Origin of the sequence: Tenacibaculum aestuarii (assembly GCF_964510395.1) — a bacterium.
GTDB classification, from domain to species: domain Bacteria; phylum Bacteroidota; class Bacteroidia; order Flavobacteriales; family Flavobacteriaceae; genus Polaribacter; species Polaribacter aestuarii.
Map to the genome: position 1 here is coordinate 1 of NZ_CAZEFY010000002.1, position 57671 is coordinate 57671.

The window sequence follows — 57671 nt, forward strand, 5'->3', positions numbered from 1 at the left end:
ATGTAGTGGTAATGGAGCAAGCCCAAGCAAATGCAGGATCGAATGGAACATTGACGGTATGTCAAGGAACAACACCTACCGATGCAGAGTTATTCGCTGCACTAGGAGGTACGCCTGATGCAGGAGGAAGCTGGTCAAATGTAGGATTAACCTATACTTATACAGTAGCAGGAGCTGGAACATGTAGTTCAGAGACAGCTACGTCAACAGTAACAGTGATAATTAGTTCAACCCTAACAGTAAATCCACAGTTAACTAATAATGATACTCCAGTAATTATTGGAACAGCTGATTCTGAAGATACAATCACGGTGACTGTAAACGGAGTAATGTATTCAGAAGGAGATGGGAATTTAGCAGATAATGGAAATGATACATGGACACTTACGGTTCCATCAGGGTATGAACTTTTAGATGGAACTTACGATGTAATGTTAAGTAATGGAATCTGTTCAGATACAAGTGTAGATGAATTAGTAATCGATACTACAGCTCCAGTTTTAACAATAACTATTGATGATATTACGGCTGATAATATTATTAATAGTGTAGAAGCAGGAAGTAACATTCCAGTAACGGGAACCGTAGCAGGAGATTTTAAAGCAGGAGATATTGTTACTTTAACAATCAATGGAAATAATTATACTGGTTCAGTAGATTCTAGCGGGAACTTTAATATTAGCGTTCCAGGGGTAGAATTAGTTTTAGATATAGACACAACTGTTGAAGCTAATGTAAGCTCTACCGATGGAGAAGGAAACAGAGGTTCAGCTCAAGATACACAAAAGTATTTTTTACAAGATACAGATAGAGATGGTATACCAGATGTTATAGACGTAGATGATGATAATGATGGAATTCCTGATATAGAAGAAGGAGATGGTTTAGTAGATACAGATGGAGATACTATTCCTGATTCATTAGATTTGGACAGTGATAACGATGGTATTAATGACGTAATAGAAGGAGGAAATGGAAATTTAGATACGAACGGTGATGGTTATATCGATGTTCAAGACTCTGGATATTCAGATACAAATGGAGATGGACAAGCAGATGCTTCAGTAGATGAAGAGGAAGAGCCAGATACAGATGGAGATACTATTCCTGATTATAGAGATTTAGATAGTGATAATGATGGTATTAATGATGTAATTGAAGGAGGAAATGAAGAGTTTGATACTAACGGAGATGGTGTTATAAATGCAGAAGATACTGGAGGTTCAGATTCAGATGGAGATGGAATTTCTGATAGCGTTGACGGTGATACAACCAGATTTGGTGAAGGTAACGGAGGAGATGAAGGAGCCATTGATTCTGATGGAGATACTATTCCTGACTATCAAGATTTAGATAGTGATAATGATGGAGTGAATGATGTTGTTGAAGGAGGAAATCCAGATACAGATGGAGACGGTCAAGTTGATAATCCACATGACGATTCTGATAATGACGGTATAGCTGATAGTGTTGACGGTTTTGACGGTTTTGGTGATGCTGATAATCCAGATTATGACTCTAATCCTACAGATCCTAATGATGGAGGAAATGGAGTAGTAGATGGAGATGATTCTGACGGAGATGGAATACCAGACCCTGTAGATGGTCTTGAAGGATTTGGAGATGCAATCAGTGATGATACTTGTGTAAAGGTAAATAACTTGATGAGCCCGAACGGAGATGCTGCAAACAACTATTTACATATCGATTGTATTGAAAACTTCCAAAGAAACACTATTGAAATTTTTAACAGATGGGGTAACACTGTATTTAGAATGGAAGGGTACTCAAATAATAATCCAAACAAGAGATTCGAAGGTATTTCTAACGGACGCGCTAATATAAATGTTAATGATAAATTGCCAGTTGGAACATACTTCTATATTTTAGACCTTGGAAACGGAAGTAAAGTTAAAAAAGGTTGGATTTATATAAATAGATAACATGAGTATGTTACAACAAAATAAACTGATGAATAAAAGTTTTAATCAAATGAAATTATATATAAGTTTACTACTAGTATGTGTAATGAGTATCTGTATAACTACAGATATTCATGCGCAACAAGATCCTCAGTACACACAATACATGTACAATACCATGAACGTAAACCCAGCTTATGCAGGGTCTAGAGGGCACACTGTAATTACTGCTTTAGGAAGAATGCAGTGGGTTGGTTTTGAAGGAGCGCCAAATACTCAAAACTTATCTTATGATACGCCCTTAGGATATTCTGGTTTAGGGTTAGGAGTGAATTTGATGAATGATCAAGTAGGACCTTCTAGTGAAATATATTTAGACGCCAATGTATCGTACAACATCCAAACAGGAGAAGAAGGTAATTTAGCTTTTGGTTTGCGTTTAGGAGGAAGATTGTTAAACATCGATTGGTCTAAAGGAACTTATAAGGATAATGAAGTTGTATTTCAAGACAATATCAATAAATTTTTACCAACAGTAGGAGCAGGTATTTATTATCATCAACCACAATGGTATGTCGGATTGTCTGTTCCAAATATTTTAAGAATGGAACATTACGATGCTGAAACTCCAGGAGAGGTAGCAGTTGAGAGAATGCACTTTTTCTTAATTGCAGGATATGTTTTCGATATTAATGAAGATTTAAAATTTAAACCAGCAGCTTTATTAAAAGGAGTTTCAGGAGCACCTTTATCATTAGATATTTCAGCAAATTTATTATTTAATGAAAAGTTCAGAATAGGAGCATCTTGGAGATGGGATGATTCTGTAAGTGCACTTTTAGGTTTCCAAGCAACTGAATCGCTATTAATAGGATATTCATACGATTTAACAACATCAAATTACAATGTAACAAACTCAGGAACACATGAGATTTTGTTACAGTACGAAATATTCCAAGATATTAGATATAGATCCCCTAGATTCTTTTAAAAAAGAGAAAAATATGAATTTTAAAAAAGTACTAGCATCATTTTTATTGATGTTGGCAGTAAGCAGTTTTGCACAAAGTAAAAAAGTAGCAGACCGTTATTTTGAAGAGTTTTCTTACGTGCAATCAGCTAAACTGTACAAAGATTTAGTGTTGATTAAAGGAGATACTTCTAAGCATGTGTTGAGTAGATTAGCAGAATCGTATTACAATAATTCAGATACAGAAGAAGCAGAAGTTTGGTATGAAAAGTTATTAGCGAATTATAAAGATGATTTAGATGATAAACATTTATTTAAATACGCTCAAACGTTAAGAAGTAACGGAAAATATAAAAAATCTGATTCTATTTTTTTAAAGCTTACAGAAAATCAAAAAGGGAATTTAAACGAAGAATTAAACAGAGAAGGATATTTACAAGATTATTCTAATCAAGAAAAGAGGATAGGAATAAGAAACTTGGCAATAAACACTCCTTTTTCAGATTTTGGAGGATTCTTATTAAACGGAAAATCATACTATTCATCTTCTGTTCCAAGTGGAGATAAAAGAGAGAATATTTATAAGTGGAACAACCAACCATTTTTAAATATTTATAAGGCTGAAGAAGGTATTCAAACATTAGAAGGAAGAGAACAAGATACTGTACTGGTACTAGCAAATAGCCAAAAATTAGAAGCACCAATATCTTCTGAATTGCATGAATCTACTCCAGTATTTACGAAAGATGGAAAAACAATTTATTTTACCAGAAATAATTCAGACGGTAAAAGAGCTAGAAAGAGTAAAAAGAATACTTCTAACTTAAAAATATATAAGGCTAGTTATATAAACGGATATTGGGTAAATGTTAAAGAATTACCGTTTAACAATGACGAATATTCTACAGGACACCCAGCATTAAGTCCAGATGAAAAAACATTATATTTTGTCTCTAACATGCCCGGTGGTTATGGAGATTCAGATATTTATAAAGTTGAAATCAAAGGAAAAGATGAATACGGAACACCTGTTAATTTAGGAAGTACAATTAATACATCAGAAAAAGAAGTTTTTCCTTATGTAGGAAGTGATGATGTGCTGTATTTTTCATCAAACGGACATTTAGGCTTAGGTCTTTTAGATGTTTTTCAATCAAAAATAAATGAAGATGGCACTTTAACTTCACCAGAAAATTTAGGATACCCTTTTAATAGTAAGAAAGACGATTTTTCATTTTTTATAAGTGAAGATGGTAAAAGAGGATTTTTCTCATCAAATAGAGACAAAGGAAAAGGTGATGATGATATTTATAGTTTCTATATTTATACAGATCCTCCTGTTTGTACTCAAATAGTAGAAGGTGTTATTCGTGCAAAGAATACTAACGAGATTATTGAAGCTGCTGTTGTAAAACTAATAGATAAAAATAAAGAAATTGTAGCAGAGGTAATTTCTGATGTTAATGGTAAATATGTTTTTAAAGAAGTTCCTTGTAATAACACTTATACAGTTACAGCAACAAAGCTAGATCATCGATCAGGAAAAAATAAGGTAGCTACTTTAGGTAAACGAAACGAGGTAATTAAAACGAATATCGAATTAACCCCGTTAATTGTTGGTGATCAAATAGTGATTAATCCTATCTATTTTGATTATGATAAGTCAATCATCAGAGAAGATGCAGAATATGAATTAGAAAACATTGTTACTGTTATGACGAATCACCCTGAATTAGTCATTAAAATTGAATCTCATACTGATAGTAGAGGACCTAGAGAATATAACAGAATGTTATCTGATAAAAGAGCTAAATCAACTAGAGATTATATTTTGTCTAGAGGAATAGCTAAAGACAGAATTGAAAGTGCTATAGGTTATGGAGAAGACAAACCTTTAAATGATTGTGTTGATGGAAGAAAATGTTCTGAAAAAGAGTATCAATTAAACAGACGATCTTATTTCTTTATTGTAAAAGGAGGAGAAAATATAGAAAAGAGACACGAAATAGAAGAACGAAAAGTAAGGAAAAGAATATCTACAAGAAAGAGTAATTTCTTAGAATACTTGAGAAAGAATTTTAAAAAATCAAATAATTCAAGACCTGAAAGTAGAAAATGTTTCAAAGAAGATGATGAAAATTGTGAGACACCAAAAAAGGAGATTAATGTGAATTATAAGAGGTAATTTACTATGCTAAAAACTTACAATTAATAAAAGAAGAAAGTCCCTTTAAAAAGGGGCTTTTTTTTATTGATAATATAATATTATAGTAAAAATTAAGTTATAGGTGTACATTAACTTATTATATCATTATTATTAATTATGAAAAAACTATTTATCCCCCTAGCGTTATTAGCTTTGACAATGACGTCGTGTGTGTCAAAAAAGAAGTATGTTGAGTTAGAGCAAAAGTACAATGACACTAGAGGTAACTTGCAAAAAACAACTCTAGAGAAAGAGCAATTAGAAGCAAAGTTTGCTAAAATTGAGAAGAGAGTTGATGACTACAACCAAAAAATAAACTCGTTAAAAGACGTAAACGAGTCGCTGCAAGAAGAAAATAATGTTAAGTTAGATATGGTTGGTAATTCGGCTGTAATTTCTAACACTATGAAAGAAAAAATGAGAGAGACACTTAAAAATGTTGATCCAGCAGAATTAGCTAATGCAAAAACATTAAAAGACTCAATGAATGTTGCAGTAGCTTATAACCTTAAAAAGTCAATTAACTCTTCAGAATTAGAAAATGATGAAGATGTAAATATTGACATAGACCAAACAGTTGTAATGATTTCTGTATCAGATAAAATGTTATTTAACACAGCTAGTTATAGAGTTAAGAATAATGCTCATAAACTAATTAAAAAATTAGCAGATATCATTAACTCTGAACCTAGTATGGATGTTATGATTGAAGGACATACAGATGCTAGATCATATAACTCAGGTGTATTACAAGATAACTGGGATTTAAGTGTAAAAAGAGCAACATCTATTGTTCGTCTTTTAGAGAAAAAATATGAGGTTGATCCAAGTAGATTAATTGCTTCTGGTAGAGGTAGTGCTGTTCCTTTAGTAGAAAATAATTCTGCTGAAAACAGAGCAAGAAACAGAAGAACAAGAATTGTAATATTACCTAACTTAGATAAGTTTTTTGGTTTAATGGCTAAAGAAGAAACTATCAAACCTTAATTACATTTTATACAGATAAAAAACCAGCATTAAGCTGGTTTTTTGCTTGTTTGAAGTGACTTTATAATAATAAAAGTGTCTCACATTATATTAACCCAATCTATTAATTTAATTATGAAAAAACTATTGATTTTAACATTTGGAATCCTTTTTATGATTTCATGTACAGACAAAAAGAAAAAAGAAGACGAAAAGAAAGTTGAAACTGCTATTCAAAAAATAGACTCTATAGAAAAGAACATTGAACAAGGTATTGATAAGCTTAATGAAGCAGCAGATAAGGTAGAAGAGCAGTTACAAAAGTTAGATAGTATATAAACTTAAAATATGATTAAAATGAAACACATAAAAATTATAGCATCTATTGTAATGTTTTTTGCATTCGTAGGTACACAACAAGTGGTAGCACAAGGTCAAGGAAAAGACAAGAGGACAGAGGTTAAGCAAAAAGGAAAAGATAAAGCTAAAGAAGTAAAAGAAGAATTAGAGCAAGAAGTTAAAGAAAAGAAAAACGACAAAGCTCAAGATAAAAAAGAGAAAAAAAATAAAAGAGAAGAGCTTGACCAGAAATCAAAAAAAGAGTACAAAGGAAAAGGGAATGCTTACGGTCGTGATAAAAATGGAATGAGCGGAAGAGAATTTGGTCAAATGAGATCAAGCGAAGCTAAAGAAAAAATAGAAGAGCAAGAACGAAATATTCGTGAAAGTGAAGATATTTTAAAAAGAGGAAGAGAAAGAGTAAAAAATGCGAACGATAGAATTAAAGAGTCTAGAGAGAAGAAAGAAATAACCGAAGAAGAAGTTAAGGTTAAAGAAGAGGTAATTCGTAAAACGAATGAAAGACTTAGTGAGTTGAGTAAAAAAATTGAAGAGCAAAAGGAGAAAGTAAAAAAAGATAAAGAAGCTTTAAGTAAAATACTTTTTCCTAAAGAGGATAAATAATAATTAAAAAGTATTTAATTTATAAAAACAAGGAGTATGTGTATACATGCTCCTTGTTTTTTTGTTTTAATGTTGGGGAGATAGTGATACGTGAGAGGTATCTAGTTGTAAAAAACACATGTAAAATTATTTATAATCTTATTTAAGGGGGGTAATATTGATTTGATTATCAAGTCTAATATGTTATGTTCTATAAGTTTGTTACAATATATTAGAAATTATAGAGTCAAGTCAAGTGATATAAAGTAAAAAGTCTTAAACAATTTTGTTTAAGACTTTTTATATTTTGTTAGCTTATGTAAGTTTTTGTCTATTCGTGTAACTTAAAGTTAATAGGAATATAGTATTCTACATTTGCAGATTTTCCATTGTGTTTAGCTGGAACAAAAGTTGGAAGATTAGCAACCATTTTCTTAGCTTCTTGCTCTAATAATTGTCCGTTTTCAGGTCCTTTCATCTTGATATTAGTAACATCTCCATTTTTATCAATAATAAAACGAACCCAAACTCTACCTTCTATATTTTGCTCAGCAGCTCCAGCAGGGTAGTTAAAGTTTCTTTGAATATGACTAATCATTCTTTCATTAAAACAGTTTAATTTCTGCATGTCTGCAACTTTTGTACATGCTTTAAACTGAGGAATACTTTGTACTTCAGCAAATTTTACAAAATCAGTAATTTCTTTTTCTTTAATAACTTTAGAAGTTTTATTTACTTTTGAAGTGTTATTTACTTTTGAAGTGTTATTATTTGTACTACCTGGAGCTTTAAAAGTAATAGGAACTCCATATTTTACTTTAACATTTTTTCCGTTGTGCTTACCAGGGATAAACTTAGGAAGATTGTTAATAATTCTACTAGCCTCTTTTTCCAAAGACTCTCCTCCTTCAGGACCACGCATTAATATACTTTCAACATCTCCTTGTTCATTAATTGTAAACTGAACTAAAACTCTTCCTTGTATACCTGCATCTAAAGCTTCCTGAGGATAGTTAAAGTTCTTAATGATGTGTTTAGTCATGTTAGATTCAAAACACTTGGCTTGTTTAATTAAAGGTACATTGTTACACTTTTCAAACAACGGAATTTCTTCAACTAAGTTAAAAGGAATTTTTTCGATAGTAGAAGAATTATCTTCAAGCTCTAATTTACCAACTAACAAAGAGTTCTTTTTAATATCAGCTACTTTTTGAGAAGAATTAATTCCTCCGATAGCGGATACTGCTTCTTTGTTTTTACGAACAACACGCCTCCTAGTTGATACTTCAATAGATAATTGTTTTCCTGCACCATTATCGGTGTCTTCAACTGCACATTTGGTTATACTGTTAGGATCAGCTACCGTTTCGTCAGGAGTGGTACATACTTCCTGACCTACAGCTGCTAAAGAAAGTAACATAGCAGCTACTACTGAGGGGAGTTTTTTCATCATTGTGCTCTATTTTTAGGGTTTGGTAAGTTAATTTAATGTTAACTAACGCAGTAAATGTAAAAAAAAAAATAGTAAACACAAAATAATTTTGCATTTACTATAAGAGAGTAATGATTTTAATGATAAAAAGTAAGTTTATTTCTTTGGAGTTTTAAAAAATAAAATAGAACATGTTAAGTTGCTAGAGTATTTAATTTAATATTAAGTTTATAGGAAAAGAATAGGTTACATCTACTGGCATTCCCTTTTCTTTACCAGCTGAGAATTGAGGTAATTTATTAATAATTCTATTTATTTCCTTTGTTATAATTTTACTAGATTTTGAACTAACAATTTGAATGTTTTTAGGATTTCCATAGACATCAATCGTAAATTGAATTAAAATTCTACCTCGTATTCCTTCTTGAGAAAAAACTTCAGGATAATAATTTTTTGAAAAATGCTTTTGCATATTATCCTTAAAGCATTTTTTAGCTTCTTGCCCTGTACTAATTTCACAATTAGGAAATAAAGGAACTTCTTCCACAACAGAAAATAAAACCTCTCTTGTTTGTGTTGCTAATGTATTTTTTAGAGTTAGGTCATCATTAGTTGTTACAATTGATATATTAGAATTAGCACTAAGATTTGATTGATTTTCTTGAGCTTTTTTTCTAACTTTTTTAATTCTATTTCGAGCTGTTAATGTTCTAGTGTTTTTTTGAGGTAACTTTTGAGATTCGTCAGTAACGTCACATTTGTTAACACTAATAATGTTTAAATCAATTGTGTTGTCTTCAGGAGTTGTGCAAACTTCTTGAGAAAATACTGTTTGAGTTAGAATAAAATAAGCAATAAAAAGTAATGTTGTTTTCATATAGCATTAAGTAGTAGTTCAGTGCTGTAAAAGTCATTTTTTTTCACGGGTTACTCCTTAAGGAATTATGATAAATACATTAAATAAAGTTCTTTTTAATGTTATGAATGTTAATTAAATATAAACACTTTTTGAAATAAAAAAGCCCCTTCAAAATAAAGAAGAGGCTTAAAAGTTATGTTTAATAGACGTTTATTTTACGTTCATTAATTCAACATCAAAAATTAAGGTTGCATCAGGAGGAATTACACCACCAGCACCTTGTGAACCATATGCTAAATCAGAAGGAATTACCAAACGAGCTTTGTCACCTACTTTTAATAATTGAATTCCTTCATCCCAACCAGCAATTACTTGACCAACGCCGATAGCAAAATCGATAGGTTGTTTACGTTTGTATGAAGAATCAAATACTGTACCGTCTAATAACTGACCTTTATAGTGTACAGAAACCATAGCTCCTTTAGTAGCTTGTTTTCCATCTCCGTTTTGTAAGATTTTATAACGCAAACCGCTTGGAGTTTCATCATATCCAGCAGCTACTTGATCTAATAATTCTTTTTGACGTGCTTTCGCTTCTGCTTCACGTTTTTCACGAGCCCCTTCAAAAGTTCTAAAAGCTTCAACAGCATTCCATTTTTCAGCAGCATCACCAACACGGATAATTTCTACATCCATAGTATCTTCTTGCGCAACAGCATCAACAACATCTTGTCCTTCAATAACACTACCAAAAACAGTGTGTTTACCGTCTAACCAAGGAGTAGCAATGTGTGTAATAAAGAATTGAGAACCGTTAGTTCCTGGTCCTGCGTTTGCCATTGATAATTTTCCTGGAGCGTCGTGCTTTAATTCAGGGTGAATTTCGTCATCAAATTTATAACCAGGGTTTCCTGTTCCCGTTCCTTGTGGGCAACCTCCTTGAATCATGAAATCAGCAATTACACGGTGGAATTTTAATCCGTTATAATAAGGGGTTCCTTGTGGTTTTGCTGAGTTTTCTAAGTTTCCTTCTGCTAAAGCAACAAAGTTACCTACAGTTCCAGGAGTTTTTTCGTATTCTAAGTTTACTAAAATATCACCTTTTGGAGTGGTGAACTTTGCATAAATTCCGTTATCCATTTTTCTCTTATTTATATATGAAACTTCTTTTTCCGAAGAAAAAGCAAAGTTAGTTCTTTACAGACAAAGTTGAAAGGTTAAAGCTTAAACCTATGTTAATATTGTTTGAGTTTACATTGCCGAAAGGAGAATAATATCTACCTCCTGATGCAATTAATGAAACTTGATTTGTTACATCGTAACTTAATCCAAGAGTAGGGCGCGTAATAATTCCTTCGTCGGTATCTATACCAGCACCTCCACCAGCACCTGCCATGATTTCTATAAATCCTCTCATTTTATCATTTAAAAAACGAGGACTATAAATACCACCACCTACTAATCCGTGAGCATAACCACCCGAACGACCATCATAAGCAAAACCTGCTTCACCAGCAATATATAACCATTTGTTTAGATCGTAGTTTATTTTTAAACCGATTAATTGTAAATCTATAGCGTATCTATTATCAGGTGGATCGAATTTAGCAACATCTAAGTAAGTTTGATTTTGTACTTCAAAACGTAATCCTTGTGTATGGTAAATCTTATTTTCTTCGGAAGAAGTTCCACCGTTCAACCCAAAATATTTCAGACCGAAACCGTAGGTGTAGGCTTCTAAGTCCCCAGCTATTGCACGATAATATCCACCATGACCACTAATAGCGATGTTTTTAAATAGTTTTAAATCGATTCCTGCTGAAGGGTAAATCATCAATCCGCCTTCAGGAGCCACACGACCACCAGCAGCACCAACTCCTAATTTTCCGAAGACATTAATGTGTTTTGATTGGTATGGATGATATCCAGCACCAACAAATAAATCCATAAAACCAGCACGTAAGCCTTTGTAAATAGCATCGGTATGTGCAAATAAGAAGGTATTTTCGTTCAAATATTTTTGATACTCAAAACCGATGACATATAGAGTTTCTGTTAAGTCATCACCGTTATCTTTTTTTGAATTCCCGATAGGTTTAAAGAAATCAAAACGGACTTGTTGCACATTTTTTATTGCAGGTTTTCTCCAAAAACTATCAGGAGAAAGATTGTCTGCTACAAATTTTTGATGTGCTTTATCATAATCGGTAAAACGTAAAATACTAGGTATTTCAACAAAGAAAGAAACCGAATTACTCTTAATTTCTCCAGAATAAAAATTAACGTGACTGTATTGTATTCCGAAGGAGTAATCGTTCTTTTTATATTGCAATCCAATATTCGGATTGATAAATCCGCCATCATTTACTAGGTAACGATATCCACCACCTCCGCCAAAATGGAAGTTAGCATCTAGATAAATGTTTTTATATAATTGCTTGTTAATTCCTACTTCTGCACCTAAGGTAAACAAGCCTCCTTGATCACCTGTTACCGCAAAATGAAAAGCAGCTCCAACATATAACCAATCGTTGAAAGGAATTTGATAATGCAAACCAGTCAAGCCCATCGTTGGTTTTAAGTCAGGAAACTTATTCGAAGGCATTTCAACAGGAATAAAATTCAACCGAACTTTATTGTGTAATTCTTTTCCCTGTAAACTCGATAAACTCTCTTGACTGTGTATTGAGGAAAAAGAGAAAAAAGAGAAAAAAGAGAAAAGAAAAAATGCTATGTAGTGTTTTTTAGAACTCACTAGTGAAATGTAATTTTACCGTTGGGTATTTACTTTGTGTCATTTGAATAGTAAAAGGCGAATCGGCTAAAAATACCAATTGTCCTTGTTTATCTTTTGCTAAATAACGTTGCTTTACACGTTTGAATTCTTTGAATTCTTCATTTTTTGGATCTTCTGGTTGAACCCAACAAGCTTTGTGCACCGCAATATTTTCATACGAACATTTAGCTCCATATTCATGCTCTAAACGATATTGAATTACTTCGTACTGTAAAGCACCCACAGTTCCTACAATCTTACGTCCATTCATTTCCATAGTAAATAACTGCGCAACTCCTTCATCCATTAATTGGTCTAAACCTTTGTATAATTGTTTAGCTTTCATTGGGTCGGCATTATTTACATAGCGAAAATGCTCTGGAGAGAAACTAGGAATTCCTTTAAAGTTTAATTGCTCTCCTTCAGTTAAAGTATCTCCAATTTTGAAGCTCCCAGTGTCGTGTAAACCAACAATATCTCCTGGGAAAGATTCTTCTACAATCTCTTTTTTTTCAGCAAAAAAGGCATTTGGACTAGAGAATTTTACTTTTTTACCATTACGTACATGTAGGTAAGGAGTATTTCTTTTAAAAGTTCCTGATACAATCTTTACAAACGCTAAACGATCACGATGTTTAGGATCCATATTTGCGTGGATTTTAAATACAAATCCAGTTAGTTTTTCTTCTTTAGAATCTACTAAACGTTCTTCAGCTTGTTTTGGTTGTGGATTTGGAGCAATATCAATAAAGCAATCTAATAATTCCTTTACACCAAAGTTATTTAAAGCTGAACCAAAAAATACAGGTTGTAAGTCTCCATTAACATAAGCTTCTTGGTCAAAGTCAGGGTAAACTTCATTTACTAACTCCAACTCCTCTCGAAGTGTATTTGCTGAATTTTCCCCAACAATTTTATCTAGTTCAGGGTTATCTATATCATCAAATTCAACACCTTCTGAGATGGTTTGTTTATTGTCTCCAGAAAAAATATTTAATTTCTTTTCCCAAATGTTATAAATTCCTTTAAAATCGTATCCCATTCCGATAGGAAAACTTAATGGAGTTACTTTTAAGCCTAGCTTTTGCTCAACTTCATCTAATAAATCAAAAGCATCTTTCCCTTCACGGTCTAATTTGTTAATGAAAACGATCATCGGGATTTTTCGCATACGACAAACTTCTACTAACTTTTCGGTTTGCTCCTCAACTCCTTTTGCAACATCAATCACCACAATAACACTATCAACCGCAGTTAAAGTTCTAAAAGTGTCTTCAGCAAAATCCTTGTGACCTGGTGTATCAAGAATATTGATTTTTTTGTCTTTATAAATGAAAGCTAATACAGAGGTAGCAACCGAGATACCACGTTGGCGCTCAATTTCCATAAAATCGGAAGTAGCTCCTTTTTTAATTTTATTGTTCTTAACAGCACCCGCTTCTTGAATAGCTCCACCAAAAAGTAATAATTTTTCGGTTAAGGTTGTTTTACCAGCATCAGGGTGTGATATAATTCCGAATGTACGTCTCTTCTGTATTTCTTCTAAAAAACTCATCTATAAATTTTAAGGTTGCAAAGATACATTTTAAAGCGAACTGTTCAAAAGGTTTAATTGTTGAACTGGACTCAATTTCGTAAGTTTGCTTTTCGTATATTTTTAAGATGAAAGAACACGTTATTTTAGTTGATGAACAAGATAATCCGATTGGATTAATGGAAAAAATTGAAGCACACGAAAAAGCTTTGTTACACAGAGCATTTTCAGTATTTGTTTTTAATGAAAAGAATGAGTTGATGTTGCAACAGCGAGCATCTGAAAAGTATCATTCTCCTTTGTTATGGACGAACACGTGTTGTTCGCATCAGCGTGATGGTGAGTCGAATATTGAAGCTGGAAAACGTAGATTGCAAGAAGAAATGGGTTTTTCTTGTGAATTAGAAGAACTATTTTCTTTCATTTACAAAGCTCCGTTTGATAATGGGTTAACAGAACACGAGTTAGATCATGTAATGATTGGTAGATTTAACGACGAACCTATTATAAACCCTGAAGAAGTAGCGTCATATAAGTGGATGCCTTTGGAAGAGGTAAAAAGCGACATAGAAAATTATCCAGAGAAATATACTGCTTGGTTTAAAATAATTTTTAAAGAATCTTACGATAAAATATCTAAGTATATTTAATTATGCCTAAAGTAACAGTTCATAGAAAAGCACATTTTAATGCAGCTCATAGATTATTTAATCCTAGATGGTCTGATGAGAAAAATTACGAAGTTTTTGGTAAATGTAGTAATCCCAATTACCATGGTCACAATTATGAACTAATTGTTTCATTAACCGGTGAAATAGACCAAGAAACAGGTTATGTGTACGATTTAGGAAAACTAAAAGATTTGATAAAAATAAAAGTAGAAGATGTTTTAGATCATAAAAACTTAAATGTAGAAGTTGAGGAGTTTAAAAATATTAATCCTACAGCAGAAAATATATCAGTAGTAATATATAATAAGTTGCGTGTAAATATTCCTGAATATTTAGATTTAGAAGTTACATTATATGAAACACCTAGAAATTACGTAACTTATAGAGGCGCTTAATTTATGATAGACCAACTACTGCGATTTACTCCAATTTTAAAACAAAAAATTTGGGGAGGAAAAAAACTTAACCAACTACTTCATAAAAATTCAGATGGATCCAATATAGGAGAGAGCTGGGAAATTTCTGATGTTGATGGAGATGAATCAATCGTTAGTAATGGTAATCTTAAAGGAAGAACATTAAGAAGTCTTTTAAAAGAGTATAAACACAATTTAGTAGGTAACTATGTATATAAAACTTTTGGAGAACAGTTTCCATTATTAATAAAATTCATAGACGCTAAAGAGGTTTTAAGTATTCAAGTACACCCTGATGATGATTTAGCTGGAATTCAAGATTCTTTTGGGAAAACCGAAATGTGGTATGTTGTTCAAGCAGATGAAGATGCCAATATTATTATCGGATTTAAAAATGATGCGACTAAACAAGAGTATTTACATCATTTAGAAAATAAATCTTTGCTTGATATTTTAAATGTAGATGAAGTAAGCAAAGGCGATGTGTATTTTGTTCCACCTGGAAGAGTACATGCTATCGGAGCAGGGTTACTAATTGCAGAAATTCAACAAACATCTGATATTACATACAGGATTTACGATTGGGATAGAAAAGATATCGATGGTAATTACAGAGAACTGCATACTGAAAAAGCATTGAAAACGATTGATTTTACTGCTAAAGATTCTTATAAAACCCCTTATTTAAAAGAAAGTAATATATCGAATCAAGTAGTTACATGTCCGTATTTCACTACAAATATTCTTCCTATAAAAGGAAAGAAAGAAGTTTGTTTTTCTGAAAAAGATAGCTTTATAATTTATATGTGTGTAGAAGGAGAAGTTGTTTTTAATTATAAAAATCAACAAGAAATAGTAAGAAAAGGAGAAACTATTTTGATACCAGCATGCATTGATAAAGTAGAAATTGTATCAGAAAACTCTTCAGAATTATTAGAAACTTATATTCAATAAAAAATAAGCTTAAGGTAGAATTACCCTAAGCTTATAACAAACCAGACTAACTTAATAATGGATTGATTTTAGAATCATCCAAATCATCAAGAAGCTTCTTTCACAGTATAGCTAAATACAGCTTTACAGATAATATCTTGTTTCTTTTCTTCTTTTTTTGATACTGTTATGTTTAAAACAACTTCAGTAGTACTCAATTTTTTTACATTGTTTTTAATGATAAGTTTATCATTTAAATAAGCATTTTCTAGAAGATCAAAATCAATGCTTTTAAAACTCAAATTAGATGAGTTTTTGTGTAAATTAAGTGAAGATTGAAGATTAGACTCAATCTTGTCAAATAAGATAGATGTCTTTAATATTTTGTTTTTGCTAACTTGTTTTTTGCTAACAACAAACTGATTTTTTATGTCTTGTGTAGTGTTTAATGATTTCATGATAATTATGGGTTAAGTATTAGTAATTCAGGGTCTCTGTAAAACGGATTTTGCACTGAGTACATTACAGTTGAGGCTACGTGTTTTCTAATTGAATTTCGGTACTTAAAAGTGTTCATAATGATTAAAATTTAAAATGTTAATAAATAAAAAAGGTGCTTTTTGTAAAAAGCACCTTTGTAAGTTTATAGTAAAAATTGATTATTTAAAATCGATGTTTAAGCCTATTATTTTGGGTGCTTTTGGTTACATATACGAATTGTTTACGCATGTGGGCTGTACACGAAATCGAATTGATCGTGTTAAAAATAAACGTATATGTGCGTAAAAGCGCCTTCATTAGGACTCAAAAATAGTAAAACTTTTTAAAGATTATACGAAACAGCGAATTAATTAATGTTAAAGTTTTGTCAATCTAGTAGTTGTAAACTTTTACAGTCGTTGTATAAATACGTATCTTTGATACACACTTTTATATCGTTTTTATGAAGATAATAGCAATGATTCCTGCGCGTTATAGCGCATCACGTTTTCCAGGGAAATTGATGAAAGATTTGGGCGGAAAACCAGTAATAGTAAGAACTTACGAAGCAGCTTTACAATCTAATTTATTTAACGAAGTATATGTAGTTACAGATTCTGAAGTAATTTTTAATACAATAGAAGCTATAGGTGGTAAGGTATTGATGAGTAAAAAAGAACACGAATGTGGTTCAGATAGAATTGCCGAAGCAGTAGAAGGTTTGGATGTAGATATTGTAGTAAATGTTCAAGGAGATGAACCTTTTATTGATACAGTTTCTTTGTCAAAGTTGATAGATGTTTTTGAAGGAGATGATAAAAAAGAAATTGATTTGGCATCTCTGAAAGTAAAAATGACGGATATCGAAGATATTCAAAACCCGAATAATGTAAAGGTGATTACTGATACTAATGATTTTGCAATTTATTTTTCAAGAAGCGTGATTCCATATCATAGAGATGAAGGAGTAAAGGTAGACTACTATAAGCATAAAGGAGTATACGCTTTTAGAAAAAACGCATTAATAGATTTCTACCACACACCAATGACGCCAATTGAAGCTGCAGAGAAAATTGAATGTATTCGCTATTTAGAAGTAGGGAAGAAAATAAAAATGATTGAAACTTCGGTAGAAAGTATTGGTATTGATACGCCTGAAGACTTAGAAAAAGCCATAAAACAACTAGCAAATGAATAACATTAAAATAATATCTTTTGATGCTGATGACACACTTTGGGTAAACGAAACCTATTTTCGTGATGCCGAAGATGAATTCGCAAAACTGTTGTCAGATTATGAAACAGAAAACAAAATCCATCAAGAGCTATTTAAAAAGGAAATAGAAAACCTTAAAATTTACGGTTATGGTGTAAAAGGTTTTATGTTATCGATGGTTGAGTGTGCTTTAGAAATTTCTAACTATAAAATAGCTCCTAGAACTATGGAAGGGATTCTTGAAATAGGAAAAGAGATGTTAAAAAAACCTATAGAATTACTAGAAGGAGTAGAAGAGGTGCTAGAAGAATTACACGGAAAGTATAAGTTAATTGTAGCTACCAAAGGTGATTTGTTAGATCAAGAACGTAAGTTAGCTAAATCAGGAATTTTGAAATATTTTCACCATACAGAAGTAATGAGTGAAAAGAAAAAAGCTGATTATAAAAAATTAGTAAAACGATTAGATATTAATCCGTCAGAGTTTTTAATGATAGGAAATTCATTAAAATCAGACGTATTACCATTGTTAGAAATTGGAGCAACAGCTATTCATGTTCCTTTTCATACCACTTGGGCACATGAAGAAGTGAGTGAAGAACAAAAATCTGATGATTACAAAACAGTATCTAGTATCACTGATGTTTTAAAGTTTTTATAGATGAAGTATTTAGATATAGAAAACTGGAACAGAAAACAGCTTTTTCAACATTTTAGAACCATGGCAGACCCAACTTTTGGATTGGTAGCCGATGTAGAAGTATCAAAAACATATCAATCAGCTAAAGAAAAAGGAGAGTCATTTTTTGTTCGATATCTACATGCCTGTATGAAAGCTATAAATTCAGTAGAGAATTTAAAATATAGAATTGAAGGTGATAAGGTTGCTATTTATGAAGTAATCAATGCTTCTGCTACGATTGCGAGAGCAGATAATACTTTCGGATTTTCATATATTCTTTATTCAGAAGATTTTAAAGAATTCTATCAAAACTTTCAACAAGAAAAAGATCGGATACTAAATTCAACTGATTTGTTCCCTTTACAATATTCTTTAGGTTGTATACATTGTTCGGCAATTCCTTGGGTTAGTTTTACAGGACATAAAGAACCTTTTTCTGGGAATAAGGATAATAGTGTGCCTCAATTAGCTTTTGGAAAGCTTAAAAAAAAAAACGGTAAAATGTTGCTTCCAGTAGCTATCAATGTGAATCATGCTTTAGTAGATGGATACCATGTTGGGCAGTTTTTTGAAAAATTTCAGCAAGAATTAGATAAAATCGATTAATTTTGCATCAAAATTTATAATTATGTCAAGCGTAAAAAATTTAAAGAAAGATATTAACTATACATTAGGAGATATTATTGATATTTGTCAAATAACAGCACAATTAAACCCAGAAGCTAATAAAGAGAAAGCAGATGCTATTGTTGATGAGGTTATTGTAACATTTGATGATTTAATTGCAAAAGTAAACGCAAAAAATGTTGAAAATAAAAAGGCTCACTACAAGTCGGTAAGTGCTGAATTAGAGTCTAGAGCAAATGCTTTAATAGAGAAAGTAAACAGCTTATAAGTAATATTATAAGTGGTAAATTATAAAAGCGAGACAATGGTCTCGCTTTTTTTTTGACAAATTTTAACACCTATAAAGAATATAATTTCGTAAATTACGTTCTGATATAAAACAACTTTAACCCCAATAATAATATGGCAAGAGCTATGTATGAGTACACCAAAACTGTACTTCAAAAGGTTAGTTTTAACGCAGATCTGTTTTGTAAAGAGCTAGAAAAAGCTTTAGGGAGATTACTTCCTTATGAAATAGATGAGCTAACCATTTGGCTAAGACAATTTACAGCTAATAAACCTGATTTATATGTTTGTTTAGCTTTAGTTGATAAAAAATAAAAAGGGAGGCAATTTTGCCTCCCTTTTTATTTTTTTGTTTCTTTCTTTTCACCTTTAAGCTTTCGTATGAGCTTTCGGTGGAATTCGTATTCGGCAACCTCAAGACGAAGTATTTTTTTATAGGGTAGAATTTTAGTCAGCTTAGAGTAAAACTCATTTTTAGTTTCGTATTGTTCTTTAGAAACAGCATTAATTTTTTCGATTATTTGTTTAGACTCGCTTTCAGACAAATTGTCAAGTCCTCCATCTGCCATAATTCTTTTTTTAATACTACGTCGTTCGTCTCTATGCAATTGCATCATTTCTTTGTCGTACACATTATATAATGGCCAAAACTTTTCGGCTTCTTTTTCTGTTAAATCTAACTTTTCAGTAAGAAAAGCTACTTTAAATGCGCGAATCTTTTCGGAATCTCCTTTTCTTGTTTGAGCTTGGGTAACCAAGTTTCCTATGAGTAAAAACAAGAGTAAAAGTATGTTTTTTTTCATCTTATTCTATATCGTTTATGGGTGTTGTGCTATCAAGTATATAATTTTCTAAGCTTTCATCGCTAATAGAAGCGAATAAGTCTTCTTCTATGTCTGAAGTGTTAATAGCTGCAGCTAGTTCTTCTGTATAGGTTTCTCCATATCCATTTTCATACCAAGACTCAATATCAGTAATGGTAATATCATCAAAAGTTGTTTTTTGAGTATTAAAATAATTAATACCAATAAAAAGTAAAACAGAAGCTGCCGCTGCCATCGGTATGTATTGTAAAAATCGTTCTTTAAGCGAAATAATTTTTACTTCTTTATTTTTTTCAGAAGCTAACCTTTCTAAAATAGAGTCGTCCACGTTTTCAAAATAACTAGTAGGTGCTGTAAACGCTTTTTCTTTGGGTAAACTATTTACAAAATTGATAGAAGAAAGGATTTCTTCCGCTTCTTGAAAATAATTTTCAGGAGTAGAAAAACCAGTATTCTTACCAACTTTTTGGTTTAAAAAATCTATTGTATGTTTTAACTCTTTGTTCATTACTTTAGTAAGACTATGTTTTAGTTAAAAGGTTTAATTATAGTTTTTTATAAATTGTTCAATCTTTTTAACAGCGATATGATATGATGCTTTTAAAGCACCTACAGAGGTTTCTAAAACATCAGAAATTTCTTCATATTTCATTTCTTCAAAATACTTCATATTAAAGACTAGTTGCTGTTTTTGAGGCAGCGTAGCAATTGCTTTTTGTAAAATTAGCTGCACTTCATCTCCTGTAAATAATAGGTCACTGTCTAAGCTTGAAACTAACTGTTGTTGATAGTCATTAATATCAATATTTTTTTCTTTAGCTTTTTTATTGATAAAAGTTATGGCTTCATTAGTAGCAATTCGATACATCCAAGAATATAGTTTGCTATCTCTTTTGAAGTTATCTATATTTTTAAAAATCTTAATGAAAGTATTTTGTAAAACATCATCAGCATCATCGTGAGAAATCACAATCTTTCGGATATGCCAATACAACCGCTCTTTATATTGCGAAAGTAAATGCCTGAAAGCAATCTCTTTTGTTTTAGACTGCTGCAATTGATCTATAAGAGTAATTTCGTCAATCAACTAAAGTAGTTTAGCTGTTAGACTTTAAAGATAGTAAAAGGTTTAAAAAGATTAAAAATAATTATTTCAACCTTTTTGTGTATCCAAACAAACGTTTTTCTTTGATGGTTTGAGAAACCCCTTTAGGAAGCATATCTTCCCATTCATCTTCACCATCTTTAATCATTTGTAGTACTTTTCTAGAGAAAATATGTAAGATCTCAGGATTAAAATCTTTAATATCTATAAGTCTACCATTGTTTTTAAAGAACTTATAAAGCTCTTTCATTCTAGGATGTACTTTTAAATTTTCACTAGTGATAAATTCATCTGTTTCCTCATCCTTGTATGGATACATATAAACTTTAAGGTCACGGTAAAATAATTTCCCAAACGCTTCAAGAATACCACCGCTTAAATCTCGATAATATTTCTCGTCAAAAATTTGAATAAGGTTGTATACACCCATAGCTAACCCCATGCGCTCTTTGGTAAACTCACTAAAGTATTCTACTAATCTAAAATACTCTTGATAGTTTGTGATCATTACATTCAAACCTAAAGAACACAGTAATTCAGCTCTGTCTAAGAAATCACGTTCATTAATTTCTCCTTCAGCACGAAGGTTACTTAGTGTAATTTCAAAAATTATTTTTGTTTTTTCTGGATCTACTTTTTTCTCTTCGAAGAATAATTGTTTAGAGCGCTCAAACATATCCATGTTTACTTTAGTAACTGGTCGGTAACTACCACGTAGAGCTAAAATATTCTTTTTATAAAGTACTTGAGCAGGCAGCATGTTGTTTCCATCAGGACCAAACATAACGGCATTAGTCATGCCGTTTTTAACAAGTTGTAAACTCATTAAACGATTGTCTACGTACATAAATCGAGGTCCAGAGAAATTAATCATGTCTATTTCTAAGCGATCCTTATCAATATTGTCATAAAAAGATTTTAATAAATCTTTAGGATTGTCATTTAAATAGTAAGCTCCATAAATGAGGTTAACACCTAACACACCAAGGGTTTCTTGTTGTTGACGTGCGTCAGTTTCTTTGAAACGAAGGTGTAAAACAATTTCATTATAATCCTCTAAAGGATCTAGTTGAAAACGAATTCCAACCCAACCATGACCTTTAAACTTTTTGGAGAAGTTAATGGTTGCTACAGTGTTGGCGTAACTAAAAAATAGTTTATCAGGATGTTTTTGACGGGTAAGACGCTCCTCAATTAAGTCCATTTCATGTTTTAACATCTTTTTTAATCGAGGTTCCGTAACATAACGGTTGTCTTTTTCTATACCGTAAATAGCATCAGAGAAATCTTTATCATACGCACTCATAGCTTTTGCTATGGTTCCTGAAGCACCACCAGCTCTAAAAAAGTTACGAACAGTTTCTTGACCAGCACCTATTTCAGCAAAAGTTCCATAAATGTGAGCGTTTAAATTGATTTTTAACGCTTTCATTGTTGTAGTTGGTACCGTATTTATTTTTTGATCTCCTTTTAACGTAATTGCCATTTTCTAGTTTTTTGTTACGTATTACAAATGTACTGAAATTAGGAACGAACAGACAATTTTTGTCGTACTTTTGTAATAGAAATGAAGAAAAAAAATCAATTAAAAATTACTTTTTTAGGAACAGGAACTTCCACAGGAGTTCCGATGATTGCAAGTAAACATCCAGTAGCTTTATCTAGTAACCCGAAAGATAAACGGTTACGTTCTTCTATCTTAGTATCTTGGAACGATATCAATTATGTAATTGATTGTGGCCCTGATTTTCGTCAGCAAATGATAAGAGAAGAAGTAGCGTCTATTAGCGGAATTTTATTTACTCACGAACACGCCGATCATATTGCGGGATTGGATGAAATTCGTCCGTATTGTTTCCAAATGGGAGCTGTTCCAATTTATTTATTAGAACGAGTTCTAAATGTTTTAAAAAAGCGCTATGATTATGTTTTTGCTACAGAAAATAGGTATCCAAGTGCTCCAAGTGTGGCGCCAACAATTATTTCACATCGAGAAAATTTTATGTTGGATGGAGTAGAGGTAATTCCTATTGAAGTGATGCATGGTGATTTACCAATTTTAGGATATCGTTTTAATGATGTAGCTTACATTACAGACATCAAGGCAATTTCTGAAGAAGAAAAAAAGAAGTTAGGAAATTTAGATGTTTTAATTGTAACAGGTTTGCGTAAAGAACCACACAATACACATTTTAATTTAGAAGAGTCTTTACAGTTTATTGAAGAGATAAAACCTAAAAGAACTTATTTAACACATATTAGTGAGCTATTAGGTTTGCATGATGAGGTACAAAAAGAATTACCTGAAAATGTATTTTTAGCTTATGACGGATTGAAAATTAATAGTTAACAGACAATTTAATTTATCAATACCAGTATCAATATTAATTACTCAAAGTAATTGATGATTTTAAAATTGCTTCTTATTTTTACCCTAAATATTTATTGAATGAAGATTATTATTTCACCTGCCAAATCGTTAGACTTTGAAAACAAGGCAACGACAAATGTTTATACACAACCAAGATTTTTAGAGCAATCTGAAAAGTTAAATAAGAAACTAAAAACTATTTCTAGAAAAAAACTAGGAGAGTTAATGAAAATTTCTGATGATTTAGCAAGTTTGAATTATGATAGAAACCAAGAATGGCAACCACCTTTTACACTTGATAATGCAAAACAAGCCGTTTTCTCTTTTACTGGTGAAGTTTATAGAGGTATTGATGTAAACTCTCTTCCCGAAGATAAAATTCCTGCATTGCAAGATAAATTAAGAATCTTATCAGGGTTATACGGATTGTTAAAACCGTTGGATTTAATTCAGCCATATCGCTTAGAAATGGGAACTAAATTAAAAGTGGGAAGAGCAGACAATTTGTACAAATTTTGGGACACTACTTTGGCAGAGTCTTTAAATGAAGAATTGGCGGGTAACGAGTTGCTAATCAATTTAGCAAGTTCAGAATATTTTAAAGCGCTTCCTAAAAAAGAGTTGAAAGTACCAATGATAACTCCTGTATTTAAAGATTTTAAAAACGGACAGTACAAAACCATCATGACCTTTGCTAAAAAAGCACGTGGATTAATGGTACGTTATATAATTGATAATAACATTGAAACATTAGAAGAATTAAAAGGTTTTGATGTAGAAGGTTATGGATTTTCTCAAGAAATGTCTACCGAAAACGAATTGGTATTTACAAGATAGATGAAACGAAAAAAAATTGCTAGGTTTTTTTATTGTAAGCTTGCTAATCATAGCTGTAATTTATTTTTCTAATAGTATTATTGAAAATAATGCAGAAGGAAAACTATTTAACTATACAGAAAACACCCCTAAAAACAAAGTAGGATTGCTACTGGGAACAGTAAAGTATCTTTTTGATGGTAGAATAAATTTGTACTATCAATTTCGATTGGATGCAGCTGTAGAATTATATAAAGCAGGAAAAATTGACTTTATCCTAGTAAGTGGGGATAATGGCTCTAAGGGATATGATGAACCTACTGATTTTAAAAATGATTTGATTGAAGCAGGAATCCCTGAAAATAAAATCTATTTAGATTACGCTGGATTTAGAACGTTAGATTCGGTTGTACGAGTTAAAGAAGTTTTCGGACAACCTTCAATAACGATTATTTCTCAAAAATTTCATAATGAAAGAGCTCTATACTTGGCTCAACATTTTGAAATTGAGGCGATAGGTTTTAATGCTAAAGGAGTTTCAGGAAAAAAAGCTTTAAAGATTCAGTTAAGAGAATACCTAGCTAGAGTAAAGGTGTTTGTAGATATTCTCTTAGGTGTTGATCCTAAATTTTTAGGAGAACCAATTGAGATCGTATAAGATTAACAATCTGCTAAACGTACCGTAACTGCTAAACCTCCTTCTGAAGTTTCTTTGTAGTTTCGGTTCATGTCTTTGGCAGTTTCCCACATGGTATCAATAACTTTATCTAAAGGAACCTTAGATTCTTTAGGGTTGGTTTCTAAGGCTAACTCAGCAGCATTAATTGCTTTAATAGCTCCCATAGCATTACGTTCAATACAAGGAATTTGTACTAATCCACCAATTGGGTCACAAGTAAGCCCTAAATGATGCTCCATTGCTATTTCAGCAGCGACTAAACATTGCGATGGTGTTCCTCCTAATAATTCGGTTAATGCAGCAGCAGCCATGGCAGAAGATACGCCAATTTCTGCTTGACACCCACCCATAGCAGCTGATATTGTAGCGTTTTTCTTAAAAATACTTCCTATTTCTCCAGCGACTAATAAGAATTTTTTAACGTGTTCAAAATCTGCTTCATGGTTTTCAATTACTAAATAATACATTAAAACAGCAGGAATTACACCAGCACTTCCATTGGTTGGAGCAGTAACGACTCTTCCTAATGCGGCATTCACTTCGTTTACTGATAAAGCTAAACAACTTACCCATTTTAAAATTTCACGGAACTTAACTTCGGTACTTCGAATAGCTGTTATCCATTCCTGTTGATTGGTATATTCAGCATCTTTTATTAATTTTTGATGTGTCTCGAAAGCACGTCGCTTCACATTTAATCCTCCAGGTAAAGTACCTTTTGTATGACAACCTATGTACATGCATTCTAGCATCGTATTCCAAATACGATGTAGCTCTTTGTCAATATCTTCTGCAGAATTAATTACCAATTCATTTTGATAAACAATGTCTGAAATGTTCAAGTTTTCTCTTTCGCAATAAGCTTCTAGCTCTGTAGCTCTGTTTATCGGAAAAGGGAAGTTTTGTTTGTTAATTTCAATATCTTCTGCTAAATGATCATCTTCTTGCACAATAAAACCTCCACCAATAGAGTAGTAGGTTTCAGTAGAGATTTCTTCACCTTGAGCATAACCTCTAAAAGTCATTCCGTTAGCATGAAAAGGAAGAAATTCTCGGTTGAATTTTACAGAGTCTTTAAAAAACGGAATATTTCTTTCGTTATTAAAAAACAACTGCTCTTTATTTTGAATGTCGCTGATAATAACATCAATACTTTCAATAGGAACGTATTCTGGATCAGCACCACTTAATCCTAATAAAACAGCCAAGTCAGTCGCATGTCCTTTTCCTGTTAATGAAAGAGAACCGTACAAGTCTACTTTGACTTCTTCAATTAAAAGAAATTCGTTTGTTTCTTTTAATTTTTGTATCCATTGTTGGGCTGCTCTCCAAGGACCTAAAGTGTGGGAGCTAGAAGGTCCCACCCCAATTTTAAGCATGTCAAAAACACTAATAAATTGCGACATAAGTATAAGTTGTTTGTTGGTGGCTAAAATAAAAAAATCCTGTATTCAAAAATAAATACAGGATTTAAATTTTATTTAAAAAAGAGGTGTTACATTCCGTAAACAGACTCTTTGTCAAATTTCTTAACTAACATGTAGTACACTACTGCACGGTACTTGTTTCTTTCTGACTTTCCGATTCTTTCCATTACTTCATCAATGGCCTTGTCTAAAGCAGGACTATCGTCTAATCCTAATTTTTTCATTAAGAAGTTTTTCTTTACTGTTTCTAGCTCTTTAGAGTCACTACCAGATACTGTTTCAGCATCATTTTTATAAATAGAAGGACCTAAACCTTTAGTTACAGCAGTTAATAAATCGGTGTTTGAACGGATGTCTCTATCGTCCATAAATTTCTTATAAAGTGCTACTTTTTCGTCAAATTTACTCATGATTTTTTGTTTAAAATTAGATGTTAAATTCTCTTGAATTTTTTAATTCTTTCAAATATAGAAAAATAATTGGTTCTTTCAAATATCTTAGAGTTAATAAGCTCTTAACGTATATTTTGTTAATTAAATTGTTGAAAACAATTACTTTTTTTGTTAAAAGGGTATTGTTCTTGTAGTAACTTTAATGTGAATTCAAATCTTTAGCCTATGTCATTATCAAAATTTGAATCTATGTTGAAAACCAATGAAGTATATTTTTTTGATGCAGTCGAGTTTGAAACAATCGTTGAGCATTATTTAAATATAGGAAAGCAATCATTGGCTAAAAAGGCAGTACAACTTGGGTTGGAACAGCATCCTTCTTCAATTCAATTAAAATTAATGAAAGTAGAAATTTTAATTTTTGAAGATAAATTGCCAGAAGCAATCAAGATGCTATCTAACATAGAAGCGGTAGAACCTCATAATGATGAGGTGTTTATTCAGAAGGCTATTATCTTATCTAAAAAGAAAAAACATACTGAAGCCATAGCAATTTTAAAAGAGTCTTTACAATATATTGAAGATCCTGCTGATATCTGGTCTATGATTGGTATGGAGTATTTATATCTTGATGATTTTGAAAATGCACGTTTAAACTTTGCAAAATGTATTGAGGTAGATTATGAAGATTATTCTTCGTTATACAATATTGTGTATTGCTTTGATATGGAAGAGAACCATGAAGATGCAATAAAGTTTTTAAATGCATATATAGATAAAAACCCATATTGTGAAGTAGCGTGGCATCAATTAGGAAAGCAATATTTTGAGTTAGGAATGTTTAAAGAAGCATTTACGGCTTTTGATTATGCAGTTTTGATTGATGATAGCTTTATAGGAGGATACTTAGAAAAAGCAAAAACCTTAGAAGAGTTAAAACGTTATGAAGAAGCTATAGAGAATTATTCAGTAACGTTAGAGCTAGATGATCCCACAGCATATGCTTATGTAAGAATAGGGGAGTGTTACGAAAAGCTAGATAATGTTAATGCAGCTATCAGTTTTTATAAAAAAGCAGTACATGAAGATCCGTTGTTAGATCGCGGTTGGATTTTGTTAACGAATGCTTGTTATAATCAAGAAAATTATCAAAAAGCGTTACACTACATCAACAAAGCAATTCATATAGATGAAGGAAATGTATTGTATTGGAGACGCTATGGTGATATTAATTTAAAACTAGGTTTTTATGAAGAGGCTGTAAAAGCTTTCAATACAAGTTTGGCTCTTGGTGATAGAGAAATTGAAATTTATGTAGCTCTAGCAGATATCTTATTGTTTTTAGGAGAGTTTAATGAGGCTTTGAGTACTTTAATAAAAGCTAAAAAAACATATAAAGAATTTGCTGAAATTGAGTACAGACTTTGTGGGTTGTTCATGATTTTAGGAAAAGAAGACTACAGTTTAACACACTTACAAAATGCTTTAGAAATCGATTTTGAGTATCATACAATTATAAAAGAGTTATATCCTACTGTTTTTGATAATGAAAAAGTACAAGAAGTTGTTTCTAAATACAATAAAGCAATACAGTAAATAAAAGGTATTTATTTTTTTAAATATAAGAGTCGGTTTTTTAACTGGCTCTTTTTTATTGTAGTAAAAGATTACAGTTGATTTCGTTTATTGATTAAAAGTAACCAAATAAAATGCAGCGTTAAATTTCAATTAAAAAGCTACAATGAATTTCTTATTTTTAACTTAAAAATGACTAAAATTGAGTAAATTTGATATTCGTTTTATGAGAAAAATTAAAAAAATAGCAGTGATGACTTCTGGAGGAGATGCTCCAGGAATGAATGCCGCAATTCGATCAGTCGTGAGAACATGTGCTTATTACCATACCGATTGTATGGGGATTTATAGAGGATATCAAGGATTGATTGAAGGTGATTTAGTAACACTAACGGCACGAAGCGTAAACAATATCATTCACAAAGGAGGAACGATTTTAAAATCGGCACGATCTAAAGATTTTAGAACCAAAGAAGGGAGACAAAAAGCTTATGAAAATTTACAAAAGCACAATGTAGATGCTTTGGTAGTTATTGGTGGCGATGGCTCTTTTACTGGAGGTGTGCTTTTTAATAAAGAGTTCAACTTCCCGATTATCGGAATTCCTGGGACTATTGATAACGATATTTCAGGAACAAGTCATACCCTAGGTTATGACACCGCGTTAAATACAGCTGTTGAAGCTATAGATAAAATTAGAGATACAGCATCGTCTCACAATCGTCTTTTCTTTGTGGAGGTTATGGGGCGTGATGCAGGTTTTATAGCATTAAATGCAGGTGTTGGGGCAGGAGCAGAAGAAATTTTAATTCCTGAAGAAGATTTAGGGTTAGAAAGAATGTTAGAATCTCTAAAAAAGAGTAGAAGGTCAGGAAAGTCATCAAGTATTGTCGTGGTTTCCGAAGGAGATAAAACAGGAAAAAATGTATTTGAATTGGCCGATTATGTAGAGAAAAACTTGCCAGAATATGAAGTGAGAGTTTCTGTGTTAGGACATATGCAACGTGGGGGTTCTCCATCATGTTTTGATAGAGTTTTAGCAAGTAGATTAGGAGTAAGCGCGGTAGAGTTGTTGTTAGATGGTAAAACGAACCTTATGGTTGGTTTGAAAGATAATAAAGTAATTGCGACAGATTTAGAAAAAGCAATTAAAGGAGAGCATAAAATAGACACTGAATTACTACGAGTGTCTGATATTATGACTACGTAAATGAGTATATAAAATTAAAAATAATGATAAAAATAGGAATTAACGGATTTGGAAGGATTGGTCGATTGGCATTCCGTTCTGCGATGAAAAGAGACAACGTTCAAGTTGTGGCTATTAACGATTTGTTAGATGTAGATTATTTAGCCTATTTATTGAAGTATGATTCTGTTCATGGTCGTTTTGAAGGAGATGTTGAAGTAAAAGAAGGAAACTTAGTTGTAAATGGACAAACAATAAGAATAACTGCGGAAAGAAATCCTGAAAATTTAAAATGGAATGAAGCTGGAGCTGAGTATGTAATTGAATCAACTGGTTTTTTTACCGATAAAGATAAAGCAGCAATGCATATTACCGGTGGAGCAAAAAAAGTAATTATTTCCGCTCCATCAAAAGATGCTAACATGTATGTGATGGGCGTAAATCATAAAGATTTAACTGCTGACGAAACTATTTTTTCAAATGCTTCGTGTACCACAAACTGTTTAGGGCCTTTAACAAAAGTAATTCATGATAATTTTGGATTGAAAGAAGGGTTAATGACCACAGTTCATGCTGCAACATCAACACAAAACACAGTTGATGGGCCTAATAAAAAATGGCGTAGAGGACGTGCTGTGGTAAATAATATCATTCCTACTTCAACAGGAGCAGCGCAAGCGGTTACTAAAGTAATTCCAGAATTAGAAGGTAAGTTAACGGGAATGGCTGTTAGAGTTCCTGTAGCAGATGTTTCTTTGGTAGATTTAACGTTTAGAACAGAAAAAGCTACTTCACTGAAAGAAATTTTAAAAGCTTTAAAAGATGCTTCTGAAGGTGAATTAAAAGGAATTTTAGGATATACTGAAGATGAGGTTGTATCGCAAGATTTTGTTTCTGAAACTAGAACTTCTGTAATTGATGCTGATGCTTGTTTAGAGTTAAACGAAAACTTTTTTAAAGTAATTTCTTGGTATGATAACGAATTTGGATACGCTACTAAAATTGTAGATTTATTAGAGTATTCAGCTTCTTTATAAAAGCATAAAATATTTTGTAATATTGTATTCCCGCCAAAAAGCGGGAATACTTTTTTAAACACTATTTATGGAAATAGCAATTATAGCACATGACGGAATGAAAGCTGAAATGGTTCAGTTTTTAAACGAACACAAAGAAATTTTACATCAAAAAAGAATTCAACTGATTTCTACTGGAACAACTGGTGAAAAGGCAGAAAAAGCGGGTTTTGAAGTGATGAAGTTTTTATCAGGACCTATAGGTGGTGATGCGCAAATTGCTGGTAGAGTAGCAGAAGGAAAATGTCAAATGGTATTATTTTTTAGAGATCCGTTAGCAAAACATCCACACGAACCCGATATTTCTATGCTTATGCGTTTGTGTGATGTGCATGATGTACCGTTAGCTACAAATCCATCAACAGCAGAGTTGTTGATTAAAGCGATATAAAAGATTATAAATAAAAAAGAGAAACATCATTGTTTCTCTTTTTTATTAGTGATTTATTAGAATGTTTAGCTATGATTCCGTTGTGAGGAAATCCGCTAGGATTTTCCACCGAAAACCGAAGATAGTAAATTTGCGAGGACTTTCCGCTAGGAAAGTCAGAAGCAATGAACTATAGCCGTCTTAAGTTAGCAATTGTTTAAATTTAGTAATAAAAACCAGAAAGAAAAAAGCGTAGAGTAAGGTTATGATATACGTTGAAACCTAGATTTCGTCAACATTGATAATCCCTACGCTTTACTACTTTAAATTCGTTCAGTTCTGTGAGACCAAGATCTCGATTTCAAGTTGTTGAATTGATAGTAGTTATTTTTCTTTCCAATCCTTTTTTCTTATGAGTAAAAATAAACAATTTTTAGGAATCGATGTAAGTAAAGATGTTTTAGATGTGTATGATTATCAAGGTAATTGGTATCAGTTTAAAAATGATGCATCAGGCTTTAAAGAGCTGTTGTTAATCACAAGTGATTTAACTCATTGTATAATGGAAGCCACAGGGTATTATCATGTACGATTAGCTTATTTTTTAACAGAAAAAGGAGTTTTGGTATCAGTAGAAAATCCGTTGAAAATAAAACGTTTTATTCAAATGAATTTATCAAAAGTAAAGACGGATAAGAGTGATGCAAAGCAGCTATATAATTATGGTGTAAGTCAAGCCCCTTCTATATGGAAAGGAGAGAGCAAGGAACAACAAGAATGTTTACAAATAGTACGTTTGTTGAGTGTTTATACGAAACAATCTACTCAATTAAAGAATAAGCTTCATGGCGAATCAGTATTAGGAACTCCATCGAAATTGGTAGTTGGTTCCTTAAAAAGACAGCTAAAAAATATACAAAAAGAGATGGTTAAATTAGAAGATTTGTTACTAGAAAATGTAAAAAAGAGCTATCAAGAAGAAGTGACTTTATTAAAGTCTATTCCAGGAATAGGGGGTAAAACAGCATTAATGTTATTAGTTTTTACCGATGGATTTAAGCGTTTTACTTCAGCAAAAGAGTTGTGTAGTTACGCAGGTATAACTCCTACTATTAGAGAGTCAGGCAGTAGTATAAAAGGAAGACCTCGAATAAGTAAAATGGGTAATCCAAAGCTTAGAAATTTATTGTTTATGTGTAGTTTTAATGCTTGCAAATACAACAAAACATGTAGAGAACTTTATGACCGAATTGTAGCTAAGGGTAAGAGTAAAAAACTTGCTTTAATAGCGGTGTGTAATAAGCTACTAAAACAAGCTTTTGCAATAATAAAAAGTGGTTTGCCTTATGATGCAAATTATAAAAGTACTTTGGTTTAAAAAAGTATAAAATTTACTTGTTTTTTACCTCAGTTCTTTGTTGTACGCAGGTTTTATTTTCCGTTTTTAATTAATTTTATAGAGTCGATAATTATGATAATCAAATAAATTAAAAGTCCGATTCCACCAATCGGTAATGTTATGAATATTCCTAACCAAGGAATTACGCCCCAAAAACAGTTTCCTTCGTGACATGGTTCATTTGTTATTAATTCAGATAAATAAGCACCTATAAATCCAATGATAAACGGTGAAAGTGCTAAAAATATAATGATGCCCAGCCATAACGGGAATCTAGTCAAAAAGTGTTTTTTATTTTTCAGAATTATTCCCATTGTTTTAATTTTTAATTCAGTCACATTAAGATTCCAACTAATGAGATTATTACTAATAGCATTAAAGTTTCAATAGAAATTCGCTTTTTTTTATTCAACTTTCTGTTTTTCCAACTTGCGTACAATATTTGAGGATATTACTCCATTTTAATGAATATGTCTATCGATAGCGAAGCTAGTTTTGTTAAGGTTAAGGATCAATCTAAGATTAAAAACTATTTAACGGCAATCATACTAATTTCTACATTTACAAACTTAGGTAAGTTCGCAACTTCAACAGTTTCACGAGCAGGAGCCGTAGCGTCATCAAAATACTCACCGTAAACAGCATTAATTTTAGAAAAGTTATGCATGTCAGAAATAAAAATAGAAGTCTTAATAACGTTCTCAAAAGTCATATCAGCTGCTGCTAATACTTCTTTCATGTTTTGCATTACTTGTTTCGTTTCTGCTTCAATAGAATCTAAAACTAACTCGCCAGTTTCAGGGTTAATCGCTATTTGTCCTGATGTGTATAAAGTATTTCCACTAAGTACTGCTTGGTTATATGGACCAATTGGAGCAGGAGCTTTAGAGGTAGTGATTATTTTTTTCATTTTTATATGTTTTTGCTGTTAGAATAATACTCTATCTGGTGGTTTATTTTTCTCCCATTTTAAATCACTTAACATGGATGATTTAACACCTATAAAGAAATTATAATAAGCATAATCACCAAAAGGACTCCAACTAAAATTGAATCTCCAGCTATCAAGGTCCCTAGAAAAGTTCAGTCTAGTTGTAGAAAACCCATTCCCTTTAATATCATACCCTGAAGAAAACCCAACCTTCCATTTAGGAGAAAACTCTACATCTCCACTAAATTGTAATACATGATTACCTACTTGACTAGTTAAACCACTTGTGTAAGAAAAAGTATAGCTAAGTAAAAGATTCCAAGGGATTTTAGCTTTATATAATTCTGTTTCTTTAGTTTTATTTTCCTCGTTGTTTCTATTACGGTTAATGTTGCTAGAAAAAGAGTTCGGGGCATCGAAACGCTCTCCAAATATATCAGGGGTCTCTTGAGCTCCATTACCATTTTTATTTTTAGAATCTTCTTTGTTACCTTTTTCAAAATCTTTACTTGAAATAGAGTAATTGGCGGTAACTCCCAGGTTAGTGATTCTTAGTAGTTTACTATTGAATTTGTTTATTCTTTGACCTTTACTGTTTATTTGATAAGGGTCGAAAGTAGCATTAGCGTTTAAAGCTAATTTATCTTTGAAAAGACGTGTTCCAGCATTAACGTTAAGAGGAGACCAACGTAAACTATCTAGTGCAATATTATAACTTGTACTAAAGTTTAAGTTGTTAAGAAGTGTGATTTTTTGATCCTCTTCATCACTATTAGGATCTTTAGGAGCAACTTTTGCTTCTAGAACATTGTTTACAGAAATACCTATTGAGTTTGTAATTCCCCTTCCTGGAGGAGAATATACACCCGCTTCAAAAGGAGAATAGGTGAGTAAGTCATTAGGGTCTGAACTTTGTTGTACTTGTAAATCGTAATTTTCAGCAAAGTTAGGACGATATCCGTATGAAATAGACGGTCTAATTGTATGACGAATGGCTTTTAAACGCCCTTTTTTAAAAGGAAAGTCACCGTATATATTTGTAGATAATGAAACTCCAAAGTTATAGTCATTAAAACGGGTAAAACCACTAATAGTGTCATTAACAGCAGCACCAAGATTTCCATCTCTATTAATAGCGGTAGGATCGTATCGTTTTTTTATCTTATCAAAATACCAAACATCTCTATAGGTTACATTAGGAGTTAAAGTAAAGTATTTAAAAGCTTTTATATTTGTACTTGTACTTAAGTTATGTTGTATTCCTTTTTTTGCAGTCTCAAACATTTTAGATGTGAAAAATTCATCATCTGTAGTATTAATTTGATACTTCCCTTGCATACTATAATTTAGCCCCATTTTTTGAATAGGGTTCTTTTTAACTCCTCCTTTACCAGCAAAAGGATAAATACGATCCATATTCAACTGTAAAGATGGTAAAGTCATTGTTATAGTCTCTGTGTTGGTGTTTTGTTCATGAGAAGCAGTTAAACTTAAATTAAAAGGGGTTCCTACAAATTTTTTATAATAATTAATAGAAGAGTTAAAAGTATTGGTTAAAGTCTGAGAACTATTGTAAAAGTTTATAGACTGTTGGTAGAATTTACTACTTCCTAAATTAACTGAGGCAGAAAAACGAGAGTTCGGACTCGCTTTAGAATCCTGACTATGACTCCAACGAATATTAAAATTAGATGATTTATTATAATCACTTAAGCCACGAATACCTCGTATAATATTTTCATAACGAACGCTAAAGTTTCCGCTAAATTTATAACGAACATAATAATTAGAAGTAGCGTTTGCACCCCAACTACCATTGGTGTATAAGTCTACTAATGTTGTTAAATCAAAATAATCGCTCACAGCAAAATAGTAACCTCCATTTTGTAAGAAAAAACCTTGGTTGTTACTTTCCCCCCAAGAAGGAATTATAAAACCAGAGGTTCTTTTGTCGGTTAAAGGAAAGTAAGCAAAAGGTAAATAAACAGGGGTAGGTACATCTGCAAGTACTAAATTACTTCCTCCTACAATAATTTTTTTACCAGGAACTAACTTTGCTTTATTTGTTTGTATGTAATAGTCTGGAATTTCTTTTTGAGAGGTGGTAAAACGTAATCTACGCATGTAAATGGTAGAATCGTTTATACGTTTTGTTTTTTCACCATAAGTTATAATACCTCCTTGGTTTGTTTTCACTCCATAAACTAAAGCTTTCTTTGTTTTGAAGTTAAAGAGAATAGAATCTTGTTCAGATTCTTGTCCGCCTTGTTTAAATTGTGGTTTTTGGTGGTAGCCAGCACTGTCTTTAATCCCTTTGGCATATACCATATTATTTTTATAGTCTAGTATAATTATACCCGCTTTTAAATCAATATTAGTATAGGTAACATGGGCTTTATTGTATAAGGTAATGGTTTTGTTTTTGGCGTCTTGTATGGTATAATCCTCAGCGTTATGCGTAATTATACCGTCTATTACTTCTTTGGGTTTTATAGAATCGTTAGTAATAGTGTCTTTTTTACCAATAAGAGCATTATTTTTTAATGCGATTAAAGAGTCTTTAGGACTTGAAGAAATAGAATCTTTTTTAAGATTGATAGAATTAATTTCTTTCTTACCAAATTCTTGAGCAGAGCTTAATTGAAAATAAAAAAGACAGAAAGCTAAAAGTATGTAGGTTGAATTTGCTCGCAATATTATTAATACTATTTTTGTGTTATATTTAAAAACTTTGGCGTACTATTTGAACGCTCATATTTTAAAATCCAAAAATAGTTAAATTTTATTGATGCAATTCTTAAATTTCCGTAAATATAATATCTCAAAAATATCATTAATTATTATAACCTCTCTAACTGTTTTATTAGGAGAGATCTCATCTGTTTTTGCACAAAAAAAATATACAGTTGTGTTAGATGCAGGTCATGGAGGAAAAGATCCAGGTAACTTAGGAAACGGATTCAGAGAAAAACATATAGCTTTAAGAGTTGCGCTAGATGTGGGGAAGGAGTTGTCGACATCTAAAGATATTGATGTTTTATATACTAGAAAAAAAGATGTTTTTATAGAGTTACACAATCGAGCTAAAATAGCAAATGATAAGAAAGCTGATTTATTTGTGTCAATACATTGTGATGCTTTTAGAAGATCAGATCCTCATGGGGCAAGTACTTTTGTGTTAGGGCTTAGTGGTAATAAAGAAAACTTAGAGATAGCAAAAAAGGAAAACTCTGTAATCTTGTTAGAGGACAACTACAAACAGAACTACGATTACGACCCTAATTCTCCTGAATCGGTAATTGGATTGTCAGTACTTCAAGAAGAAAATTTAGAAAACAGTTTAGGAATAGCAGGGTTAGTACAAAATAATTTTGTTGCTCTTAAAAGGAATAATAGAAAGGTAAAGCAAGCTAACTTTTTAGTATTGCGAGAAACTGTAATGCCAAGTGTTTTAATAGAATTAGGTTTTTTAACTAATAAAGCAGAAGGAAGTTTTCTTAATTCAAGAAAAGGGCAATTACAAATGGCAAAATCAATAGCAGAGGCTATAAAAAAGTATTTTGAAAGATTAAAGCTTAACACGATTAGTGAAACTATTACAGTAAATGCACCATTAATTCAAAAAGAAGAATCAAAACCTACGATTAAGAAAGAAAACCATAAAACTGTTGAAAAGAAAGAGAAAAAAGAGGAGTCAACTAAAGTAGTAACAACGACTCCAAAGAAAGCACCTTCAGAAGTTGAGTTTAAAATTCAAATAGCAGCTTCTAGAAAAAAGTTATCGACAAGTACTTTTAAAGGGTTAAAAAATATAGAGGTTTTATTTATAGATGGTTACTATAAATATTATTACGGGAATTCACCAAGTCTTTCAGGTATAAAAAAGTTGTTGCCAGAAGTAAAAAGTAATGGATATAAAGATGCTTGGGTAGTGGCTTTTAAAAACGGAAAACGTATTTCGATTAAAGAAGCATTGAAAAACCGTTAATTTAGAGGTGTTCTATATTTATACTCCCAAAATTATTATTATTTTCGCTCGTATAAATATTTTATATGTCTAAAGAACTAAAAACAGGAATTGTTGCTGTAATCGTTATTGCGCTATTTATTTGGGGTTATAACTTCTTAAAAGGACAAGATTTGTTCAGTGCTAATGCAAGACACTTTTTTGTAGAGTACAATAACATAAATGGTCTTAATGAGGCTAGTTTAGTTACAATTAATGGGTTGAAAGTAGGTAAAGTAGCTCAAATCTACTTTAATGAGCAACCAGAAAAGAGAGGTAAGCTAATCGTAAAGATTTCATTAGATACCGATTTCGAATTTTCTAAAAATAGTATTGCTAAAATTTACTCAGCTAGTTTAATGGGGGGGCAAAATTTAGCCATTGTTCCTAAATATGATGGAGAGATAGCTAAATCTGGAGATTATTTAAAAGGAGAAGTTGAATCAGATATATTTTCTTCAGTAGGAGAAAAATTAAACCCTATTCAGGCGAAATTAGAAAATGTTTTAGTGGGAGCAGATTCTTTGTTAATAGGAATAAATCAAGTTTTAAACGAAAAATCTCGTAAAAGTTTAAATAGAAGTATTCAAGGTTTAGAAGGAACAATCTATGATGTTCGTAAAACATTATCTACAGTTAATTCAATGTTGGATAATAGTAAGATAAACATTGAAGTAACTTTAGAGAATTCTAAAAAAATTACAGATAATTTTTCAAAAGTTTCAGACGATTTAGCAAAAGCTAATTTAGGTGAGTCAGTAAAAAAGTTAGAAACAACTTTGGCGAACGTAAATACGTTGTTAGCTGATATGAAATCTGGAAAAGGAACATTAGGAAAGCTAATGACCGATGAAAAAATGTACACAAACTTAACCAATGCTTCAAAAGAAATGGAAGAGTTGTTGCGAGAAATGAAGTTGAATCCTAAGCGATTTGTACATTTTTCATTATTCGGAAAAAAAGCAAAACCATATAACGAAGAGAATAACGAGAAAAATGTAAGTAATCAATAAGATTACATTTATAAAATCTAACAAAACTTAATAATTAAAGAACGATGGAGAAATACGTACCAAACATCTTTTTTGCACTTATTTTAATTGCAGGTATCGGGTATTTTGTAATGAATGTTCGTAAGCTGATACGCAACATTAAATTAGGAAAAGATATTGATAGAAGTGATCGAAAGCCAGAACGTTGGAAAAACATGGCGAAAATTGCTTTAGGACAATATAAAATGGTACGTCGACCAGTTTCTGGTATTTTACACATCGTTGTATATATTGGATTTATTTTAATCAATATCGAAATGTTAGAAATCGTTATTGATGGATTATTCGGTACACACCGTGTTTTTCAACCAATTTTAGGACCAGCTTTATACGGTTTTTTAATTGGTAGTTTCGAAGTATTAGCATTCATGGTATTAGTAGCGGTTATAATATTTTGGTTCCGTAGAAATATTGAAAAAGTAAAACGTTTCTGGAATAAAGAAATGGAAGGTTGGCCGAAAAATGACGGTAATATTATTTTATATTTTGAAATGGTATTAATGACGTTGTTTTTAGTAATGAATGCTACAGACGTTGCTTATCAAGAAGCAGGAGCAGGTAATGTAGTTTCTCAATTTGTAGCGCCTTGGTTTAATGGTTTTTCACCGGAAGCATTACATACTATTGAAAAATCTGCTTGGTGGTTGCACATTGTAGGGATTTTAATTTTCTTAAACTACTTATACTACTCTAAGCACTTACATATTTTATTAGCTTTCCCTAACACGTTTTTTGCAAACTTAAATCCAAAGGGACAGTTCGATAATTTAGAAGAGGTAACGAAGGAAGTAAAAATGATGATGGATCCTGATGCTGATCCGTATGCAATGCCAGAAGAAGGAGCAGAGGAAGGTGAGCCTGAAAAATTCGGAGCATCAGATGTTACTGATTTAAACTGGGTGCAGTTAATGAACGCATACACATGTACTGAATGTGGACGTTGTACTTCTTCATGTCCTGCAAACTTAACGGGGAAAGAATTATCACCACGTGCTATTATGATGAAAACACGTGACCGTTTAGAAGAAGTAGGGAAGAATATTGATGCAAACGGAGGTACGTTTGTTGATGACGGAAAGCAATTATTAAACGATTATATTACTCCAGAAGAACTATGGGCATGTACAAGTTGTAATGCTTGTGTGCAAGAATGTCCTGTAAATATTGATCCATTATCAATCATTATGGATATGCGTCGTTATTTGGTAATGGAAGAGTCAGCAGCTCCACAAGAGTTAAATATGATGATGACCAATATTGAAAATAACGGAGCACCTTGGCAGTATAGTCAAATGGACAGATTAAACTGGAAAGACGAAGAATAGTTATTAATTATTCAATTCTCAAAAACTAAACAAAAAACAGTTCAACAATTAAACGATAAAGAATTATGAACGTACCAACAATGGCAGATATGATGGCTCAAGGAAAACAACCAGAAGTGTTGTTTTGGGTAGGGGCTGCAGGAAGTTATGATGATAGAGCAAAAAAAATAACAAGAGCTTTTGTGAAAATATTACAACAAGCTGGAGTTGATTTTGCGGTATTAGGTACTGAAGAAAGTTCAACAGGAGATGCAGCAAAGCGTGCTGGAAATGAGTTTTTATTTCAAATGCAAGCAGTTACTAATATTGAAGTTTTAAATGCTTACGAAGTAAAAACGATTGTAACTTGCGATCCGCATTCATTTAATACACTAAAAAATGAATATCCAGGATTAGGAGGAAAGTACAAAGTATATCACCACACACAATATATTAGCAAGCTAATTAGTGAAGGACGTTTAACTATTGAAGATAAAAACTTAAACGGAAAACGTTTAACATATCATGATCCATGCTATTTAGGACGTGCTAACGATGTATATGAAAGTCCACGTGATTTAATTCGTCGTTTAGGAGTAAAAATGACAGAGATGAAGCGCCATAAATCAACGGCATTATGCTGTGGAGCTGGTGGAGCTCAAATGTTTAAAGAACCAGAAAAAGGTGATAAAGATATTAATGTGTTACGAACTGAAGATGCATTAGAAACGAATCCTCAGATTATTGCTACCGGATGTCCTTACTGTAATACTATGATGACTGATGGCGTGAAATTCAAAGAAAAAGAAGCACAAATAGAAGTAAAAGATATTGCTGAGTTAATTGCTGAGGCAAATAATTTATAATAGTAAAAAATATAAACTGTGTTATTCCCGCGAAAGCGGGAATCTTATTTTTTAAGAATGATTAAAAACTACATAAAAGCAGCACGTTTACGTACATTACCTCTTTCTGTTTCAGGGATTATTGTTGGAGCAACAATAGGAAATTATGATTATATAAATAATACCGAAGGTTTTTTTTGTTGCTTTGGTTGTCCGTTATTTTTCCAAACAGAAATTTTTTGGTTAGCCATTTTAACCACAATTGGGTTTCAAGTATTATCTAATTTTGCGAATGATTATGGAGATGGAGTAAAAGGTACGGATAATGAAAGAGAAGGAGAAGCACGTATGGTGGCTTCAGGAGCGATTACTCCAAAACAAATGAAGTCAGCAATGATTGTTACAGGAGTTATTACGATTGTTATTGCTCTACTATTAATTTATGTTTCCTTTGGAAAAGACAGTTTTTTATATTCTGCAATTTTCTTCGGATTAGGAATTGCATCTATCATAGCTGCTATAAAATATACAGTAGGTAAATCTGCCTATGGTTACAGTGGATTTGGAGATGTTTTTGTGTTCCTTTTCTTCGGATTGTTAGCAGTAGTAGGAACGTACTTTTTATACACTAAGGAATTAAACTTTACGATTTTTTTACCAGCAATAACTGTCGGATTGTTAAGTACAGCGGTGTTGAATTTAAATAACATGCGTGATAGAGAGAATGATGCAAAATCAGGAAAAAACACGTTGGTAGTGAAAATGGGATCTGAATCGGCAAAAATGTATCACTACTTTTTAATTATCGCATCATTTCTGTTTGCATTGTTATATGTGGTTATCAAGTATCACTCACCAACTCAATTTCTATTTATTGTAGCTTACATTCCTTTGGCAAAACATCTGTTTTTTGTGTACAAAAATAAAGAAGAGACTTTATTAGATGGAGAGCTAAAAAAAGTAGCATTAAGTACCTTTTTATTTTCAATTTTATTTGGATTGGGGCAAATTTTGTAACTTCCCTGAAAAAATATGATGAAAAAAATTTTAAATCTTTTTGTAGCTGTTGTTTTATTAACAGCTTGTAATGACGGGAGTAAAAACCTTGAATCTTATGGCAGTAACAGTGCTTTAAGAGATGTAGCAACTATCGAAGAAGTAGGAGAATCAGTTGAGTTAAAAGGAAATAATGAAGCTCCAGTAGTTGAAAGAAAATTAATTAAAACAGGAGATATATCTTTTGAGACAAGTGATTTATCAGCAACAAGAAACCACATAGAACAAGTATTAAAAAAATACAACGGTTATATTTCTACCGATAATGAATACAAATCTTCACAAAGTATTACGACCAATTTAACTGTTAGAATTCCTTCTAAAAATTTTGATGTTTTTTTAAGTGAAATTTCTTCAAAAGTAACACGATTTGATAATAAAAACATATCTGTAAAAGATGTAACAGAGCAGTTTTTAGATGTTGAAGCTCGTTTAAAAGTAAAAAAAAAGTTAGAGCAGCGTTATAGTGAGATATTAAAAAAAGCATCTTCAGTAAAAGAAATTATAGAGGTAGAAAGAGAATTAAACAAGGTAAGATCAGAAATAGAATCGATGGAAGGTCGCCTGAAATATTTGCAAAATCAGGTATCCTATTCAACCTTAACAATCCGATTTTATAAAACAGAAATAAGCAAAGCGTATTCAAAAAGTTTTGGAAAGCGCTTAACAGAAGCCTTTAGCAGTGGAATAGATAACATAAAATGGTTCTTTATTGGTTTGGTAAATATTTGGCCATTTATATTGCTAATCACCTTACTAGTTATATTTATTAAAAAACGAATTAAACGAAAGAAAGAATAGAGCCTTTGTAATTAAAGGTAACATCTTATCATATTAAAACTAAAAACAAATAGATGAAAATCACTTTTTACGGTCATGCGTGTTTTGGAGTAGAAATTAACGGAACCCACGTGTTAATTGATCCTTTTATAACAGGAAATCCTTTAGCATTACACATTAATGTAGATGAAGTAAAAGCAGACTATATATTACTTACACATGCACACCAAGATCATGTGTTAGATGTTGAGCGTATCGCAGAAAGAACAGGAGCTACTATAGTTTCGAATTATGAAATCGTAATGTATTACGGAGCAAAGAATTTAAAAGGACATCCTGTAAATCATGGTGGTACTTATACAAACGACACATTTTCTGCTAAATATGTAAATGCTATTCATACTTCATCTTTTGCAGATGGAAGCTACGGTGGTCAACCAGGTGGATTCGTAATTACTGCGGGAGAAAAATCGTTATATGTTTCTGGAGATACTGCTGTTACCATGGATATGCAGTTAATACCGATGACTACAAACCTTACGGCGTCAATTTTTCCAATAGGAGATAATTTCACGATGGGAGTAGATGATGCTATTATAGCAAGTGATTTGGTAATTTGTAATAAAGTAATAGGTTGTCACTTTAGCACTTTCCCTCCAATAACAATTGATGTTGATGATGCGAAAGAAAAGTTTACACAAGCTAAAAAAGAATTAGTGATTTTAGAAATTGGAGAAACAATAACTATTTAAGAGGTTATTTTAGGTTAGAATTATGAAAAAAATCAAAATAATTTTAGGAATTATAACTGCTTTAATTCTTGCGTTTTTTTTAACAGGACTGGTTGTTCAAGAGGTAGTTTACACGAATGAGATAACAGTTAACAAGCCTGTAAAAGAAGTTTTTGCCGACTTTCAAAATGTAGAATTGATGAAGCAATGGATGCCAGAAGTAAAATCGATTGACGTATTAGAAGAGAAGCCAAATAAAATAGGAAGTACATATAAAGTTGTTGTTGAAAACCAAGGGAAATTGGTGACTATGACAGAAGAAGTATTAGCTTTTGAAGAAAATGAAAGACTTACTTTTCATTTCGATGCAGAAAATATGTTAAAAACAGATGATTATGTATTTACTTCTGAAGGAAATATAACTAAGATAGTACAAACAACAACCTGTACAAGTGAGTCGTATGTAATGAGTTGTTTGTTTCCGTATTTTAAAGGAGCATTGAAAAAAATGAGTCAACAATATTTAGACGAATTTAAAAAAGCGTCTGAAGCTCATAACTAAAAAAATAAACAGTTGATTAAAGCTACCTATCATAAATATTTATTGAATTTTAAGCAAGCTAGTGGAACTTCTCGTGGAATTTTAAGAACTAAAGAAACATGGTTTTTAGTTTTAGAAAGAGAAGGAAAACAAGGTTTTGGTGAATGTGGTTTGTTTCGTGGATTAAGTGCTGATGATAGACCTGATTATGAAGAGAAGTTACAATGGGTATGTAACAATATTAATCTTGGTTTAGATGTTTTATTGGCAGAAGTGGCACATTTCCCGTCGATTCAATTTGGATTAGAACAAGCCTTTTTATCATTAGAAAGTGAAAATCCGTTTGAATTATTTCCATCAGATTTTTCTAAAGGAAAAGAGCAAATTTCAATAAACGGATTAATTTGGATGGGTGATAAATCCTTTATGCAACAGCAAATAAAGGATAAGTTACAGCAAGGTTTTACAACAATAAAAATGAAGATTGGAGCTATTGATTTCGATACAGAAATAGCATTGTTGCAGTCCATCAGAAAAGAATTTTCAGCCAAAGAAATAGAGTTAAGAGTAGACGCTAACGGAGCATTTTTGCCTGAAAATGCTTTAGAAAAACTACAAAGATTAGCCGAGTTAGAGTTGCATTCAATAGAACAACCTATCAAACAAGGTCAGTGGCAAGAAATGGCGAGATTGTGTGAGGAAACACTGTTACCAATTGCGTTAGATGAAGAACTAATTGGCGTGTTTTCTTCCGAAGAAAAAGAAAATTGTATTAGTACAATTCAACCACAATACATCATTTTAAAACCTAGTTTGGTTGGAGGTTTTCAAGGAAGCAACGAGTGGATTCAAATAGCAGCTAATCATAATGCAGGAAACTGGATTACTTCGGCATTAGAAAGTAATATTGGCTTAAACGCAATAGCACAATGGACCTATACGTTGAACAATCCTTTACCGCAAGGATTAGGAACTGGAAGTTTGTTTACAAATAACATTGAGAGTCCGCTAGAAGTTACAAATGGAAGCTTAGGTTACAACACGAATAAAAATTGGGACTTTAATATTTAAAAATGGATTTTATACAACAAGCATATAAAGGCGAAAATAGTTGGTGGAGGTGGTTACTTACAATTGTAATAGTAATGTCTCCTTTTTTATTAAACTTCGCAATTTATTTTTTATTACCAGAAGTATATAAAGGCTTGATGGAGGATACAGCCAATTTTCAAGGAAACAAAAATATTTTCCTAATTGAAAATTTAATGCCATTTGCAGTACTTTTAGTTTTGTTGATAGTATTTGTGAAGTTCGTGCATTTACGGTCATTCACTTCTGTAGTAACAAGTAGAAAGAAAGTAGATTGGAACCGTTTTTTTTATGGGTTTGTTTCTTGGTTTTTAATGACGGTATTTTTTCTTTTTATAGGTTATTTGTTAGCACCAGAAGAATTCGTGTGGAATTTTAAACCAGTTCCGTTTTTTCTATTATTAACGATTTGTATCATTTTAATCCCGATTCAAACATCGTTAGAAGAGTTGTTGTTTAGAGGTTATTTAATGCAAGGAATAGGAATTTTAACTAAAACCAGATGGGTTCCGCTAATCGTAACTTCAACGTTGTTTGGGTTAATGCATATTTTAAATCCAGAAGTATCCAAGTTAGGCTACGGAATTATGGGTTTTTATATTGGAACAGGTTTTTTATTCGGAATTATCACCTTGTTAGATGAAGGAACAGAATTAGCTTTAGGAATTCACGCAGCAAATAATATTGCAGCGGCTGTTTTAGTAGCTTCAAATTGGGCAGTTTTTCAAACTGACGCCTTATTTATTGATCATTCTGAACCGAATTTAATATATCAAATGATTATTCCTGTTTTTTTTATTTATCCGTTATACATTATGTTTTTACAAAAAAAATATGGATGGAAAAACTGGAAAGAAAAATTGTTTGGTAAGATTGAAAAACCAGTAATCACTAAAGAAATTCTATAGTATACTATCCTGAATATTGTGAAAAAAAACAACTTTCATAAAAGTTTTCAGTTAAATGAAAAGTCTTTTTCTTCAGAAGAAGAACTCTTGAGTTTTTCTAAAACAATTAATAATTCTGTCTTTTCATTTTTATCAGATTGGTTTAATGCTGAAGATTTTGTAGTAGTGCAAACTTCTGGTTCTACAGGAAAACCGAAACCAATTCCGTTGAAAAAAGAGTTTATGAAAAACTCAGCAGAGGCAACGGGAGCTTTTTTTGAATTGAAAGAAAACACTACTGCTTTATTGTGTCTTTCTACCGATTATATTGCAGGAAAAATGATGCTTGTCCGAGCTTTAACGTTAGGGTGGAAGCTTGATGTTGTAGAAGCAATTTCTAATCCATTGGAAGGAATAAATAAAGTGTATGACTTTTCTGCAATGGTACCAATGCAGTTACAAAACTCGTTAAAAGATTTACATAAGGTTAAAAAACTAATTGTAGGTGGTGGAGTCGTTTCTAACGATTTAATTGTAGAAATTCAAAATCTATCTACTCAAGTTTTTGCTACCTATGGAATGACCGAAACCATTACACATGTTGCTGTGAAAAAACTGAATAATGTCATTTCGAACGATAGTAATAAATCTAACTATAAAACACTACCTGACGTACATCTTTCACAAGACAGTCGAAATTGCTTGATAATTGATGCTCCTAAAGTATCAGAGGAAAGAGTTGTAACAAATGACGTAGTGGATTTAATTTCTGAAAGAGAGTTTGAATGGTTAGGTCGTTATGATAATGTCATTAATTCTGGTGGAATTAAGCTACATCCAGAAAAAATAGAAGAAAAATTATCTAAAATTATCTCGAATCGTTTTTTTGTTATCGGTGTTCCAGATAAGGTGTTAGGAGAAAAATTAGTGCTTGTCATAGAAGGGAAAGAATACAATGTTATCTTGAACGAAGCAAAGAATCTGACCAAATATGAAATCCCTAAAGAAATTTACTTTGTAGATAGATTTATAGAAACAGAGACAAAAAAAATCCAACGTAAGAAAACATTGGATTTAGTAAGGTTGTTATAATTTCTAGGTTAGTATAAAACAGTCCATTTACCCATTATTTTTTTGTTAGGATAGTTCTTTGCTAACCAATCTAATCTTTCTGGAAGTTGCTTTTTATAAAGTATTAAAACAGTAGGTTTTTCTACGATTCCATTTAAACTTTCTAACTCAGTAGTATCTATTAAGATTGATTAGGTGATTTTTCCAGTTTGTATCTGTTTCAAACTGAGTTTCTCTATTTAAAGATTCGTGCCCATCGTATAAGGAAATAATTGATTTATTCAATCCAAAAGCAATGGATGATTTTCTAATATTGTAGACTAAAATATCTCTAGAATTAAGATTTTCATTAATAATAAAGTCTGTTACAGGCTTCGAAGCATTTACTTTTAATTCGTTCTTAGCTAAGATTGTTGAAGCACTGATCAATAAAAACACCGTAACAACAAATGAGGTAAGTACTGGCTTGAATTTAACTTCTTCTTTAGATTTATAAAGGAAGAATACTACGATTGCAACAGCACAACTAGCAATTGCTAAATAATATGGAAAATTCATTCCAGTATTTATAAATGGAGCTACAATAAACGCCAATAGAATTAAACCAGAAAATCCAAGAATAAAAGCATTGATAGTTTTGATTTTTTCTGTGGTTATTCGTGAAAACAAATCAGCTATTAATATAGCAAGTAAGCCATATAATGGTAAGATGTATAAAATTCGTTTTGAAGAAGAAACTGAAAAGAAAATCAAAGGAATTACAAACGCCATTAACATAGCAAAATGGATTGTTTTTGTTTTTAATAATTCTTTTTGATCTTTAAGTAAATAAATAAATGCTAAAAACCATGGTAAACCAACTAACGGAGCAAAAGCTAAGAAGTACCAAAATGGTTCTGTTCTTCCGAAGGCGTTTTTAGAGAACCTATCTGCGGTCTGTTTTCCTAAGAAATAATCTAAAAAGGCAGGATTACTGTAACCTAAATAGACAAACCAAGATGCTGCAATAATTAAAAATAAAGTCCAAGCCGTAATATGATGAATAGAAAAATTTCTTTTTGCCTTTTCTGTACGGTTATAAAATAAAATGAAAATTACTGGAACGATAAATATTACAGGTCCTTTTGTTAGAAAACCTAACGCTAAACTTAGAGTAAAAGCATAAAGCCATTTTATAACTCCAGATTGGCGATATTTTACCCAACTATAAATACTTAGTAAAACAAAGGTTGCTAAAAAAGCATCGGTTGTTAAGTTTCGTGAAGACATTAAAACTAACGGAAAGCTAAAATAGATAATAGCAGACCAAAGTGCCGTTTTTTTATTGTTGAATAATGAAATACTTAAACGGTAGACCAATACAAGTTGAAGTAAAACAGCTAATTGTAAAAAGAAACGAGCTCCAAAAGCATTGATACCAAATATTTTGTAGCCTAAAGCTGTAATTTGATAGGTAAATGGAGGTTTGTGATAGTGATGAACATCTAACAAGTTAGGGTGCATATAATCACCAGAAACATGCATAGCTCTACCTATTTCGGCATATCTAGCATCGCTACTTTCAATAACTCCATATGAGCCTACATTAATAAGTAAGCTAATAGCAGCTATTACTAAAAATATATTAAAAGTTAGTTTGTTTTTCATTCTGAAAAAAGAATAAGTTTATGAGTTAGTTTTTAACACTTTATCTTGTTTTAATAAGATAAAAACGTTTCTGATATAAATAACAAAACCGAATAATTGTCCAATGAATAATACAGGGTCTTTTCTTATAACTGCATAGCTTAAAATCATAAGCGATCCTACAAGGCTTAACAACCAAAACCCTAAAGGTAACGAAGATTCTTTTTTACGCTCAGAATAAATCCATTGATAGATAAAACGCAGTGTAAAAATAATCTGACCTATACTTCCCCAGATTAATAAGTTAATGGGAATCTCTTCATTGCGGAACAATCGCTCAACATCAATTTGGTTATTCTTAAAGGAATATAGAGCAATTAAAAAAGGGAAAATAAGTAAAAAACCACGCAGAAATTTAGGTAGTTTTATCCAAGATCCCTGTAATTGCATATTTCTAATATAGATAAAGTAGGTTAACGATTGCCCTAACATAATGGCAAAATCGTCTCGTAACCATCCGTAAACAAAAAGCAAAAAGGAAGCAATTAGACTTAATTGCCAAAACAATTCAGGTGTTAGTACTCTTTTTACTTTTTCAGATTGAATCCATTGTAATAAAAGCCTTGCTGAAAATAAAATTTGAGCAGCAAAACCGATAATGTATACAAAAGATTTATATGAAAGCCAGTCGCTCATTAGCTAATTTTAGACTTTTCAATAGTATAATTTATATAGCTTTTTCGCATCCATCTGTAAGCAAAAGTATCACGTAACGCTTTTAAAGACCTATTGAAAATATTGAATTTAGAAGTACCCGCAATACGTTCAAAATGCTGAACTTTTAGCTGTTTTATTTTTCCATTCTGTAATAAAATTAAAGCTGGAATAAAACGGTGCATTCCTTTAAAGAAAGGAATCTTTTTAGCAACATCAGTACGAAGTACTTTTAACGGACAACCAGTATCAATAACTCCATCGTTAATTAAACTACGGCGTATGCTGTTAGCAATTAACGATTGTAGTTTTTTACTTAAAGTATCTTTTCTTTTCCCTCTATATCCAATTACAGCTTGGTAATTATCAATATCTTCTAATAAAATATCGAAATCATAAGGAGTGGTTTGTAAATCGGCATCAATATACCCGATTAATTCGGTGTCGATATGGTCAATACCAGCTTTGATAGCTGAACTTAATCCGCAGTTTTCTTTAAATTTTAAGTATTCAAAGTTAGGGTTGTTTGTGCAGATTTCAGAAATTTTATTGAAACTATCATCGGTAGAACCATCATCAATAAATAAAACCTTGCTTTTAGTTTTACTTTTAGAAAAGTAATCAGTGAACGTACTGTGTATTCTATCTAAGTTATCAATTTCATTAAAAACTGGAATGATGATAGTCATTCTGTAATCCATAGACTAGTTTGTTTTAGTATGACCGTGCGAAAGTACAAATAATAAAAAAAACAATTAGATTTTAGATTAATATTTGTAAAGCTCTAAATCTAATTGTTTAAATAATTCTTGTTATCTATTAACATCTAAAAAATCTTTGTTATCAAAGGCTTCTTTATAGTCAGATAAACTCATTCCAAATCGTTCAGCATTGTAATTTTCTTCTTTATCAATTTTATAAAGTTTACTCCTTTTACTAATTTCCATTGAATTTGCCACAAAGAAAATAGAATCGGTAGTTACGTTGGTAACTTTTATAGTAGAATAAGCTTTTTTGGATGATTTATACTTAATGATGTCATTTACTTGTGGACTATTAATATAAGCAACGACATCTTTATCGTGTTGTTTTACAGAGTAAATTACAAAAAGAATAAGAGCGCCTACTAAAAGAGAACCTATCCAATGTGTAAATGGAGTTTTAGTGTTTCGTTTTACATTGTCGTGAGCTAATTTTAACTGTTCACTCATGTTTTTACGTTCATAAGTAGCTTTACAGTGATTACACTCAGAGACTCCTTTTTTACCCAAAGGGAAAATTGGAATCCAGTAGATGTAAAAGTATTTTCCAAAAATACTAATGGTGTGAGTGTTTTGTTGTTCGCAATGGGTACACTTTACACCGCTAACTTTTTCGCTATGCAAATGTGTTCCTTTAGTTCCGTAGAATATCATAATTATGAGAGGTTTGGTTAGAGTAAATATATAAAAAAAATCCAACGGTATAAATCGTTGGATTTTTAAGTTTTATAAATATAATAATGTTTATTCTTCCATAGAATGATATACGTTGTTTACGTCATCATCCTCTTCTAATTTTTCTAAAAGTTTGTTTACTTCTTCTTTCTGTTCATCAGAAAGAGCAGTAGTTGTAGTAGGAATTCGTTCAAATTCAGAAGAAATAATTTCAATATTGTTTTCTTCTAAATATTTTTGAATAGATCCGAATTGACCAAACGGAGCATATAACATAACTGAGTTGTCTTCTTCATCAGTAAATACTTCTTCAACTTCGAAGTCAATCATTTCCATTTCAAATTCTTCTAAATCCATTGTTAATGATTCTTCTTTAATCTTGAAGTTTACCACGTGGTCAAACATAAAAGCTACAGAACCAGATGTACCTAAGTTACCGTTACACTTGTTAAAAGCAGCACGAACATTAGCTACTGTACGATTGTTGTTGTTGGTAGCAGTTTCTACTAAAACAGCTACTCCGTGAGGAGCATATCCTTCAAATAATACCTCTTTGTAATTTTCTGTGTTTTTATCAGATGCTTTTTTAATGGCACGCTCAACATTGTCTTTAGGCATGTTGGCAGCTTTTGCATTTTGAATAACTACACGTAAACGAGAGTTGGTTTCGGGGTTAGGACCTCCTTCTTTAACCGCCATAACGATATCTTTACCAATACGAGTAAAGGTTTTAGCCATAGCTGACCAACGTTTCATCTTTCTTGCTTTCCTAAATTCGAATGCTCTTCCCATGTGTATTCTGTTTTAATTTTGCTTGGCAAATGTAACTAATGCTATAAAATATTGCAATTAAAAATGTTTTTTGAAAATTACATTACCTGTTTGTTCATCATATGCTTTCCAAGTGCCACTTTGCTTATCATTTTTATAATGCCCTTTAACTTTTACGTTTCCGTTTTCATAATACGATTTGTAAGAACCATCTTTTAAACCATCGTTTAAATCAACTTCAAATTTTAGTTTTCCATTTTCATAAAATTCTTGATACGATTTGGCACTTAAATCTGACGGATGTATAGGATGAAGGTTAAAAAAGTTTTCCGAACTTAGAGTGTTTATAGAGTCTTTGTAAGGAGTTAATTCTTCAAGTAATTTCTTTTTTAATTCCTCCTCTTTTTTAAGATGGATTTCAATTTCTTCTGGATGTTCATAAACAAAAGAAATATTGCTTTTAAATAAATCATCTTCGGCAATAAGTTGCAAACCGATTTGAGAAAAACAAGTAATATAAGGTTTGTCTTTTTGAAGTTGAGTTCGAGTTTTATTATCAACTAAACTTAAAAGATCTTTGTAAGAATTTGGTGTGTTAACATAAGCAAACACACTAGATTTCTTTTCGAAATTATAGTTGAAATCATCAAATTTTTCTGAGTTTTCAAGTGTATATCCTATTAAATGGTTGTTGATAATTTCTTTAATAGTGTTCGGACTTGTACTAAAAACAACGAAATCATCAATAATAGTAAAGTAAGGCTTGTCCATTTTAGAAAATACATTACCAGCTAGCATTTTAAAGAACCCTTTTAGATCAAAAAAATTAATAGGATACCCTCGGTAATTAATTTGCTTGTATTTTAATGGAGTGTTTTCTTTTATCTTAGAAAGAACAAATTGAAGATTTTCTTTAGCATCCTCAATATCGTCAGCTTTAATAATAGCAGCGATATCTTTTTTGTTTTTTGAAAGTTCAGTGTTAAAATGAATTAAAGCTATTTCACTACCAATCCAGCTGTATACATGTTCAGAAACATTAATATCTAGTTTACCCTCAATCATTGCTAATTGATCAGAATACATTTTGAAATCTGCTGGGTTTTCTTGTTGAAGTGTCTCTAGATTATGATTAAAAGTTTTAAAATCATCAAAAGCAAAACTAAGGTATAAAGAAGTGTTTTTCGGAGCTATTTTAGCTGCACTACGTTTACCAACTCCTGAATTTTGTAAAACTTTTAAATAGGTTTGTGAATTGCTATCAACATTTGTGTAACCAGTAGCTTGTACTATAACTCCTTCTATAATTGAAATGTCTAATCCTGTGTAAAAAAAAGCTTCTTTATTTAAGAAATCTAAATTGCTAGAACTGGTAAAACAATTTAAATAGCCTTTTAGATATTTATGTTGTAAATAGATATTAAAAAATCCATCAGTATCTGTTTTCTCCTTTATTTCTATAAAATTTATATCACGTCCAATAACAGGGTTTAAGTATTGGTCTATTGATTTTTCAACGAGAGTATGAGTGTAGGAAGCAATTACCTGATTTTTAATAAATGAAAGGTGTAAGGTTTCCCGTGTCTCTTTATTGTAAAGCTCAATAATTTCATGTTCTTTATATACTCGTTTGGTGACTCTATAACCTTCACCAGCTAAATTACTAATAGCTCTTTTTAGGAAGATGAGTTTGGAGAATTTTTGTAGATCAGCAATATATAATAAACCGTATTTTTTAGGACTATATACATGTACAGAGATAACTAAGTTACGCTCACCAATAAAGTCAAAAATTTCTTTTTTAGCTTTAAAAGTTTCATCTAAACTATTGAGACCTTCAGATAGCTTATTGATTTGTTGATTGGATTGAAGATGTGTCCAAATTTCACTTGAGCTTATTTCATCCCAAGTGTCAATAGGTCTTTCAGTATCAACTATAAAAACAGCATTATCAGGAACTAAGTAAATAGGTTTAATATTGTCATTTTCAGATAGGGTGAAAATATAAACCTGGTAGATTACAAATCCAATTATAAGGGCAATAATGCCCCAAAATACTTTCCTCTTCATGCTACTTTCTTTGTTTTAAACTTGTAAAACTCCCAAATTAAAAGGTTTTTCAATGGGAGCGTGGTTTGCTGCTTCTATTCCCATAGAAATCCAAGTTCTGGTGTCTAAAGGATTAATCACAGCGTCTGTCCAAATTCTTGCAGCAGCGTAATATGGAGATATTTGATTGTCGTATCTCGATTTTATTTTATCGAATAATTCTGCTTCTTTTTCTGGAGTAATTTCTTCTCCTTTATTTTTAAGAGCAGCAGTTTCAATTTGTAATAATACTTTAGCAGCAGAAGCACCACTCATTACAGCTAATTCTGCACTAGGCCATGCAAAAATAAGGCGTGGATCGTAGGCTTTACCACACATAGCATAATTTCCTGCTCCGTAAGAGTTACCAATAACCACAGTAAATTTAGGAACAACAGAGTTACTAACAGCATTCACCATTTTGGCTCCGTCTTTAATGATTCCGCTATGTTCAGATTTACTTCCTACCATAAATCCAGTAACATCTTGTAAGAAAACTAATGGGATTTTCTTTTGATTACAGTTGGCAATAAATCGTGTAGCTTTATCGGCTGAATCATTATAAATTACCCCACCAAACTGCATTTCGCTAGGTTTGGTTTTTGCTCCTTTTGATTTTACAATTTTACGTTGGTTAGCAACAATACCAACAGCCCATCCATCAATACGAGCATATCCAGTAATAATGGTTTGACCGTAGCCTGCTTTGTATTCTTCAAATTCAGAATTATCTACCAAACGTTTAATGATTTCCATCATATCGTATTGCTCATTACGAGCTTTTGGTAAAATTCCAAAAATATCATCTTCGTTTTCTTTTGGAGGAAAAGCTTCTTTACGGTTAAAACCAGCTTTATCATAATCTCCAATTTTATCCATTAAATTTTTAATGGTGTCTAAAGCATCTTTATCATCTTTTGCTTTATAATCGGTAACACCAGATACTTCACAATGTGTGGTTGCTCCACCCAACGTTTCATTATCAATAGTTTCACCAATAGCAGCTTTTACTAAATAACTACCAGCTAAGAAAATACTACCTGTTTTATCTACAATTAAAGCTTCATCACTCATAATAGGTAAGTAAGCACCACCAGCAACACAGCTTCCCATAACGGCAGCAATTTGGGTAATTCCCATGCTACTCATTACAGCATTATTTCTAAAAATTCTTCCGAAGTGTTCTTTATCAGGAAAAATTTCATCTTGCATAGGTAAATAAACCCCCGCAGAATCAACTAAGTAGATGATAGGTAATTTGTTTTCAATAGCAATTTCTTGAGCTCTTAAGTTCTTTTTACCAGTAATAGGGAACCAAGCACCGGCTTTTACTGTAGCGTCATTGGCTACAACAATACACTGTTTACCACTAACGTACCCCATTTTAACAACTACACCTCCTGAAGGACATCCACCGTGTTCTTGATACATATCTTCTCCTGCAAAAGCAGCGATTTCGATAGATTTTGATTTGTCGTCTAATAAATAGTCGATACGTTCACGAGCGGTCATTTTTCCTTTTTCGTGATGTTTATCAATACGCTTTTGGCCGCCCCCTAATTTAACTTTGGCTAAGCGTCTGCGTAAATCTGATACTAAAAGTTTATTGTGGTCTTCGTTTTTATTGAAGTTAAGATCCATGGTAAGTTATTTGTTTGCGTGTGCTAAAATAAGAAAAACAACGTACAAAACAAGGTGTTTAGGTATACGATTGAATGATGTTTTCAACAGTGTTTTCTATTTCTTTATTTCTAGATTGTTTCATTAAAATATAAGGTTCAGCCACTCGTTCGTTACAGTTTTGTACTGCGCATGTTTCGCAAGTAACACCTACTGTTTTTTTAATAAAAGTATCTTCATTAAAAAAATGAAGTTTGCGTTTTAAGTGTGGAGAAAGTAGCATACCTATACTTACACTACGATTAATTTTTTCTTTAAAAGGATCTGCGGTAGCTGCAGAAAGAACTAAATACTCCTTTTGAGAATTTTCGTACGATGATATTTGAATTCCATAAGCTGATTTTTTTTCTTCTGAAACCTCCAAGTCCTGAATTGTTTTAATGGCAATCCATCTTCTGCAATAATGTTCATTGTTACGATTGGCATGTGGAGATTGTTGTTGTGTAATATGTAGCTCTTTTGAAAGTCTATGTACAGGAGAACCTTCTTTATGTGTAAAACGTAAAAAGAACAGGTTCTTAATATTAAAATGCTTAGGTAAAATATTGGTTAAACGTTGATAGAATGTTTCGTCAGAACAATTATAACTTCTAATAATTTTATGCAATTGTATAGGCTGCCAGGTTTCTAAAGAAAAAAGTTGTGTTAGTTTTTGAATTAAATCATCTTTTGGAATAATTAAAGCACCAGCAAAGTAAGAAGCTATAAAATTATTTAATACTTCATCAAAACTTTCAAATTTTATCCATGGAAACGTGTATAGTCTGTCTTCAATCTCTAAATAATTATAAGCTATTTCTTTAGCAAAAATGAATGTTTTTTGCGCTTTGTTTATGTCGTTATATATAAGGAGTGTTTTATTCTTTGGAATATAGATGTTTCTGAGTTCAGATAGTTTTTGATGTTTAGATAATTCTTCACTATCAATAGTGTAACCATATTCTTCAATTAAAATTTCTTCTAAGTCTTTTGAAGTAATAGGTTTATTTGGATTTATTTGATAAGCCTCAATAAAATCGGTAACCTTTGTTTCAATATCTTCAAAATAATTGTTGTGTGCCTCTTGGTATGAACGTAATGCAGCAAGGAAAAAGCTTTCTCTTGTTAAGTTGTAGTTTTGCGAAATCTTAATAATGGTACTTATAAACGCATTAACCTTTGCAGGAGCATTGGCGATAATATCAATCAGGTTATTTTCTTTAATACCAAATAGGTCTAAAGGAATTTCTTTTAAAATTTTAGATTGTAAAATTTCACCAATTGGTGCTAGGTTTTTATCTAGTTTTAGAGATACTAAATGGTCGTAAGGCACTTCTAGCTTTTCAGAAAGAATAACAATTTTATCGGTTTTAGGATACTTTTTCCCTTTCTCAATTTCGTTTAAATATGATTTTGATAAACCTGTTAATTTGGCTAATCCAAAGAGTGATAGGTTTTTATCGGTACGTATTTGTTTCAGTTTTAATCCGAAAACTAATCTGATATATTCTTCTTCCAAGATATTTTTATTAAAAGATTCGTAATTCAAAGGTATAAAAATTAGCGAATTAATAAAAATCAGTAAATTTTATATTTTTAGCGAACGTTCGCTTTTTTGTTTCGGTTCTTTTTTTTAATATTGAGCTATCAATCAATTAAAATAAAATAGTATGAATCAAGATGTTTTAGTAAAAGAAGTTCAATGTATAGGTTTTGATACAGTTAAGTATGAAAGTGTTTTGACCAATGAAGCCAAAGCATTTTTAATTCAACTTCAAGAGAAATTTAATAGTCAAAGACTTCAATTATTAGCTGAAAGAGAAATCGAACAAGCGTATTTTGATGCTGGAAACTTTCCTTCTTTTCCTTCTGAAACCAAAGAAATAAGAGAAAGTAATTGGGTTTGTGCTGAGTTACCAGAAGATTTATTAGATAGAAGGGTAGAGATTACAGGTCCTGTAGAGCGAAAAATGGTTATCAATGCTTTAAATTCAGGGGCAAAAATGTTTATGGCAGATTTTGAAGATAGCAACGCACCAACGATTCAAAATATTTTAGAAGGACAAGTAAATTTAAGAGATGCGGTTAACAAAACCATTTCGTTTTACAATGCTTCAAAAGATAAAACGTATCAGCTAAATGAGAACGTAGCTACGTTATTAGTACGTCCAAGAGGTTTGCATTTAAACGAAAAACATTTGTTGATTGACGGTGTAGAAATGTCTGGTTCTCTGGTAGATTTCGGTTTGTTCTTCTTTTATAACATCAAAACTTTGTTAGCGAAAGGAAGTGCTACTTATTTTTATCTGCCAAAATTAGAACATTATAAAGAAGCTCGATGGTGGAATGATGTTTTTGTATTTGCACAAGACTATATGGGGGTGCCACAAAAAACAATTAAAGCAACGGTATTGATTGAAACGATTACGGCTAGTTTTCAGTTAGATGAGATTATTTACGAATTGAGAAATCACATGGCAGGTTTAAACTGTGGACGTTGGGATTATATCTTCTCATATATTAAAAAGTTCAGAAATCATACCAATTTCTTTGTGCCAAATAGGGCACAAATAACGATGGAAACCCCATTTATGGAAGCCTATTCGTTACATGTTATTCAAACTTGTCATAAACGTGGAGTTCATGCGATGGGAGGAATGGCAGCTCAGATTCCTGTAAAGAATGATGAAACGGCTAACAAAATAGCTTTTGATAAAGTAAAGAAAGGAAAAGAGAGAGAAGTGTTGAATGGACATGATGGCACTTGGGTTGCGCATCCTGGATTGGTGTCGTTAGCAACGGAAGTGTTCGATGCACATATGAAAACACCTAATCAAATTAATAAACTAAGAGAGGGTGTTTATATAACAGAAGAAGCTTTGGTGCAACAACCACAAGGAACTATCACAGAAGAAGGGATTAGAGAAAATATCAATGTAGG

At 31.7% G+C, this 57671-nt stretch carries 57 protein-coding genes (1 of these 57 running past the window's edge); 34 read left to right on the plus strand and 23 right to left on the minus strand.

The genetic code is table 11. From position 1 onward, the window contains the following. From ACKTSU_RS05285 to ACKTSU_RS05310, 6 genes are all read left to right on the plus strand, one after another. Window positions 1–1943: T9SS type B sorting domain-containing protein (locus ACKTSU_RS05285; RefSeq protein ID WP_408035327.1), on the plus strand; the 1943-nt coding region annotated here is incomplete at its 5' end. 49 nt (window positions 1944–1992) lie between these two features. After that, on the plus strand, window positions 1993–2913 hold the full coding sequence (locus ACKTSU_RS05290; protein WP_408035329.1) for a PorP/SprF family type IX secretion system membrane protein: 921 nt from the start codon (window positions 1993–1995) through the stop codon (window positions 2911–2913). A gap of 13 nt (window positions 2914–2926) precedes the next feature. After that, window positions 2927–5077 (plus strand): OmpA family protein, encoded by a 2151-nt coding sequence (locus ACKTSU_RS05295; protein ID WP_408035330.1) that lies wholly within the window; start codon window positions 2927–2929, stop codon window positions 5075–5077. Between the two features lie 138 nt (window positions 5078–5215). Then, window positions 5216–6085, plus strand: a complete 870-nt coding sequence (locus tag ACKTSU_RS05300) for an OmpA family protein (RefSeq protein ID WP_408035331.1) — start codon at window positions 5216–5218, stop codon at window positions 6083–6085. A 114-nt stretch (window positions 6086–6199) separates the two neighbouring features. Continuing rightward, on the plus strand, window positions 6200–6403 hold the full coding sequence (locus ACKTSU_RS05305) for a hypothetical protein (protein ID WP_408035332.1): 204 nt from the start codon (window positions 6200–6202) through the stop codon (window positions 6401–6403). 18 nt (window positions 6404–6421) lie between these two features. Further along, complete coding sequence (locus tag ACKTSU_RS05310) at window positions 6422–7027, plus strand: hypothetical protein (protein ID WP_408035333.1); 606 nt, start codon at window positions 6422–6424, stop codon at window positions 7025–7027. Between the two features lie 310 nt (window positions 7028–7337). Here ACKTSU_RS05310 and ACKTSU_RS05315 read toward each other — a convergent pair whose 3' ends face one another. The 5 genes from ACKTSU_RS05315 to ACKTSU_RS05335 all read right to left on the minus strand — a co-directional run bounded on the left by ACKTSU_RS05315 (window position 7338) and on the right by ACKTSU_RS05335 (window position 13628). Next, window positions 7338–8459 carry an energy transducer TonB gene (locus tag ACKTSU_RS05315; protein ID WP_408035334.1) on the minus strand — a complete coding sequence of 374 codons (1122 nt, stop codon included), beginning with the start codon at window positions 8457–8459 and terminating at the stop codon, window positions 7338–7340. A gap of 190 nt (window positions 8460–8649) precedes the next feature. Continuing rightward, entirely contained in the window at window positions 8650–9315 is a 666-nt protein-coding gene (locus tag ACKTSU_RS05320; RefSeq protein ID WP_408035335.1) for an energy transducer TonB, read from the minus strand. 192 nt (window positions 9316–9507) lie between these two features. Further along, complete coding sequence (locus ACKTSU_RS05325) at window positions 9508–10437, minus strand: peptidylprolyl isomerase (protein ID WP_408035336.1); 930 nt, start codon at window positions 10435–10437, stop codon at window positions 9508–9510. A 49-nt stretch (window positions 10438–10486) separates the two neighbouring features. Then, window positions 10487–12052: a hypothetical protein gene (locus ACKTSU_RS05330; RefSeq protein WP_408035337.1), complete on the minus strand. Its 1566-nt coding sequence runs from the start codon at window positions 12050–12052 to the stop codon at window positions 10487–10489. Further along, window positions 12042–13628: a peptide chain release factor 3 gene (locus ACKTSU_RS05335; protein ID WP_408035338.1), complete on the minus strand. Its 1587-nt coding sequence runs from the start codon at window positions 13626–13628 to the stop codon at window positions 12042–12044. Before ACKTSU_RS05335 ends, ACKTSU_RS05330 begins: the two co-directional genes overlap by 11 nt. A gap of 107 nt (window positions 13629–13735) precedes the next feature. Between ACKTSU_RS05335 and idi the strand changes: the two genes are divergently transcribed. Genes idi through ACKTSU_RS05350 form a run of 3 tightly spaced genes read left to right on the plus strand, consistent with a single transcriptional unit; the run spans window position 13736 to window position 15648 of the window. Then, a complete protein-coding gene (gene idi, locus ACKTSU_RS05340; protein ID WP_408035339.1) occupies window positions 13736–14257 on the plus strand; it encodes an isopentenyl-diphosphate Delta-isomerase in 522 nt (173 codons plus the stop codon). A gap of 2 nt (window positions 14258–14259) precedes the next feature. Further along, entirely contained in the window at window positions 14260–14673 is a 414-nt protein-coding gene (locus tag ACKTSU_RS05345) for a 6-pyruvoyl trahydropterin synthase family protein (protein ID WP_408035340.1), read from the plus strand. Between the two features lie 3 nt (window positions 14674–14676). Then, complete coding sequence (locus ACKTSU_RS05350; RefSeq protein WP_408035341.1) at window positions 14677–15648, plus strand: type I phosphomannose isomerase catalytic subunit; 972 nt, start codon at window positions 14677–14679, stop codon at window positions 15646–15648. A gap of 86 nt (window positions 15649–15734) precedes the next feature. On the opposite strand, the gene ACKTSU_RS05355 is transcribed toward ACKTSU_RS05350, so the two are convergent. Further along, a complete protein-coding gene (locus tag ACKTSU_RS05355) occupies window positions 15735–16085 on the minus strand; it encodes a hypothetical protein (RefSeq protein ID WP_408035342.1) in 351 nt (116 codons plus the stop codon). Between the two features lie 485 nt (window positions 16086–16570). Between ACKTSU_RS05355 and kdsB the strand changes: the two genes are divergently transcribed. From kdsB to ACKTSU_RS05380, 5 genes are all read left to right on the plus strand, one after another. Continuing rightward, window positions 16571–17305, plus strand: a complete 735-nt coding sequence (kdsB, locus tag ACKTSU_RS05360; protein WP_408035343.1) for a 3-deoxy-manno-octulosonate cytidylyltransferase — start codon at window positions 16571–16573, stop codon at window positions 17303–17305. After that, on the plus strand, window positions 17298–17984 hold the full coding sequence (locus ACKTSU_RS05365; RefSeq protein ID WP_408035344.1) for an HAD family hydrolase: 687 nt from the start codon (window positions 17298–17300) through the stop codon (window positions 17982–17984). Before kdsB ends, ACKTSU_RS05365 begins: the two co-directional genes overlap by 8 nt. Then, the gene (locus ACKTSU_RS05370) at window positions 17985–18611 is read left to right on the plus strand and encodes a CatA-like O-acetyltransferase (RefSeq protein WP_408035345.1); all 627 of its coding nucleotides are present in this window, start codon (window positions 17985–17987) and stop codon (window positions 18609–18611) included. A 22-nt stretch (window positions 18612–18633) separates the two neighbouring features. Beyond that, window positions 18634–18900: a hypothetical protein gene (locus ACKTSU_RS05375; protein WP_408035346.1), complete on the plus strand. Its 267-nt coding sequence runs from the start codon at window positions 18634–18636 to the stop codon at window positions 18898–18900. Between the two features lie 134 nt (window positions 18901–19034). Further along, window positions 19035–19235 carry a hypothetical protein gene (locus tag ACKTSU_RS05380; protein ID WP_028891033.1) on the plus strand — a complete coding sequence of 67 codons (201 nt, stop codon included), beginning with the start codon at window positions 19035–19037 and terminating at the stop codon, window positions 19233–19235. 26 nt (window positions 19236–19261) lie between these two features. Here ACKTSU_RS05380 and ACKTSU_RS05385 read toward each other — a convergent pair whose 3' ends face one another. The 4 genes from ACKTSU_RS05385 to ACKTSU_RS05400 all read right to left on the minus strand — a co-directional run bounded on the left by ACKTSU_RS05385 (window position 19262) and on the right by ACKTSU_RS05400 (window position 22335). Further along, entirely contained in the window at window positions 19262–19723 is a 462-nt protein-coding gene (locus tag ACKTSU_RS05385; RefSeq protein WP_408035347.1) for a sensor of ECF-type sigma factor, read from the minus strand. A gap of 1 nt (window position 19724) precedes the next feature. Continuing rightward, window positions 19725–20252 carry a hypothetical protein gene (locus ACKTSU_RS05390; RefSeq protein WP_408035348.1) on the minus strand — a complete coding sequence of 176 codons (528 nt, stop codon included), beginning with the start codon at window positions 20250–20252 and terminating at the stop codon, window positions 19725–19727. A 33-nt stretch (window positions 20253–20285) separates the two neighbouring features. Beyond that, window positions 20286–20831, minus strand: a complete 546-nt coding sequence (locus tag ACKTSU_RS05395) for an RNA polymerase sigma factor (protein WP_408035349.1) — start codon at window positions 20829–20831, stop codon at window positions 20286–20288. A gap of 61 nt (window positions 20832–20892) precedes the next feature. Then, a complete protein-coding gene (locus ACKTSU_RS05400; RefSeq protein ID WP_408035350.1) occupies window positions 20893–22335 on the minus strand; it encodes a TonB-dependent receptor in 1443 nt (480 codons plus the stop codon). An 81-nt stretch (window positions 22336–22416) separates the two neighbouring features. Here ACKTSU_RS05400 and ACKTSU_RS05405 point away from each other — a divergent pair, with 81 nt between their 5' ends. From ACKTSU_RS05405 to ACKTSU_RS05415, 3 genes are all read left to right on the plus strand, one after another. Beyond that, window positions 22417–23199, plus strand: coding sequence for an MBL fold metallo-hydrolase (locus ACKTSU_RS05405; protein ID WP_408035351.1), 783 nt, complete (start codon window positions 22417–22419; stop codon window positions 23197–23199). A gap of 99 nt (window positions 23200–23298) precedes the next feature. Continuing rightward, entirely contained in the window at window positions 23299–24057 is a 759-nt protein-coding gene (yaaA, locus tag ACKTSU_RS05410) for a peroxide stress protein YaaA (RefSeq protein WP_408035352.1), read from the plus strand. 16 nt (window positions 24058–24073) lie between these two features. Beyond that, window positions 24074–24694 (plus strand): SanA/YdcF family protein, encoded by a 621-nt coding sequence (locus ACKTSU_RS05415; protein WP_408035353.1) that lies wholly within the window; start codon window positions 24074–24076, stop codon window positions 24692–24694. Window positions 24695–24696: 2 nt separating this feature from the next. Here ACKTSU_RS05415 and ACKTSU_RS05420 read toward each other — a convergent pair whose 3' ends face one another. Then, a complete protein-coding gene (locus tag ACKTSU_RS05420) occupies window positions 24697–26121 on the minus strand; it encodes an L-serine ammonia-lyase (protein ID WP_408035354.1) in 1425 nt (474 codons plus the stop codon). A gap of 89 nt (window positions 26122–26210) precedes the next feature. Beyond that, on the minus strand, window positions 26211–26552 hold the full coding sequence (locus tag ACKTSU_RS05425; RefSeq protein ID WP_408035355.1) for a DUF2853 family protein: 342 nt from the start codon (window positions 26550–26552) through the stop codon (window positions 26211–26213). Between the two features lie 207 nt (window positions 26553–26759). Between ACKTSU_RS05425 and ACKTSU_RS05430 the strand changes: the two genes are divergently transcribed. The 5 genes from ACKTSU_RS05430 to ACKTSU_RS05450 all read left to right on the plus strand — a co-directional run bounded on the left by ACKTSU_RS05430 (window position 26760) and on the right by ACKTSU_RS05450 (window position 32122). Next, a complete protein-coding gene (locus ACKTSU_RS05430) occupies window positions 26760–28130 on the plus strand; it encodes a tetratricopeptide repeat protein (protein WP_408035356.1) in 1371 nt (456 codons plus the stop codon). A 205-nt stretch (window positions 28131–28335) separates the two neighbouring features. Further along, the gene (gene pfkA, locus ACKTSU_RS05435; protein WP_408035357.1) at window positions 28336–29319 is read left to right on the plus strand and encodes a 6-phosphofructokinase; all 984 of its coding nucleotides are present in this window, start codon (window positions 28336–28338) and stop codon (window positions 29317–29319) included. A 23-nt stretch (window positions 29320–29342) separates the two neighbouring features. Continuing rightward, entirely contained in the window at window positions 29343–30335 is a 993-nt protein-coding gene (gene gap, locus ACKTSU_RS05440; RefSeq protein WP_408035358.1) for a type I glyceraldehyde-3-phosphate dehydrogenase, read from the plus strand. 67 nt (window positions 30336–30402) lie between these two features. Next, window positions 30403–30765 (plus strand): methylglyoxal synthase, encoded by a 363-nt coding sequence (locus tag ACKTSU_RS05445; protein WP_299002104.1) that lies wholly within the window; start codon window positions 30403–30405, stop codon window positions 30763–30765. A gap of 391 nt (window positions 30766–31156) precedes the next feature. Beyond that, window positions 31157–32122: an IS110 family RNA-guided transposase gene (locus tag ACKTSU_RS05450; protein WP_408035359.1), complete on the plus strand. Its 966-nt coding sequence runs from the start codon at window positions 31157–31159 to the stop codon at window positions 32120–32122. Window positions 32123–32175: 53 nt separating this feature from the next. Here the strand turns inward: ACKTSU_RS05450 and ACKTSU_RS05455 are convergent, their stop codons facing one another. From ACKTSU_RS05455 to ACKTSU_RS05465, 3 genes are all read right to left on the minus strand, one after another. After that, a complete protein-coding gene (locus ACKTSU_RS05455) occupies window positions 32176–32424 on the minus strand; it encodes a hypothetical protein (protein ID WP_408035360.1) in 249 nt (82 codons plus the stop codon). A gap of 248 nt (window positions 32425–32672) precedes the next feature. Further along, window positions 32673–33053, minus strand: coding sequence for a Rid family detoxifying hydrolase (locus tag ACKTSU_RS05460; protein ID WP_408035361.1), 381 nt, complete (start codon window positions 33051–33053; stop codon window positions 32673–32675). Between the two features lie 18 nt (window positions 33054–33071). Continuing rightward, window positions 33072–35768 (minus strand): putative LPS assembly protein LptD, encoded by a 2697-nt coding sequence (locus ACKTSU_RS05465; protein WP_408035362.1) that lies wholly within the window; start codon window positions 35766–35768, stop codon window positions 33072–33074. Window positions 35769–35862: 94 nt separating this feature from the next. Between ACKTSU_RS05465 and ACKTSU_RS05470 the strand changes: the two genes are divergently transcribed. From ACKTSU_RS05470 to ACKTSU_RS05520, 11 genes are all read left to right on the plus strand, one after another. Next, window positions 35863–37062 carry an N-acetylmuramoyl-L-alanine amidase family protein gene (locus ACKTSU_RS05470; protein ID WP_408035363.1) on the plus strand — a complete coding sequence of 400 codons (1200 nt, stop codon included), beginning with the start codon at window positions 35863–35865 and terminating at the stop codon, window positions 37060–37062. Between the two features lie 65 nt (window positions 37063–37127). Then, window positions 37128–38093: an MlaD family protein gene (locus tag ACKTSU_RS05475; protein ID WP_408035364.1), complete on the plus strand. Its 966-nt coding sequence runs from the start codon at window positions 37128–37130 to the stop codon at window positions 38091–38093. Window positions 38094–38137: 44 nt separating this feature from the next. After that, the gene (locus ACKTSU_RS05480) at window positions 38138–39457 is read left to right on the plus strand and encodes a 4Fe-4S dicluster domain-containing protein (protein ID WP_408035365.1); all 1320 of its coding nucleotides are present in this window, start codon (window positions 38138–38140) and stop codon (window positions 39455–39457) included. Window positions 39458–39522: 65 nt separating this feature from the next. Continuing rightward, window positions 39523–40302, plus strand: coding sequence for a (Fe-S)-binding protein (locus ACKTSU_RS05485; protein ID WP_408035366.1), 780 nt, complete (start codon window positions 39523–39525; stop codon window positions 40300–40302). Window positions 40303–40359: 57 nt separating this feature from the next. Further along, complete coding sequence (gene menA, locus ACKTSU_RS05490) at window positions 40360–41298, plus strand: 1,4-dihydroxy-2-naphthoate octaprenyltransferase (RefSeq protein WP_408035367.1); 939 nt, start codon at window positions 40360–40362, stop codon at window positions 41296–41298. Window positions 41299–41316: 18 nt separating this feature from the next. Beyond that, window positions 41317–42138 carry a DUF4349 domain-containing protein gene (locus ACKTSU_RS05495; protein ID WP_408035369.1) on the plus strand — a complete coding sequence of 274 codons (822 nt, stop codon included), beginning with the start codon at window positions 41317–41319 and terminating at the stop codon, window positions 42136–42138. Window positions 42139–42191: 53 nt separating this feature from the next. Further along, window positions 42192–42869, plus strand: coding sequence for a metal-dependent hydrolase (locus ACKTSU_RS05500; RefSeq protein ID WP_408035370.1), 678 nt, complete (start codon window positions 42192–42194; stop codon window positions 42867–42869). 22 nt (window positions 42870–42891) lie between these two features. Continuing rightward, window positions 42892–43410, plus strand: a complete 519-nt coding sequence (locus ACKTSU_RS05505; protein ID WP_408035371.1) for an SRPBCC family protein — start codon at window positions 42892–42894, stop codon at window positions 43408–43410. 15 nt (window positions 43411–43425) lie between these two features. Further along, window positions 43426–44460: an o-succinylbenzoate synthase gene (locus tag ACKTSU_RS05510; RefSeq protein WP_408035488.1), complete on the plus strand. Its 1035-nt coding sequence runs from the start codon at window positions 43426–43428 to the stop codon at window positions 44458–44460. A 2-nt stretch (window positions 44461–44462) separates the two neighbouring features. After that, window positions 44463–45386 (plus strand): CPBP family glutamic-type intramembrane protease, encoded by a 924-nt coding sequence (locus ACKTSU_RS05515; protein WP_408035372.1) that lies wholly within the window; start codon window positions 44463–44465, stop codon window positions 45384–45386. Window positions 45387–45404: 18 nt separating this feature from the next. Further along, window positions 45405–46457 carry an AMP-binding protein gene (locus ACKTSU_RS05520; RefSeq protein WP_408035373.1) on the plus strand — a complete coding sequence of 351 codons (1053 nt, stop codon included), beginning with the start codon at window positions 45405–45407 and terminating at the stop codon, window positions 46455–46457. Between the two features lie 147 nt (window positions 46458–46604). Here the strand turns inward: ACKTSU_RS05520 and ACKTSU_RS05525 are convergent, their stop codons facing one another. From ACKTSU_RS05525 to ACKTSU_RS05560, 8 genes are all read right to left on the minus strand, one after another. Further along, window positions 46605–48083, minus strand: coding sequence for an ArnT family glycosyltransferase (locus ACKTSU_RS05525; protein ID WP_408035374.1), 1479 nt, complete (start codon window positions 48081–48083; stop codon window positions 46605–46607). 18 nt (window positions 48084–48101) lie between these two features. Next, entirely contained in the window at window positions 48102–48758 is a 657-nt protein-coding gene (locus tag ACKTSU_RS05530; RefSeq protein ID WP_408035375.1) for a lipid-A-disaccharide synthase N-terminal domain-containing protein, read from the minus strand. After that, complete coding sequence (locus ACKTSU_RS05535) at window positions 48758–49477, minus strand: glycosyltransferase family 2 protein (protein WP_408035376.1); 720 nt, start codon at window positions 49475–49477, stop codon at window positions 48758–48760. Before ACKTSU_RS05535 ends, ACKTSU_RS05530 begins: the two co-directional genes overlap by 1 nt. A 111-nt stretch (window positions 49478–49588) precedes the next feature. Continuing rightward, window positions 49589–50191 carry a hypothetical protein gene (locus tag ACKTSU_RS05540; protein ID WP_408035377.1) on the minus strand — a complete coding sequence of 201 codons (603 nt, stop codon included), beginning with the start codon at window positions 50189–50191 and terminating at the stop codon, window positions 49589–49591. 90 nt (window positions 50192–50281) lie between these two features. Then, a complete protein-coding gene (locus ACKTSU_RS05545; RefSeq protein ID WP_274633500.1) occupies window positions 50282–51004 on the minus strand; it encodes a YebC/PmpR family DNA-binding transcriptional regulator in 723 nt (240 codons plus the stop codon). 57 nt (window positions 51005–51061) lie between these two features. Continuing rightward, window positions 51062–53053: a DUF3352 domain-containing protein gene (locus ACKTSU_RS05550; protein WP_408035378.1), complete on the minus strand. Its 1992-nt coding sequence runs from the start codon at window positions 53051–53053 to the stop codon at window positions 51062–51064. Between the two features lie 15 nt (window positions 53054–53068). Beyond that, on the minus strand, window positions 53069–54712 hold the full coding sequence (locus ACKTSU_RS05555) for an acyl-CoA carboxylase subunit beta (protein ID WP_408035379.1): 1644 nt from the start codon (window positions 54710–54712) through the stop codon (window positions 53069–53071). A gap of 58 nt (window positions 54713–54770) precedes the next feature. Beyond that, the gene (locus ACKTSU_RS05560; RefSeq protein WP_408035380.1) at window positions 54771–56249 is read right to left on the minus strand and encodes a helix-turn-helix domain-containing protein; all 1479 of its coding nucleotides are present in this window, start codon (window positions 56247–56249) and stop codon (window positions 54771–54773) included. A gap of 151 nt (window positions 56250–56400) precedes the next feature. Here ACKTSU_RS05560 and aceB point away from each other — a divergent pair, with 151 nt between their 5' ends. Further along, on the plus strand, window positions 56401–57671 hold the 5' portion of the coding sequence (gene aceB, locus ACKTSU_RS05565; protein WP_408035381.1) for a malate synthase A. It continues 325 nt past the right edge of the window; the window shows 1271 of its 1596 coding nt (coding positions 1–1271); its start codon is at window positions 56401–56403; its stop codon lies off the right edge, out of view.

Bases quoted from the DNA above. Each gene is read 5' to 3' on its own strand.
- ACKTSU_RS05290 (WP_408035329.1), top strand. From the start codon at position 1,993: ATGAAATTATATATAAGTTTACTACTAGTATGTGTAATGAGTATCTGT.
- ACKTSU_RS05295 (WP_408035330.1), top strand. From the start codon at position 2,927: ATGAATTTTAAAAAAGTACTAGCATCATTTTTATTGATGTTGGCAGTA.
- ACKTSU_RS05300 (WP_408035331.1), top strand. From the start codon at position 5,216: ATGAAAAAACTATTTATCCCCCTAGCGTTATTAGCTTTGACAATGACG.
- ACKTSU_RS05305 (WP_408035332.1), top strand. From the start codon at position 6,200: ATGAAAAAACTATTGATTTTAACATTTGGAATCCTTTTTATGATTTCA.
- ACKTSU_RS05310 (WP_408035333.1), top strand. From the start codon at position 6,422: ATGAAACACATAAAAATTATAGCATCTATTGTAATGTTTTTTGCATTC.
- ACKTSU_RS05315 (WP_408035334.1), bottom strand. From the start codon at position 8,459: ATGATGAAAAAACTCCCCTCAGTAGTAGCTGCTATGTTACTTTCTTTA.
- ACKTSU_RS05320 (WP_408035335.1), bottom strand. From the start codon at position 9,315: ATGAAAACAACATTACTTTTTATTGCTTATTTTATTCTAACTCAAACA.
- ACKTSU_RS05325 (WP_408035336.1), bottom strand. From the start codon at position 10,437: ATGGATAACGGAATTTATGCAAAGTTCACCACTCCAAAAGGTGATATT.
- ACKTSU_RS05335 (WP_408035338.1), bottom strand. From the start codon at position 13,628: ATGAGTTTTTTAGAAGAAATACAGAAGAGACGTACATTCGGAATTATA.
- idi (WP_408035339.1), top strand. From the start codon at position 13,736: ATGAAAGAACACGTTATTTTAGTTGATGAACAAGATAATCCGATTGGA.
- ACKTSU_RS05345 (WP_408035340.1), top strand. From the start codon at position 14,260: ATGCCTAAAGTAACAGTTCATAGAAAAGCACATTTTAATGCAGCTCAT.
- ACKTSU_RS05350 (WP_408035341.1), top strand. From the start codon at position 14,677: ATGATAGACCAACTACTGCGATTTACTCCAATTTTAAAACAAAAAATT.
- ACKTSU_RS05355 (WP_408035342.1), bottom strand. From the start codon at position 16,085: ATGAAATCATTAAACACTACACAAGACATAAAAAATCAGTTTGTTGTT.
- kdsB (WP_408035343.1), top strand. From the start codon at position 16,571: ATGAAGATAATAGCAATGATTCCTGCGCGTTATAGCGCATCACGTTTT.
- ACKTSU_RS05365 (WP_408035344.1), top strand. From the start codon at position 17,298: ATGAATAACATTAAAATAATATCTTTTGATGCTGATGACACACTTTGG.
- ACKTSU_RS05370 (WP_408035345.1), top strand. From the start codon at position 17,985: ATGAAGTATTTAGATATAGAAAACTGGAACAGAAAACAGCTTTTTCAA.
- ACKTSU_RS05375 (WP_408035346.1), top strand. From the start codon at position 18,634: ATGTCAAGCGTAAAAAATTTAAAGAAAGATATTAACTATACATTAGGA.
- ACKTSU_RS05380 (WP_028891033.1), top strand. From the start codon at position 19,035: ATGGCAAGAGCTATGTATGAGTACACCAAAACTGTACTTCAAAAGGTT.
- ACKTSU_RS05385 (WP_408035347.1), bottom strand. From the start codon at position 19,723: ATGAAAAAAAACATACTTTTACTCTTGTTTTTACTCATAGGAAACTTG.
- ACKTSU_RS05390 (WP_408035348.1), bottom strand. From the start codon at position 20,252: ATGAACAAAGAGTTAAAACATACAATAGATTTTTTAAACCAAAAAGTT.
- ACKTSU_RS05400 (WP_408035350.1), bottom strand. From the start codon at position 22,335: ATGGCAATTACGTTAAAAGGAGATCAAAAAATAAATACGGTACCAACT.
- ACKTSU_RS05405 (WP_408035351.1), top strand. From the start codon at position 22,417: ATGAAGAAAAAAAATCAATTAAAAATTACTTTTTTAGGAACAGGAACT.
- yaaA (WP_408035352.1), top strand. From the start codon at position 23,299: ATGAAGATTATTATTTCACCTGCCAAATCGTTAGACTTTGAAAACAAG.
- ACKTSU_RS05420 (WP_408035354.1), bottom strand. From the start codon at position 26,121: ATGTCGCAATTTATTAGTGTTTTTGACATGCTTAAAATTGGGGTGGGA.
- ACKTSU_RS05425 (WP_408035355.1), bottom strand. From the start codon at position 26,552: ATGAGTAAATTTGACGAAAAAGTAGCACTTTATAAGAAATTTATGGAC.
- ACKTSU_RS05430 (WP_408035356.1), top strand. From the start codon at position 26,760: ATGTCATTATCAAAATTTGAATCTATGTTGAAAACCAATGAAGTATAT.
- pfkA (WP_408035357.1), top strand. From the start codon at position 28,336: ATGAGAAAAATTAAAAAAATAGCAGTGATGACTTCTGGAGGAGATGCT.
- gap (WP_408035358.1), top strand. From the start codon at position 29,343: ATGATAAAAATAGGAATTAACGGATTTGGAAGGATTGGTCGATTGGCA.
- ACKTSU_RS05445 (WP_299002104.1), top strand. From the start codon at position 30,403: ATGGAAATAGCAATTATAGCACATGACGGAATGAAAGCTGAAATGGTT.
- ACKTSU_RS05450 (WP_408035359.1), top strand. From the start codon at position 31,157: ATGAGTAAAAATAAACAATTTTTAGGAATCGATGTAAGTAAAGATGTT.
- ACKTSU_RS05460 (WP_408035361.1), bottom strand. From the start codon at position 33,053: ATGAAAAAAATAATCACTACCTCTAAAGCTCCTGCTCCAATTGGTCCA.
- ACKTSU_RS05470 (WP_408035363.1), top strand. From the start codon at position 35,863: ATGCAATTCTTAAATTTCCGTAAATATAATATCTCAAAAATATCATTA.
- ACKTSU_RS05475 (WP_408035364.1), top strand. From the start codon at position 37,128: ATGTCTAAAGAACTAAAAACAGGAATTGTTGCTGTAATCGTTATTGCG.
- ACKTSU_RS05480 (WP_408035365.1), top strand. From the start codon at position 38,138: ATGGAGAAATACGTACCAAACATCTTTTTTGCACTTATTTTAATTGCA.
- ACKTSU_RS05485 (WP_408035366.1), top strand. From the start codon at position 39,523: ATGAACGTACCAACAATGGCAGATATGATGGCTCAAGGAAAACAACCA.
- menA (WP_408035367.1), top strand. From the start codon at position 40,360: ATGATTAAAAACTACATAAAAGCAGCACGTTTACGTACATTACCTCTT.
- ACKTSU_RS05495 (WP_408035369.1), top strand. From the start codon at position 41,317: ATGAAAAAAATTTTAAATCTTTTTGTAGCTGTTGTTTTATTAACAGCT.
- ACKTSU_RS05500 (WP_408035370.1), top strand. From the start codon at position 42,192: ATGAAAATCACTTTTTACGGTCATGCGTGTTTTGGAGTAGAAATTAAC.
- ACKTSU_RS05505 (WP_408035371.1), top strand. From the start codon at position 42,892: ATGAAAAAAATCAAAATAATTTTAGGAATTATAACTGCTTTAATTCTT.
- ACKTSU_RS05515 (WP_408035372.1), top strand. From the start codon at position 44,463: ATGGATTTTATACAACAAGCATATAAAGGCGAAAATAGTTGGTGGAGG.
- ACKTSU_RS05525 (WP_408035374.1), bottom strand. From the start codon at position 48,083: ATGAAAAACAAACTAACTTTTAATATATTTTTAGTAATAGCTGCTATT.
- ACKTSU_RS05530 (WP_408035375.1), bottom strand. From the start codon at position 48,758: ATGAGCGACTGGCTTTCATATAAATCTTTTGTATACATTATCGGTTTT.
- ACKTSU_RS05535 (WP_408035376.1), bottom strand. From the start codon at position 49,477: ATGGATTACAGAATGACTATCATCATTCCAGTTTTTAATGAAATTGAT.
- ACKTSU_RS05540 (WP_408035377.1), bottom strand. From the start codon at position 50,191: ATGATATTCTACGGAACTAAAGGAACACATTTGCATAGCGAAAAAGTT.
- ACKTSU_RS05545 (WP_274633500.1), bottom strand. From the start codon at position 51,004: ATGGGAAGAGCATTCGAATTTAGGAAAGCAAGAAAGATGAAACGTTGG.
- ACKTSU_RS05550 (WP_408035378.1), bottom strand. From the start codon at position 53,053: ATGAAGAGGAAAGTATTTTGGGGCATTATTGCCCTTATAATTGGATTT.
- ACKTSU_RS05555 (WP_408035379.1), bottom strand. From the start codon at position 54,712: ATGGATCTTAACTTCAATAAAAACGAAGACCACAATAAACTTTTAGTA.